This window comes from Streptomyces sp. NPDC020875, from assembly GCF_040641415.1.
In the GTDB taxonomy this organism is placed as follows: Bacteria; Actinomycetota; Actinomycetes; order Streptomycetales; family Streptomycetaceae; genus Streptomyces.
Genome location: NZ_JBFADP010000028.1, coordinates 1 through 57,671, shown reverse-complemented (window position 1 = coordinate 57,671; position 57,671 = coordinate 1). Strand labels below are relative to the sequence as shown.

Below are 57,671 nucleotides of genomic sequence, written 5' to 3'. Positions count from 1 at the left end.
ATGACCGCCCCCGCCGTCATGTCCACCAGCAGCCACAGCAGATCCCGCCAGGTCGCCGCGTCCTTCAACAGCAGCGCGCACCGCTCGACCTGCCCCGTGACCCCGGTCCGCAGATCGCGGGGGAACGGGCGGTACGAGGCCGGGATCCGGATCCCCGTCCAGCGGGCCGCCAGCAGCCGCCGCTGCCCCGCGTGGGCCCGGACGAGCCGAAGCAGGGGCGGGGTGGCGAACACGCCCACCCCCACGGGTATCAGCACGATCGAGACCACGGCCAGGACGAACAGGGCGACCGAGCCGACCAGGGCGTACAGACTCAGGGCCAGCCCCCGGGCCGGAGCCGTCAGCAGCGCGCGCACCCGGCCGCCGGGCGCCGTTCGCTCCCCGCCGGACCCCGGGCCCGCGGCTTTTGCCCCGGCCCATGTCCTGTCGGTCGTTCCCATGACCCGTTCCCCCTCGTCCAGTTCGCGGCCCGCCGGTCATACATATGAGCCGTACGCCAGTCATACGCCGACCCCCGCCAGTCATACCGCAGCCGCCCGGCGCCGACCCCGCGACCGCCGACGGAACGCGCCGACCCCGCGACAGCCGATCGTCGCACCCCCAGTCTCCGCCCCTCCGCCGGACCCGGCACTGGTCCGGGCCCCCGTCCGGGGGGTGTTGCCGGCACCACCCCCGGAACCTCGCCCTACGGCTCCGGACAGGGGCCCCTGACGGCTGGGGCCGCCCCGTACCCGGTTCATAGCGTCGGACCCGAACCGAAACCCGCGATCCGACCCAGGGGGACCAGCACCATGAGACCGAATCTCGCCGCACGCGTCGGCATGTGGAGCGCGCACCACCGCAAGACCGCCGTCATCGGCTGGCTGCTCTTCGTCGTCCTCGCCACCGTCGGCGGAGGCTCCGCAGGACTGATCGAGATGTCCGAGTCCGAAGGCGGCGCCGGTGACTCCGCCCGGGCCGAGAAGATCCTGGAGGACACCGGTCTCGCGGCCCCCGCCGGTGAACTCGTCCTGATCAGCAGCCGGACCGAGGGCGGCTGGAAGGCCACCGCGACCGAACTGACCCGGTCCGTCGCCGCCACCGGCGAGACCGCCCGGATCGAACCGCCCCTCCCCTCGGCCGACGGCACGGAAGCCCTGGTCCGGATCGAGATGAAGGGCGACCCCGAAACCGCGGGCGACCGGGTCGAACCCGTACTCGACGCGGTCCGGGCCGCCGCCGACGGCCGGGAGGGCGTCGAGGTCCACCAGTTCGGCCGGGCCAGCGCCGACAAATGGCTCAACGACCTCCTCGCCGACGACTTCAAGAAGGCCGAGTTCACCGCCGTACCCCTCGCCCTCGGCATTCTGCTCGTCGCCTTCGGTACGGTCGTCGCCGCGCTGCTCCCCGTCGCCCTGGCGCTCACCGCCTGTGCCGCCGCCTTCGGACTGCTCACCCTCGCCAGCCACCAGCTCCATCTCTTCCAGACCACCTACTCGGTGATGTTCCTGATGGGCCTGGCCGTCGGCGTCGACTACTGCCTCTTCTACCTGCGGCGGGAACGCGACGAGCGGGCCGCGGGCCGGGACCCCGGGACGGCGCTCCGGATCGCCGCCGCCACCAGCGGCCGGGCCGTACTCGTCTCAGGCATCACCGTGATGCTCGCGATGGCCGGGATGTTCCTCTCCGGGATGCTGCTCTTCGAAGGGTTCGCCCTCGCCACCATCATCGTCGTACTGATCGCCGTCATCGGCTCCGTGACCGTGCTGCCCGCCCTGCTCGCCTGGCTCGGCGACCGCGTCGACGCCGGACGGATCCCCCTGCTCCACCGCCGGGGCAGGCGCGCCCGCACCGGCGGCACCCTCGCGGCCCCGCTGCTGCGGCCCGTCCTCGCCAGGCCCGGACTCTTCGCCGTCCTCGGCACCGTAGTGATGCTCGCCCTGGCCGCGCCCGCGATCGGGATGAAGACCGAGCAGCTCGGCATGGAGAAGCAGTTCGGCTCCGACTCGGCGCTCACCATCGCCCACACCGCGATCACCGAGAGCTTCCCCGGCGGGCCCGACCCGGCCCGGATCGTCGTCGCGGCCGACGACATCGAAGCGCCGTCCGTCCGTACGGCCCTGGCCGGTTTCGACCCCGGCCGGGTCACCGTCCACCGGACCGAGGACATCGCCCTGATCGAGGTACCGCTGCCCGGCGACGGCAGCGACCGGCGCTCCCGCGACGCCCTCACCGAACTGCGCGAACGAACCGTCCCTGCGGCATTCGACGGCACCGGGGCGAAGGCGTACGTCACCGGAGAACTGGCCGAGTCCGTCGACTTCAACGCGAAGCTGAAGGACGGCATCCTCCCGGTCTTCGTCTTCATCACCGCCGTGACGTTCCTGGTGATGCTGTTCTGCTTCCGCTCCTATGTCATCGCCGTCACCTCGATCCTGCTCAACCTGCTCTCGGTCGCGGCCGCGTACGGGGTGATGGTCGCCGTCTTCCAGCACGGCATCGGGGCGTCGCTGCTCGGCACGGAGAAGGTGGGCGCCGTCGAGAGCTGGCTGCCGCTCTTCGTCCTCGTCGTCCTCTTCGGACTCTCCATGGACTACCACGTCTTCGTGGTCTCCCGGATCCGCGAGAGCCGCGACCGGGGCGCCGACAACCGGACCGCCATCGCCGACGGCATCGCCCGTACGGCGGGCGCGGTCACCGGCGCGGCGGTGATCATGGTGGCGGTCTTCGCGGTCTTCGGCACGCTGACCATGCAGTCGATGAAGCAGATGGGCGTGGGGCTCGCGGTGGCGGTGCTGCTCGACGCGACGGTGGTACGGATGGTGCTGCTGCCGTCGGTGATGTCGCTGCTCGGCGAACGCAACTGGAAGACGCCGCGACTTCTCCGCCGCCTCCCGCCCATGGAGCACGGCGACCCGGCCCCGCCCGCGCCCGCGCCGAAGACCCCGGCGGCCCTCTAGCCCCTCGCCCTTCCCGGCTGCGCCCGTCGGCCTGGTGTTGTCGGCGGCCTGCGGCCCGCCTGTGGCTTGTCGCGCAGTTCCCCGCGCCCCTGGTTGCCCTTCTGACCGCCCTCGCCGAGAGACGGGCCCTCTTTTCAGGGGCGGTGCTGGGGAGAGCATTTAGGGGCGCGGGGAACTGCGCGACAAGCCACGACGGTGGTGCGGACTGCGAACAACATCAGGTCGCCGGGCGAGCCCCGGGCATTTGGGGCGGTGCCCCGGAGAGCCAAGGCGCTGGGGGTCCCCCCATTGCCGAAGGCATAGGGGGCGGAACTGCGCGACAAGCCACAGGCGGTCCGCGGACCGCCGACAACAGCAAGCCGCCGGGCGAGACCCGGGTTGTGGGCCTCACCCGGGAGGGCCTCGGCGCTGGGGTCCCCCCCCATTGTCGGAGGCGGGTCAGCGCAGCAGGGCCGCCTCCCGCTCGGGCGAGAGACCCACCCCCGGGCGCGACGGCATCCGCGGCAGTTCCCGGAGCCAGGCCCACGTGTCCGCCACCGTCTCCGCCAGGGGGCGGCACCGCAGGCCCGTCGCCATGGCCCGGCTCACATCGAGGGTGTAGAGCGCTCCCAGCAGGTCGGGCGCCTCCTCCGGCGGTACCCAGATCGGCAGATCGGTCCAGGGCGACACCCCCGCGTCGAGGATCCGCCGCGCCGGGGTCCACCGCAGTTCGAGCCCGTCCGGCCCGTCCGGCCCGGCCGCCGCCCGCGCCTCCGCCGTGACTCGTACGCACTCCGCCAGTACGTCCCCGAAGGTGACGCCCCGCTGCGCGCCGACCATGTTGTACGGACCGCTCAGCCCGGCTTCGGCCGCCGACAGGATCCATTCGGCCATATCGCGGATGTCGATGTACTGGACGGGCGCGTCCGCCGGTTCCGGCGCGAGTACGGCACCGCCCCGGACGGCCCTGGCCAGCCACCACGGCAGTCGGCCGACGTTCTCCCAGGGCCCGAGCAGCAGCCCGGCCCGGACCAGCAGTGACCGGTCCGCCCCGAACGCCCCGATCGCCGCGAGTTCGCCGCCCCGCTTCGACTCGGCGTACGGCACGTCCGTGTCGTCCTCGGTCGCGGCGACGAGCGGCGCGGACTCGTCGGAGTTCGGCGGCGCGGGCCAGACGTAGACCGAACAGCTCGACACATAGACATAGCGGCCCACCCGGTCCGCGAGCAGCCGTGCCGTGTCCCGTACGGCGGTCGGCGCGGCGGTCCAGGTGTCGACCACCACGTCCCACGTCCCGTCGGCGATCGCCGCGAGACCGCCCGGCGCGGTGCGGTCGCCGACCAGCGCCGTCACGCCCTCGGGCGCGGGCCGGTTGCCCCGGTTGAAGACCGTCACGTCCCAGCCGCGGTCGAGGGCCGCAGCCACGACCGCCCGCCCGGCGAACTCCGTTCCACCCAGCATCAGAAGTCTCATGAGCCCGACCCTGCCCCCGGCGTGCCCCGCTGACCAGCCCTTCCGCTGATGGAGTAATGCCACAGGCGTCCCATGCCTTACGGCTGTAACACAACAGTGGCAGCATGGGGCCACCATGTCCGACACCCGGCCGCCGTTGCGCGCCCTCCGGGCCGCGATTTTCGCGGCGGTGTGTACGGCATTGTCCGCGACGGGGCATATCTGGATGTCCGGACATGAACTCCCGTCCGCTGTCCTGCTGCCCGCCTTCGCCGTGGCCGCCGTCACCGGCTGGCTCGCGGGTGGCCGTCGTCGCGGCCCGTTCTCCATCGGTACGGGACTGCTCGCCGGTCAGGCGGCGATGCATCTGCTCTACTCCGGCGCCCAGGGGCACGCCGCGCCCGCCGGTCACCCGGGGCCCCGGCCGGAATCCCTCGCGGCTCTCGGACACGACAACCCGGTGACTCGGTCCGGCGGGGGCGCGCGGTTCCTGCCCGACGCCGCCGATGTGCTGTCCGCCACCGGGGCGGGCATGATCGCGGTCCATCTGCTGGCCGCCGCGGTCTGCGGGCTCTGGCTCTCCCGGGGCGAGGAAGCGTTCCTGCAACTGGCCCGCGCCCTCGCCGCCCTGGCCTTCGTCCCGCTCCGGGCGCTGTTCGCGGTCCTCCGTACGCCCGAGGCCCCCGGCCGGGTCGCCGCGCCCCGGACCACGGCGGCCGAGCGTCCCGGCGGGATCGTCGTCCTCGGCCACACCCTGATCCGCCGGGGCCCGCCGGTCCCGTTCCGGATCCGAGCCACGGCCCCTGGAGCAGCCGTCTGACCCGGGGGTCGATTCCCCCCTGTCCAGACAGATGCGAACGGGATCGTCATGACCCTTGACACCGCTGCCCCCGGCAGCCCCGAAAGACCCGGAAAGTCGGAGATATCCCCCTCGGTCGAGCCGACTGCCGAGCCGGCTGCCGCCGACCCGTCCGACGCCGACCGGTCCGAAGCCGGACCGCCCGCCGCCGAGCCTGCCGACTCCGAGCGGACCGCACCGGCCGACTCCGAGCGCACCGAGTCGGAACGCGAGACACCCACCGGTTCGGCCTGGAGCCGACTCCGCCCCCTCGTCCTCCGGACGCACTTCTACGCGGGGCTCCTCATCGCCCCCTTCATCCTCCTCGCCGCCGTCAGCGGACTGCTCTACGCGCTCTCCTTCCAGGCGGAGAAGATCGTCTACCGCGACGAGCTGACCGTCCCCGCGGGCCAGCGCTACGAGGGCTCGCTCCCGCTGGCCGACCAGATCGCCGCCGCCCGCAACGTACGGCCCGACGGCACCGTCGTCGCCGTCCGGCCCGCGACCGGCGAACGGGACACCACCAGGGTCCTGATGGACGCCCCGGGTGTGCCCGAGGGCTCGACCCTCGCGGTCTTCGTCGACCCGCACACCGGGAAGGTGCGCGGCGAGCTGCCCTCGTACGGCAGCTCGGGCGCCCTGCCGCTCCGTACCTGGCTCGACGAACTCCACCGCGATCTGCGGCTCGGCGAGTTCGGCCGCAACTACAGCGAACTGGCGGCGAGCTGGCTCTGGGTGGTCGCCCTCGGCGGTCTGGCCCTGTGGATCGGCCGGCGCCGGTCCTCGCGGCGGGATCTCCTCCGCCCCGAACCCGGGGCGAAGGGCCGCCGCCGGACCCTGTCGTGGCACGGCACGGTCGGCGCGTGGGCCGTCCTCGGACTGGTCGTCCTGTCGGCGACCGGACTGACCTGGTCGCGGTACGCGGGGGAGAACATCGGGGCCGTCCAGGACCAGCTCGGCGGGGCCACCCCGGCGGTCTCCGCCACCCTCGACGGCGGTTCGGGCGGCGGCGACGGCGGGCACGCGGGCCACGGCGCCGGTCACGGCGGCGCCTACCAGGGCGCGGACATCGGGATCGACCGGGCCCTGGAGTCGGCCCGCGCGGCCGGGATCGACGGACCGCTGTCGATCACCCTGCCCGCCGCCGGGACCGGGTATGTGATCAAGGAGACGGACACCACCTTCCCGGTCCGGCTCGACTCGGTCGCCGTCGACCCGGCGGACGGCGCGATCGTCGACGAACTCCGGTTCGACGACTATCCGCTGCTCGCCAAGGCGACCCGGTACGGCATCGACGCCCATATGGGAGTGCTGTTCGGCCTGGCCAACCAGCTCGTCCTGGCGGCGCTGGCCGTCGCCCTGATCCTGGTGATCCTCTGGGGCTACCGGATGTGGTGGCAGCGGCGGCCCACCAAGGGCCGGGCGCTCGGCGGCCGTCCGGTGCCGCGCGGCGCCTGGCGGAAGGTGCCGCCCGTACTCCTGCTGCCGCTGGCCGCCGCGGTGGCCCTGGTGGGCTGGTTCGTACCGCTGCTGGGGCTCAGCCTGCTGGTCTTCCTGGCCGTGGATCTCGCCCTGGGCGCGGTCTCCCGGCTCAGGTCCCGTACGGCTGGAGGCTGAGAAAGGGTCGGGACCCTCGGACTCGTATCGTGATACGAGACCAGGGTCCCGGCCCCTGAGACGGGCTCGGTCTCACGCCGGGGGCGTACGCCCCGGTCAGGGCGCGTACTTGTACCCCACGCGGCGGACGGTCTGGATCGTGTGCCGGTGCTCGGGGCCCAGCTTCCGCCGCAGCCGGGCGATATGGACGTCGACGGTCCGGCCGTCACCGACGTGTCCGTACCCCCAGACCGTCGTGACGAGGTGGTCGCGGGTGTGCACCCGGTGCGGCCTGGCCACCAGATGGGCCAGCAACTCGAACTCCAGATACGTCAGATCGAGGGCCTGCCCGTCGACCCGGGCCACCCGCTCCGCCGAATCGATGCCCACCGGCCCGTCCGCCGGGCCCGGTACCGGCACCCCGGTCAGCGGGCCCGCGGTCTCCCCGGCGGGCCGCCGCTGCGCCGGGACCCCGGCGGCGTCGGCCGCCACCGGCGCGAAGGCCGCCGGAGGAAGCTGGTCCGCCGGGACGAGGACCAGATAGCCGACCATCGGCGGCCGCCCGGGCAGGGCCGGTACCTGGCTCTGCGGCGCGGGCAGCCAGGTGGCGCCCGGCGGCAGCAGATCCGTCAGGGAGCGGAGCGTCCCGGGCGGTACGACCTCGTCGGGGTCGACGGCCCGGAGCCGGTGCCGGGCCGCGCGGGCCGGACCCGGCAGCGCCCCGGCCCGGCCCGGGGCGGCGGAATGGCGCGGTGGAACGGCGGTGGCCGCCGAGAAGGTGCGGGAGTTGACGATGTTCGCCATGAGAGGTCAGCTCTCTTTCGCGCGGAGGGTTCGACGAGTCGGTGGAACGGACGTACGTCGTGCGCGCTGGCCGAAGGCCGGAAACCGGTTTTAGAGGGCCCGCGCGTTCATCGCGCGGCAACACACCCGGTCGAAGTCGTGGTGCTGCCGGGAAGGCCAGAACGGCTCCAGGTCACTGGGACCTGTCGTGGGGTTCTGGGAGCCGGTCATGGCCTCATTGAACCAGATGAACACCTCACACAGGAGGGCGATGCCCACGGATCGAGACGCGTATCTCATCACACTCGCAAGAGGTTTGACGCGCCGAAGGGGTGTACGCCCCTCCGGCGCACACCCCTTCGTCCCTGTCCCTCATCGTCCTTCGCGCCCCGGCCCGCCGGATCCCCGGCGGGACCCCCGGTGGCGCGGCGGGCTCAGACCTGGCCGGCCTTCTCCAGCGCCGTGCAGCAGGTGTCCACCATCAGCCGGGTGACGACATACGGGTCGACATTGGCGTTCGGCCGCCGGTCCTCGATATAGCCCTTGCCGTCCCGCTCGACCTGCCAGGGGATCCGGACCGAGGCGCCCCGGTCCGAGACGCCGTAGCTGTACTCGTTCCAGGGGGCCGTCTCGTGCAGTCCGGTGAGCCGGTCGTCGATGCCCGCGCCGTAGTTCTTGACGTGGTCCATCGGCTTGGAGCCCTCGCCCAGCGACTCGCAGGCCGTGACGATGGCGTCGTACGACTCCCGCATCGCCCGGGTCGAGAAGTTGGTGTGCGCCCCGGCGCCGTTCCAGTCGCCCTTCACCGGCTTGGGGTCGAGCGTCGCGGAGACCTTGAAGTCCTCCGCCGTGCGGTAGAGCAGCCAGCGGGCGACCCAGAGCTGGTCCGCCACCTCCAACGGGGCCAGCGGGCCGACCTGGAACTCCCACTGTCCGGGCATGACCTCGGCGTTGATCCCGGAGATGCCGAGCCCCGCCTTCAGACAGTTCTCCAGATGGGCCTCGACGACGTCCCGGCCGTGGATCTCGTCCACCCCGACGCCGCAGTAGTAGCCGCCCTGGGGCGCCGGGAAGCCGCCGACCGGGAAGCCCAGCGGGCGGTCGCCGTCGAAGAAGGTGTACTCCTGCTCGATCCCGAAGACCGGCTCCTGCGCGGCGAACCGCTCGGCGGCCTCCGCCAGGGCGGCCCGGGTGTTGGAGGAGTGCGGGGTCATGTCCGTGTTGAGGACCTCGCACAGCACGAGGACGTGGTCACCGCCGCGAATGGGGTCGGGACAGCTGAAGACCGGCTTCAGTACGCGGTCGGAGGCGTGGCCCTCGGCCTGGTTGGTGCTGGACCCGTCGAAGCCCCACAGAGGCGGCTCGGCCCCGGCCTGAAGGATCTTGGTCTTCGATCGCAGCTTGGCCGTCGGCTCGGTGCCGTCGATCCAGATGTACTCGGCCTTGATGAAGGTCACGGTCTCGTCCTTTGCGGGTGCGGCGGGTTCCTCGCAGCTTGACAAGGGGCGATTTCTCGCCGGTTGCCCGTTTGTGAACCCCGTGTTACGGCCATCCGGTGGACCCCGGCGACGGGCTCGTCAGCCGACACCGGGCTCGTAGAACCCGAGCCGCCCCCGGCCGGGACCCGCCTACCCGTGCCGGAGCAGCGCCGCCAGACCCGCCCTCCTGATCCGCCGCGCCAGCTCGTCGGCGGTCGTCCCCAGCGCCCGCGCGGCCCGCTCCGGATCCCAGTCCTCCCCGTGCAGCGCGTCCAGCAGATGCCCTCGCCGTACCTGCGCCTCCGAGAGCCGGAACGTCTTCAGATACACCGTCCGCCCCTTGCGGTCCCGGATCAGCTCGCCGATGTGCTGCTCCCGGCCGGGGACGAACGGCGGCAGAAACCGCTCCAGGGTGAATCCGCCCAGCGTGTAGACCCGCTCGAACCGGTAAGCGCCGGCCAGCAGCCCGGCCGCCATCACCGCGTCGTGGTCCCGCGCCCACGCCGCTTCCGCCCGCCGGGCGGCGGCCCGCAGATCCGCCAGGTCCCGGATGCCCCGCCCGCTCCCGAGCCGGGCCTTGAACGCCGGGACCGGACGGCCGTAGACCGCGTGGTGGTGCACCGACTCGCCGTACAGATCCTCGACCAGAGTGGCGTGCAGCGCCCGATAGTCCTCGGGATGCGGTACGACAAACGCACCGGCCAGATCGTCCGCCGTGTACAGGAGCACGCCGCACTGGCCGGGATGGATCTCGAACACCCGCAGCGCCTCGTCGAGCCCCGGTACCGGCAGGCCCGCGTACGCCGCCTGCTCGCGCGGGGAGAGACCCCGGGTCAGCGCCTCGCGGGACCAGGTCTCCCAGGCCACGGTCGGACGGCGGAAGTGCAGCGCCAGATAGCCGCCGAGCGCCAGCTGGAGCGGCAGGAACCGCAGCCGGTCCTCCCGCGCCCGGCCGCCGCCCCGGGCCGGTCCGCGCAGCCGCCGTACCGGGAGCCGTCGCGGGGAGACCGGTACGGTGAGGGGCCGCGCCGCCCCGATCCCCAGCCGGGTGCCGTACGCGGCGGTCGCCCCGCCCTCCCCGTCGCCCTCGGCACCGTTCCCGCCGCCGGTCCCGTCCGCCGCCGACCAGTCGGCGACCAGACCGTGCGGGACGTACGCGATCTCCCCCTGGCAGGGGTCCCCACCGGGTTCGGCCCCGCCGGGACCCCGGTACAGCCGCAGACCCGCTACGGGCGCGGCACGCAGCAGCGGTACCAGCCGGACCCCGCCCCACACCTGCGCCGGGCCGGTCGTCAGACCGGTCATGTCCAGACCGCTCATCGGCCCTCCCCGTCCGGCTCCTCTGTCGACCGGCCCTTCCCGGACGTCACCTCTGTCGCCCGGCCGCTCCCGTCTGTCGTCCGCCCGCTCCCGGTACCTCGGGCGCCGGGCCTCCCGGCTCCGGACCGGAGGAACAGCGCCGTACGCCGGTCCAGATAGGCCCGCAGTTCGGCCGCGCCCGTACGTCCCTCGGTGAACCGCGCGATCTCCACCAGCGCCGCCAGGTCCTCCGCGTCCCTGATCCCCACGGTCGGCACCGAAGGCGCCAGCCGGCGGACGTCGAACGCGTCGGCGTCGTAGACCGGGTTCACATGGGTGACCACCGTCCGCCGGGCGGGATCGAGTCTGGTCCGCCAGAGCCGCAGCACCTCACCCGCGAGCCCCGGCGGCGCGTTGTCCCAGCCGTCCGAGACGATCACCAGCCGGTCCGGGGAGTCCTCCAGCGCGTCCAGGATCCGGCTCCCGAGCGGCGTCGGCCCCCAGGGGCGCGCCATCAGGGGATCGGCCCGCCCCGAGGTCCAACGGCCGCGGTACGCGCCCTCGGCGGCGAGCGCGCCCAGCAGGAAATGCGCCGCGACGGCGACCGCGAGCGGACGGCGGCGCTTGACCCCGGAGCCGTACGACGAATGGCTGTCGTCCAGCACGGCCGACACCCGCCCCCAGGTCCCGGCGTGGGAGCCCGCGGCCCGTACGGCGGCGGCGCGCAGCGCCCGCTCCAGCCCGGCGCGGCGCGCGGCCCGCTCGGAGAGCGGGAGGGAGAGGACGTACAGCGCCAGCCGGGTCAGCGGCATCCCGGCCAGCCGGTCGTCGGCGAGCCCGGCCTCCCCGGCCGTCCGCAGCCGCTCCAGCCGGGTCATCCGGGGCGCGGCCCGCTCCAGGAAGATGTCCCGCGGCACGCGGTGGCGGGCGGCGAATCCGGCGGCGACTGTGAACGGCAGCTCGTAGACCGCCCGCTGGTCGTACCGGGCCCGGCGGTACGCGTCGAGCAGCGGATGCCCGTAGCGCGTCCGGGCACCGGGCCGGAAGAGGAAGTCGCCCAGCTCGCCGGGGACACCGGGGCCGCCGGAACCCGCCTCCAGCACCCGGGGCGGCAGATGGACGTGCCGTACCGCCGACTTCAGGCCGCGGCGGTACTTGACCGCGTCGTGCCCCAGATCCGGCCGGGCCGCCAGCCAGTCCCGCTGGATCGCCCGGGTCCTGCGGTTGTTGACCCCGGCCGCGCGCAGTGCCCGGAACAGCCGGTACACGCGCTGCGGCGGCAGTAGGGCGAGCCGGGCGGCGATCAGCGGGCCCTCGGCGCGCTTCTGCCCGGCCGTGGCCTCGCTGGCGGTCCGCAGCAGCCCCTCCACGATCAGGGCCGCGTTGTGGTCGTTGATGTCGAGCGCGAGGGCGGCGGCGTACAGGGGCCGGTAGTTGACCCGGACGTACTCGTGCAGAAAGTCCAGCGACAGCCGCTGCTCCGCCGCGTCGGACCGGAACTCCCGCTGCCCGGTGGCGGTGACCGCCGCGTTGACGAAGAGCAGTACGTCCTCGGCGGCGACGAGATCGGCACAGGTCTCGTCGGCGGTCGACGGATCCATGGTCTCCCCAAGGGGGCGCTGGGTAAGGGAAACCGGCCGGGGAATAGGGGTGCGAACAGCGTCGACAGTGCTTCACAGGCAAGTTTCGGAAGTCGCACCGGAGTCCCGCGGCCGGTGCGGCTCAACGTAACATCACACGAAACTCCCGGTCCTGTGGATAAACCCGGGGCCGGACGCCGGGCGATCGGCACACTGGATCACGGCACATCGCCTACGCATCGCATCGCACGACACGGCGGACGACCACAGGACGTATGGGGACCATGACATCCACGACGACGACATCGCGACAGCCGGATCCGGGCCCGGACCCCGACCGGGACCCGGCGACGGCTTCGGCGGCGGCTCCGCCCGGCCGGGCCCGGGTCGCCCTCTTCGGCGCCGGTCCCTGGGCCGCGGCCACCCAGGCTCCCGCCATCGCCGGTCATGACGGCGTCGACTTCGCGGGTGTCTGGGCGCGCCGCCCGGAGGCCGCGCGGGCCCTCGCCGACGCCCACGGCACCACCGCCTACAGCGGTGAGGACGGCATCGGCGAACTGCTCGCCGCCTGTGACGCCGCAGCCTTCGCGCTGCCGCCGGACGTCCAGGCCCCCCTGGCGGCCAGGGCCGCGCGGGCCGGACGCCATGTCCTGCTCGACAAGCCGGTCGCCACGGACGTCGCCGCCGCGCGGGCGGCGGCCGACGCGGTGGCCCGGGCGGGCGTCGCGTCCGTGGTCTTCTGCACCCTGCGGTTCGCCCGGGAGACCAGGCTCTGGATCGACCGGCAGATAGCGACCGGCGGCTGGTTCACGGCCCGCGCGCAGTGGCTCGGCGCGCTCTACGCCCCGGGCGGCACCAGCCCGTACGCGGCGTCGCCCTGGCGGCGCGAGCGGGGCGGCCTGTGGGATCTGGGCCCCCATATGCTCTCCGTACTGATACCCGTCCTGGGCGAGGTGACCGCCGTGACGGCGGCCCCCGGCCCCGAGGGCACGGCCCATCTCGTCCTGCGCCACGCCTCGGGCGCCTCCAGTACGGCCACCCTCGGGCTGAGCGCGCCGCCCAAGGCCGCGTCGGTGATCGTGGAGTGCCTCGGCGACAGCGGTACGACGGTCATGCCCGAGTGGTCCGACCCGGTGGCCGCGTTCCGGGACGCGCTGGACGCCCTGCTGGAGAGCGCCCGCACGGGCCGCCCGCACCCCTGCGACATCCACTTCGGCACCCGGCTGACGGAGCTGCTGGCCACGGCGGAGGGCCAGATGGCGGAGATATCCGAGCCGTCGGCGTCGTCGGCGGGCGTCTGAGAGGTCTGAGGCGCAGGAGGTCCGGCGAAGGCCGGAGCGGCCAGTGGCGCCTGGGGCGGCCGTCAGGCCCCGTCGCCCCGGCGCAGCGCGTCCATGACGGCCTCGTCGGTCCTGGCCACCACGGCGGAGCCGTCGTCGGCGGTGATGATCGGGCGCTGGATCAGCCGGGGATGCCCGGCCAGCGCCTCGATCCACCGCTCGCGGGCCGCCGCGTCCCGGGGCCACTCCCGCAGCCCCAGCTCCTTCGCGGCCGCCTCCTGGGTCCGGGTGATGTCCCACGGCTCCAGCCCGAGCCGGGTGAGCACATCCCGGATCTCGGCCGCCGAAGGGACGTCCTCCAGATAGCGCCGAACGGTGTACGAGGCCCCTTCGCCGTCGAGCAGCCGGACGGCGGTACGGCATTTCGAGCAGGCCGAATTGATCCAGATCTCCATGCCCACAAGGTAGCGCGCACCCCGTCTGGCCAGGGCCGATTGTCAGTGCCGCTCGATAGAATGAACAACAGTTCGGGATGGTCCCGCCACCGCAGCTGGAGGTTGTCGATGGCCGTATCCAGACTCATGAGGAAGCCCGCCCAAGGCGCGCACACGACCCCGTCCGCCCCGTTGACGAAGAAGCCGCTCCCCGCCGGACAGCCCCGGGAGTGGTACGTGACGCACAACCGCCGGCTGAAGGCGATGCGTCTCGCGATCGCCCTGCTGGACTCGGGCGTCTACCACCCGTCGACCGCCGACAACGCCCGGATCCGCTCCACCGCCGACCACATAGGCATCCATCCCCCCTCCGACACCACCTGCCGCATGGTCCGCGCCCTCATCCGCTACGGCCGCTGACGCTCCCCGCCTCCCCTGCCCCTCCGGGGGCAGGGGGGCACCTCAGGGGCAGGGGGTGCTTCAGGGGCGCGAGGAACCACGCGCGCCCGCCCCCGGCCGCCGCGCACCCCGGAACACCCCGCCCGCCGACGCCCCCGTACGGCCGCGCCGCACACCCCGCAGGCCGTACGGTCATGTACCGCACCAACCCTCGGGTCCCATAGGATTTCCACATGAGTTCGCGAGCCGTCCCCGGTGGTCAGCCCAGTGTCAGCGTCGTCGTGATCACCTACAACGACGCCGCACACGTCGCCGACGCCGTCCGGTCCGCGCTCGCCCAGGGCGAGGCCGTCTCCGAGGTGATCGTCGTGGACGACCACTCCTCCGACGACACCCCCGCCGCCCTCGCCGCGTTCGACGGCGAATCCCGGGTCCGGGTGATCCGCCGCGAGACCAACAGCGGCGGCTGCGGTACGCCCCGCAACGACGGCATCGCCGCCGCCACCGGCTCCCACGTCCTCTTCCTCGACAGCGACGACCTGCTGGTGCCCGGCGCCGCCGAGGGTCTGCTGGCCGCCGCCCGCGAACACGGCGCGGACGTCACCGCAGGGGTCTGCGTCCGCCGGGAGCTGCCCGGCGGCCGGGAAACGGTCTGGGCCCCCGCGATCTACGACCGGGAGCAGGGCGCCGAACTCCCCGGCACGGTCCTCGACGGCATCGCGGGCCATCCCGAAATGCTCCACGACACGCTCTCCGTGAACAAGCTCTACCGCCGCTCGTTCCTCACCGCCCACGGTCTCACCTTCCCCGACGGCGCCTTCCACTACGAGGACTTCGTCTTCACGGCCGGGGTCTACGCCGCCGCGCCCCGGATCGCCGTCACCGGCATACCCGTCTACATCTGGCACGTCCGCCGCCGGGCGGCCACGCTCTCCATCTCCCTGCGCCGTGCGTCGATCGCCAACTGGGAGCACCGGGTCGCCGCGCACGCCGGGGTGGTCGAGGTCTTCCGGAAGGCGGGGCTCGACGCGCTGGCGACCGCCGCGCGGACCAAGTTCGTCGACTACGACCTGCCGATGTACCTCCGGGAGCTGCCGCAGCGCTCCGCCGAGTACCGGGCCCAGTGGTGGACGGTGACCCGCGCCCATCTCGCGGAGTTCGACCCGGCGGCCCTCGCCGCCGCCCGGCCCGCCGCCCGCTGGGCCGCCGCCGCCCTGCTGCACGCCCCGGAGCCGTTCGGGGTGCCCCGGCTGGTGGAGCTGGCCGCGCCCCGGCCCCGGCTGATCCCGCCGTACGCCACCGGCTCCGGCGGTGAGCCCGTCTTCGCCGCCGCCCCCGGCGACGTACCGCTCGACGATCTGGCCGGGCTGCCGCCGGAGGAGCTGCCGGTCGCCGTCGACGGCCGGGTCACCATAGGTTCCGCCGTACGGCTGTCGATCACCGTGCACGAGCTGTACGGCCGTCTCGCGGCCCTCGGCCCGGTCGCCGCCACCCTCACCCTCACCGAGCGTTCCGGCGCCGCGCCCGCCCTGACCGTACGGGCCCCGCTGCTCCCCGGCGACGACTGCTGGGAGGCGACGCCGTCCGTACCCCTGGACGATCTGGTGCCCTCCGGGCGGCTCTCCGCCTGGGCGGTCGAGGTCCGGGTCGAGTACGCGGACGGCTCGTCCACCACCGCCGAGGTCCGCGCCCACGCCGCGCAGAACGCCCGCCGCCGGGTGGTCGTCAAGCGGGGCCGCCCCTTCCTCGTCCAGGCCGGAGCCTCGCCCCGGCGGGCCCTGGTCCTGCGGACCGCCGACGGCGTCGAAGGCGTACGGCGGGTCCTCGGCGGCCGCATCCGGCGGCTGATGGCCCGCCGCTGAGCCACCCGGCCCCGACCGGTCGAGGAGCCCCGCCTCCGGGCCCGCCGCAGTCGCCCCGCCACCCGGAGTCACGGAATCCGCTTCCGTCCCGCTCCGCGCGCCGGTGAAACGCGCCCCACAAGCCCCCGCACGACACTTGACTTTCACCGGGCTTCAACCCCGGCGCCTACCCGGATCCTTTTGGAGCCCACTCGTTCCGCAAGGTAATCTTTGCCCCGCGTCAGGATCCACAAAAGGGGCCTGCGCGGCCTACAGACACCGGTGGCAGCACGTCGGTGACCCACGACCTGTGCCACGTTGGTTCGTGTGCTGCATTGTTTGAGAGGACACGGATGCCGACACGCGATGTCCCGGATGTGAGCGTCGTGATCATCGTTTACAACGATGAGGAGCGGCTCCCCCGAGCGGTCCGGTCGGTACTCGACCAGACGCTCAACAACCTAGAAGTGATCATTGCCGACGACTGCTCCACGGACGACACCGAGCAGGTCGCCCGCGCCCTCGCCGCAGCCGACCCCCGGGTCCGCTACGAGCGCCTGGAGCAGAACAGCGGCGGTTGCAGCGCCCCCCGCAACCGGGGCATCGCCGTCGCCCGCGCGCCGCACATCATGTTCCTCGACAGCGACGACGAACTGCCCCGGCACGCCTGCAAGAGCATGCTGCTGGTCGCCGAGGAGACCGGCGTCGACTTCGTCACCGGTGAGGTCACCCGGTACTTCGAGGAGAACGACACCACCGGACTCTGGTACCCGCGGCTCTTCACCGGCCAGCGGGTCGTCGAGGGCATCGCCGAGGAGCCCGACTACTTCTTCGACCACCTCTCCACCAACAAGCTCTACCGGACCGCCTTCATCCGGGACAACGGCCTCACGTTCCCCGAGGGCATCCACTACGAGGACCAGCTGTTCTCCGCCCAGGCGTACACCCTGGCCGAGTCCTTCGCCGTGGTGCCCTGGTCCGTCTACACCTGGCGGCTCGCCCCGGAGAGCGTCTCCATCTCCTCCAGCCGCCACAAGATCCAGAACGTCCGGGACCGGATCGGGGTCGCCCGGCTGATCGACGCCTGGTTCGAGGAGCACGGCCACAGCGCCCTGCGCCCGGAGAAGGACTACAAGTTCCTCCGCCACGACTTCCGGCTCTACCTCGGCGACCTGCCCTTCCGCGATCTGGAATGGATCACGGAGTTCGCCGAGGCGGTCAACCCGTACCTCGACGAGATCGCCGACGAGACCTACGACCGGCTCTCCCGCGAGGAGCGGATCTGCCTCCACCTGCTGCGCGTCGGCCGGCTCGCCGACCTCCAGGTGGCCGCCCGTGAACTGGGCAGCGCGCTGATCGCCCCCCGCTTCGTCTGCGAGGGCGACGACGGCACCGTCTACTGGGGCACCGAGGTCCCCACCGACCGCCGCGGCCGGTCCGAGCTGAACCTCGACGAGCGCCACATCCGCGACCAGGTCCTCAGCGGCGGCCAGCTCCGCCACGAGATCGAGTCGCTGGTACCCGACGGCGCCGTCCTCAAGCTCACCCTCCGCACCTACGACCCCGCCGGGATCATCACCGAAGGCGTCGAGGCCAGCCTGAAGCTCGCCGCCCACGGCAAGCCCCTCGCCGTCCCGCTGGAGCTGCGCCCCGACGGCGACGGCCAGTACGTCTCCCGGGCCGGGCTCGACCTGCGCCGGGTACCGGTCGGCAAGGCCGGAGTCGCCGTCCGCCGCCACCCCGTGGTCGCCCTGGAGTACGACGGCGTCCGCCGCGCCGACCCGATCCTCGCCCCGCACGACCTGCCCGCGCACCGCGCGTCGGTGACGTACAACACCGTCGGCGTCCACGAGGCCCTGGTCCGTCCCGAACTGCGCGGCCAGGGCCGCCTGGAGGTCTCCTGGCAGCGCCAGGGCGTCCTCAAGGCGCTCCAGCCGATGGGTCCGTACGCCCGCAAGGTGAAGAAGAAGGTCGGCCGGGTCAAGAAGGTCTTCGCCGGCAACGAGGGCAAGGCCACCGTCTACGACACCTTCTCCAAGCTGCCCCGCAAGCGCAGCCTCGCCGTCTTCGAGGCGTCCGAGGGCCGCGGCTACTGCGACAACCCCCGCTACATCTACGAGGAGCTGCGCCGCCGCAACCTCCCCATCGACGTGGTGTGGTCCTACAACGGCGACCGCTCCTCGTTCCCCGAGGGCGTACCCCTGGTCCGCCGCGGCAGCTGGGCGTACGGCCGGGCCCTCGCCCGCGCCAGCTACTGGGTCGACTCCCACAACCTGCCCTATCTGTACGGCAAGCCGAACGGCACCCGCTACCTCCAGACCTGGCACGGCCAGACCCTGAAGGCGATGGGCTTCGACGTGCCGTCGCTCCGCCAGGCCCCGGCCCCGGACCAGCAGGCGTTCCGTGACGGTGTGGCCCGCTGGGACTCCCTGGTCTGCCCCAGCTCCGAGTTCGAGCGGACCTTCGTCCCCGCCTTCGAGGTCGACGCCGAGCTGATCCGCTCCGGCTACCCCCGCAACGACGTCCTGGTCCGCTGGGCCGAGCCCGAGCAGCGGGCCCGCGCGGCAGCCGTCCGCGAGCGGCTGCACATCCCCGCCGAGAAGAAGGTCCTGCTCTACGCCCCGACCTTCCGGGACGCCGCCCGCGGCACCGGCCAGTCGATCCGGGTGGACTTCGAGGAGCTGGCCGCCACGCTCTCCGACGAGTGGATCGTCGTCGTCCGGGCCCACCCGTACGACCGCTTCAAGGTCGCCCCCCGCCTCGCGCACTTCCTCCGCGACGGCGCCGGGTTCCCCGACATCAACGATCTGCTGCTGAGCTGCGACGCCGTCCTCACCGACTACTCGTCGCTGATGTTCGACTACGCCAACACGGGCCGGCCGATCCTGCTCTACACCGACGACTACGACGACTACCGCGGCGGCGACCGCGGGATGTACTACGACCTGGAGGAGATCGCCCCCGGCCCGATGCTGACCACCACGGACCAGCTCGCCGCCGCCATGGGCGACCTCGACGGAGTGGCCGAGCGGCACGCCGACCGCTACGCCCGCTTCCAGGAGATGTTCTGCTCGTACGAGACCGGCTACGCCAGCAAGATCGTGGTCGACGCTTTTTTCGAAGGCGGTACCCGTGACTGAGGCCAACCCCCCGCGCAATGTCTTCTTCGTCGGCATCGACGTGGACTCCATGGGCGGCTCCCAGCGCGTGCTGCACACCCTGGCCCAGGGCATGGGCGACCGGGGCCACCGGGTGGAGCTGATCGGCATCCGCCCCAGCCCCGAGCCGTTCCCGTACAACGCCGACGGGCGTTCCTACGCCCATACGACGCTGCTCGCCGAGCCCAGTACGCCCCGGCCCCGGCCGCGTACCGTCGGCAACCGGATCAGCCCGGCCCGGCGCGCCGAGGCCCGCCAGCTGCGCTCCGAGCGCGACGACGCCCGGACCGACCTCACCCGTCGGCTGGCCGCCGTACGCGACGGCTATATCGTCTTCGGCTCCCCGTGGGCCGCGGACTGGGTGCTCAGCCTGGAGTGGCAGCACCTCAAGGGCATCGGCCAGTACCACGAGTCCTTCGCCCAGGCCCGCCGCGGCCCCAACCTGGGACTCATCAAGCGGCACTACCCGCTGATGGAGAAGTCGCTGGTACTGAGCGACGGCGACGCCGAGGAGTTCCGCAACCAGCGGGTCCCCAATGTCTCCGTGATGCCGAACCCGCTGCCGTTCTACCCGGACACCGCCGCCCCGGTGGACACGAAGAAGATCGGCGCGGTGGGCCGGCTCGACCCGATCAAGCGGCTCGACCGGCTGATCGAGGCGTTCGCCGCCGCACTGCCCGGCCGCTCCGGCTGGGAGCTGCACCTCTTCGGCGACGGCCCGCTGGAGGCCGACCTGCGCCGGGTCGCCGAGCGGGCGGGCGTGGCCGAGCAGGTCGTCTTCCGGGGTACCGCCAACGACATGGCCGCCGTCTACCGCGAGCTGTCCGTGGTGGCGATCAGCAGTGAGCGGGAGGGCCGCCCGATGGCCCTCGCGGAGGCCGCGGCCTGCGGTGTCCCCTGTGTCAGCTTCGACCTCTCCGGCGGCGTACGCGAACTCGTCGACCACGGCCGTACGGGCACCCTGGTGCCCTCCGGCGACGTACCGGCGCTCTCCGACGCGCTGGGCGAGCTGATGGACTCCGACGAGCTGCGGACCCGCTACGGCGCCGCCGGTCGCGAGCACGTCAAGCATCTGTCGCTGTCGCGGGTACTGGACCGCTGGGACCGGGTCTTCGAAGAGATCGACCGCTGACCGTCCGACTCCGCTTCGCCTCCGTTTCGGCTCTCCCTTCGCCGATCCCACGGGCCCCGGCCGCCGTGCCGGGGCCCGGCTCCGTACCGGGGCATTCGTGTCACAGCCCTGTCCCGGAGCGGCCGGGATCGGCCGGAGCCGGTCCCTCCATTGGTAAAATGCCCCAATGACCTGGCTCATCACCGGCGGCGCCGGATACATCGGCTCCCATGTCGTCAAGGCAATGACCGAGGCGGGCGAGGACGTCGTCGTCCTCGACGACCTCAGCACCGGCAACCCCGCGCGCGTGCCGCAGGGCATCGTGCTGGAGCGGGGCACGGTCCTCGACCGCGCCTTCGTGGACCGGGTGCTCCGCGAGCACTCGATCGACGGCATCGTGCACCTCGCCGGGAAGAAGCAGGTCGCCGAGTCCGTCGAGCGCCCCCTGTACTACTACCGGGAGAACGTCCAGGGTCTGGAGACCCTGCTGGAAGCCGCGGCCGACGCCGGGGTCACCCGCTTCCTCTTCTCCTCCTCGGCGTCCGTCTACGGCATGCCCGACGTCGACCTCGTCACCGAGGACACCCCCTGCGCCCCGCTCAGCCCCTACGGCGAGACCAAGCTCGCCGGTGAGTGGCTGGTCCGGGCCGCGGGCAAGGCGCACTCCATCTCCACCTCCTGCCTGCGCTACTTCAACGTGGCGGGCGCGGCCACCCCCGAACTGGCCGATACCGGGGTCTTCAACCTGGTGCCGATGGTCTTCGAGCGGATCGACGCCGGGGCCGCCCCCCGGATCTTCGGCGACGACTACGCCACCCCCGACGGGACCTGCATCCGCGACTACATCCATGTCGAGGACCTGGCCGACGCCCATCTGGCGGCGGCCCGCAAGCTCGCCGAGTTCTCCGCCGAGGGCGAGGTACGCGACCTCACGTTCAACATCGGCCGCGGTGAGGGCGTCTCCGTACGCGAGATGATCGGGCTGATCGACGAGGTCACCGGCAACACGGTCGAGGCCACCGTCACCCCGCGCCGCCCCGGCGACCCGGCGCAGGTCGTCGCCTGCGCCGACCTGATCCACACCGAGCTGGGCTGGAAGGCGCGGCACGAGGTCCGGGACATGATCTCCTCCGCCTGGGAGGGCTGGAACCGCAAGGGCTGAACCGCCCCGTGACGCCCCGAGGGGGGCCGCCGACTCCGGTCGGCGGCCCCCCTCGTACGTATCGTCGTGTCCTCGTGTCCTCGTGTCCTCGCGCCCGTCGCTCAGTGCGCGATGCCGTCGATCAACTCCCGGGCGCCCTGCCGCAGCAGCGCCACCGCCACCGAGGTGCCCAGCGTCGCCGGATCCAGCGGCCCCGCCCACTCATGGGCGTTGAGGACCTGCTTGCCGTCGGGGGTGAAGACCTTCGCGCGCAGCGACAGCTCACCGCCGCGTTCGGAGCGGGCGTAGCCCGCGATGGGGGAGTTGCAGTGCCCCTGGAGGACATGGAGGAACATCCGCTCCGCCGTCGCCTCGCGGTACGCCGCCGGATCGCCCAGCCCGCTGACCAGATCGATGGTCTCGGTATCCGTCTCCCGGCACTGAAGGGCCAGGATCCCGGCCCCGATCGGCGGGCACATCGTCTCCACCGACAGGATCTCGGTGATCACGTCGGTCCGCCCGATCCGCTCCAGACCGGCCGCCGCCAGCAACAGCGCGTCCGCCTCCCCGGCGGCCAGCTTCTCCAGCCGCCGGTTGGCGTTGCCCCGCATCGGTACGCACTCCAACTCCGGGTGCGAGGCCGCGAGCTGGGCGATCCGGCGGACCGACGACGTACCGATCCGGGTGCCCGGCGGCAGCTCGTCCAGGGTCAGCCCGCCCGGATGGATCAGCGCGTCCCGGATGTCGTCCCGGGCCAGGAAGGCGGCGAAGACGGTCCCGGCCGGCAGCGGCCGGTCGGCGGGGACGTCCTTGACGCAGTGCACCGCGAGATCGGCCTCCCCGGCCAGCAGGGCGGCGTCCACCTCCTTGGTGAAGGCGCCCTTGCCGCCGAGCTTCGCCAGATCACCCATCCAGCGGTCACCGGAGGTCGTCACCGGGACGACCTCCGTCCGGATCCCCGGGTGCAGGGCGGCCAGTTCGGTCCGTACGCGCTCCACCTGGGCGAGGGCCATCGGGGACGAGCGGGTGACGATGCGGATCAGCTCGGGATCGGACATGCGGACCACGATAGGGCGTCTGGAGCCATGGTCATTCCACCCCGCCGTGCCACCACCGGGATTTCGCCACCGAAGACCTCATCGGGCCTTGTGCGCCCCACCGTTCACATGCAGCACCTGGCCGGTGATGTGCCGGGCGGCGGGGGAGGAGAGGAAGGCCACCGCCCCCGCGATATCGGCCGGTGTCCCGGCCCGTCCGGTCGCGGTCGCCGCGACCAGGGCGTCCCGCCGCTCGTCGGGAAGCCGGTCGCGGAAGAACTCGGTCTCCGTCGTATAGCCGGGCGATACGACATTGGCCGTGATCCCGCGGCCACCCAACTCGCCCGCCAGGCTGATGTTCCAGGCCACCAGCCCGGCTTTGGCGGCGCCGTACGACCCCGCCCCCTGATCGGCCGCGATCGACCCGATCTGGACGACGGCGCCGCCGCCGTCGGCGAGCAGCCCGGCCAGGGCCCGGGTGGTGAGGGCGGCGCTCACCAGATTGGCATCCAGATTGGCCCGGAAGTCCCGGGCGTACGCGGCCAGATCGCTCTCCTCCGCCCCCTCCGCGTCGAAGTCGGTATTGCCGCCCGCGTTGTTCACCAGGACGTCGATCCGGCCGGGCAGCCGCTCCCGGAGCCGTAGCAGCGCGCCGGGATCCGTGTGGTCGCAGCTCTCGGCCACGACGGTCACCCCGTCGGCCGCCCTTCCGGTCAGCTCCGCCGCGGCCCTGCTCAGCGGCTCGGGCCGCCGTCCGGTGATGACGACCGAGGCCCCCGGCTCGGCGGTGACGAAGTGCCGGGCGATCGCCAGCCCGATTCCCGTACCGCCCCCGGTGACGAGGATGGTGCGTGTCATATCCTGGTCTCCCCAGTCCGTTGAGGTCTAAATTTAGACCTCAACATAACCCGTGGAGGCACCCCCGTGGCAAGCCAGTACCCACCGGTCCCCGAGAAGTCGGCCCACTCCATCGCCGACGCGTGGCACCGCGAACTCCCCGGCGTCCCGGTCTCCTCCATCGGTGTCGTCACCCCCCTGTGGCGCCTGGCCAAACTCTTCGGCGACGACCGCCGCCGCGTCCTCGCCCGGCTCGGCGTGGACACCGCGACCCTCGACCTCCTCAGCGTCCTGCGCCGCTCGGGCCCCCCGTACACCCTCACCACCCGCGAACTCGGCCACCGCTCCCTGGTCACCGCGGGCGCCGTCTCCCAGCGGGTCGCCCGCGCCGAATCCGACGGCCTGGTCACCCGCTCGGCCCCCACGGGCCGCCCCCGCACGGTCGAGGTCACCCTCACCCCGGCGGGCCACACCCTGGTCGAATCCACGGTCGCCTCGGTCCTCACCCGCGAATCGGACCTCCTGGCGGGCCTGAACGGAGAGGAACGAACCCAGTTGGCGACCCTGCTGGAAAAGCTCTTCACCACGGCCGCGGACACCCTGGACGACCACCGGGTCACACATGTGGGGGAGGGGTCGCCATGAGCGGTCCGCGGGCCGGGGCCCGCTCACCCCGGCACGCCGACGGGGCGGCGGCTCCGACGGGTGTCGGAGTGCGCCGCCCCGGGCGGGACGGGGTGCGGGAGGTGGTCCCGCCGGGTTACTTCGGGTCGCGCTCGAAGACCGACTTGGACCAGAAGTAGCCGAGCAGGGCCAGGCCGACGCACCAGGCGAGGGCGAGCCAGCCGTTGTGGCCGATCTCCGTGCCGAGGAGCAGGCCGCGCAGGGTCTCGATCGCCGGGGTGAAGGGCTGGTACTCGGCGATCGGCTGGAAGGCGCCGGGCATGGCGTCGACCGGGACGAACGCGCTGGAGATCAGCGGGAGGAAGATCAGCGGCATGGCGTTGTTGCTGGCTGCCTCGGCGTTGGGGCTGACCATGCCCATACCGACCGCGATCCAGGTGAGCGCCAGGGCGAACAGGGTCAGCAGACCGAAGGCGGCGACCCACTCCACCAGGGTGGCGTCGGTGGAGCGGAAGCCGATGGCGACCCCGACCGCCCCGACGAAGGCCACACTGATGATGGTCTGCAGCACGCTGCCGATCACATGGCCGATCAGGATGGAGCCCCGGTGGATGGCCATGGTGCGGAACCGGGCGATGATGCCCTCGGTCATGTCCATGGAGACGGAGACCGCGGTGCCGATAGTCGTACTGCCGATGGTCATCAGCAGCAGGCCGGGCAGGAGATAGGCGAGATAATCGGACCGGTCGGCGCCGCCGCCGATACCGGCGCTCATGGCCTCGCCGAAGACGAAGACGAAGAGCAGCAGCATCATCACCGGCGTGAGCAGCAGGTTCAGCGTCATGGACGGGTAGCGCCGGACGCGCAGCAGATTGCGCCGCAGCATCGTGGACGAGTCGCGTACCGCGAGGGAGAGGGAGTTCATCGGGCGTCCTCCTTGGACTCGCCACCGGTACGGCCGGTCACACCGGCGCCGGTCAGGGCGAAGAACACATCGTCGAGATCGGGGGTGTGCACGGTCAGTTCGTCGGCTTCGATTCCGGCGGAGTCCAGCCAGTCGAGGATGGACCGCAGCTCGCGCTGGCTGCCGTCGCTGGGGAGCTGGAGAGTGAGTGCCTCGTCGTCGCGGGTGGTCTCGCGCAGGGCGGAGGCGGCGTTCTGATAGGCCGTCGGGTCGGTGAAGCGGAGGCGGATGTGGCCGCCCGGAATGAGCCGTTTCAACTCCTCCGCGGTGCCCTGCGCGGCGATCCGGCCGTCGTTCAGTACGGCGATCCGGTGGGCGAGTTCATCGGCCTCCTCCAGATACTGGGTGGTGAGGAAGACGGTGACGCCACCGGAGACGAGCTGCCGGATGATCTGCCACATGTTGTGGCGGGACCGCGGGTCGAGGCCGGTGGTCGGTTCGTCGAGGAAGATGATCTGCGGCGCGCCGACCAGGGTCATCGCGATGTCGAGCCGCCGCTTCATCCCGCCGGAGTAGCTCTGGGCGGGCTTCTTCGCCGCCTCGGTGAGATCGAACCGCTCCAGGAGTTCGGCCACTACCCGCTGCCCCTCCTTCCGGGGCAGATGGTGCAGATCGGCCATCAGCAGCATGTTCTCCTCGCCGGTGATCAGCCCGTCGACGGCGGAGAACTGGCCGGTGACACCGATCGCCGCGCGGACGGCCTGGGCCTCGGTGGCCAGGTCGTGACCGGCGATGGTGGCCCGTCCGTCGTCCGGGGTGATCAGGGTGGAGAGGATCTTCACCGCGGTGGTCTTGCCCGCGCCGTTCGGACCCAGCAGGGCGAAGACCGAACCGGTGGGGATTTCGAGGTCGATACCGTCGAGGACGACCTTCTCGCCGTAGGACTTGCGCAGCCCGGTGGCGGAGACGGCGGCGATCGGCGGGGAGCCAATCTTGGATGTGGGCATGACAGAGCTGCTCATGGAGTCTTCCTGTTCGAGAGAAGGAACGACTGGGGAAACGGAGGGGGGATTCAGATCCGGGCGCGGAGGACGTCGATACTGCCGTGCCGGGTCCGGGCGTGGATCCTGACGGTGTCCTCGGCCTTGTCGGGGGCCTCGGACGAGGTGAGACCGTTGTGCACCCGGCCGGACCCCGCATGGGCGTCGAGCCAGACGGCGGAGCCCTCGCGGACGCCGACTTCGATGGCGCCGTAGGGGGTCTCCAGTTCCACGGTGCCGCGGGCCACTTCGCCCACCCGGACGGTGCCGTTGGTGGTGACGGCGGTGACCGAGTCCTCGGCCCGCCGGATGTCGATATCGCCGTGCCCGCCGGTCACCCGCAGTTCGCCGGTGGAGGCGCCGACGGTCGTGGTGCCGTGCGCGTTCTTCAGTACGGCGGATCCGTCGATCCGTCCGACCCGCAGGCTGCCGGAGCTGGTGGAGATCTCCGCCGGGCCCTCGACCCGCTCCACGGTGACCGAGCCGTGTTTCGCGGCCAGCCGCAGCGGGCCGGTCGTGTCGAACCGGACGTCCCCGGACGAGGTCTCCACCCGTACCTCGCCGAGCCGCCCCTCGCCGACCACCTGCGCCCAGGCGCCGGTCAGGTCGACCCGCGAGCCGGTCGGCAGTCGTACCGTCACCTCGACGGCGCCGGTCCTGCCGAGCAACTGGGGCTTGGGCGTTCTGACCGTCAGCACGCCGTCGGCGAAGCCGACTTCCGTCCCGTCGGCGGTCCGGACGTCCAACTCCTTCTTCGGGTCCCGGGGCTGTACGTTGACCACGGCGTCGGCCCGCTCGTCCGCGGTGAACTGGATGGAACCGGCCTCCACCCGGGCGGTGACCGCGACAGGTCCGGTGGTGTCGAAAGCAGGCATGGCTGTTCCGTTCTCTTGGCTGAGTTGGTAAATGCGAATGTCGTACGGGCGGTGACGCGGCTAGCGCACCCACCCGGTGAAGCTCTGTCCGCCGACCCGGGTCCCACCGGCGGTCCACCCCCCGGCACGGCCGTCGACCACGGCCCCCACGGCCCGCACCAGCCACGCGTTGAGCGACAGCCCCTCGCGCCCCGCGGCCTCCTCGGCCCGCGCCTTGAGCTGCGCGGGCAGCCGCAGATTGACCCGGGCGGTCCCACCCTCGTCACCGTCGGCACCGGCCTGTGGCGCGACCGGCTCCATGATGGCGCCATCCTCGACAACCGGTGCCAGAGTCACGACGAAGTCGGGCTCCAGCCCCCGCAGCCGTACCTCGGCCGACCCGGGCGCCAGCTGCCTGCTGATCTCGTCCATGGCGGCGGAGAGCGCGCTGAGCATGGCCAGCCGGGTCGCCGACTCCAGCGGAGCGGAGAGCTTCTCGGCCAGCTCACGGGCGTCGTCCCCACCGGCTTCGGCGGCCACCGCGAATTCGCGGTGGAGAGTGTCGACATACGGGGTGAGGTCCATGACGTCATCATGGCACCATCATGTCGCCATATCAACCCCGAATGGCGCCGCTGGGGGGTCATGATGTCGCCTCGATATCGTGACCTGCGGAGATGCCGGGGTGACGGTGCGAAATCAGGTCTGCCCGGCGTGGCGCCATGGCGGGCTCACGCCGGATTGTGGCGCCAACTGGCGCCAGTCGGCGGTGCGCGTTGCCAACGGGCGGCCGGGGTCCTTCGGCTCGTGGACGGGGGTGGGACCGGGTCCCGGCAACGCCGCCGCCGAAATCCTGGGAAGGCGAGGGCCTTCTGGAGCGGTGCCGCGCGCGGCTGACCGCACGAGCGAGGGCCGCCACCTCCGAGTGGAGGTGGCGGCCCTTGGCTGCCCTGTGACCGGTGTTTGTCCGGTGTGCTTCCTAGAGGTCGAAGTACAGCTCGAACTCGTGCGGGTGCGGGCGGAGCTGGATCGGGGCGATCTCGTGGGTGCGCTTGTAGTCGATCCAGGTCTCGATCAGGTCGGCGGTGAAGACGCCGCCCGCCTGGAGGTACTCGTTGTCCTGCTCCAGCGCGTCGAGGACGGCCGGGAGGGAGGTCGGGACCTGGGGGACGCCCGCGTGCTCCTCGGGGGCCAGCTCGTAGAGGTCCTTGTCGATCGGCTCGGCCGGCTCGATCTTGTTCTTGACGCCGTCGAGGCCCGCGAGGAGGAGGGCCGAGAAGGCCAGGTACGGGTTGGACGACGGGTCGGGGGCGCGGAACTCGACGCGCTTGGCCTTGGGGTTAGAGCCGGTGATCGGGATGCGCATCGCGGCGGAGCGGTTCCGCTGCGAGTAGACCAGGTTGACCGGGGCCTCGAAGCCGGGGACCAGGCGGTGGTAGGAGTTCACCGTCGGGTTGGTGAAGGCCAGCAGCGACGGGGCGTGCTTGAGGATGCCGCCGATGTAGTAGCGGGCGGTGTCGGAGAGACCGGCGTAGCCCTGCTCGTCGTAGAAGAGCGGCGAGCCGTTCTGCCAGAGCGACTGGTGGACGTGCATGCCCGAGCCGTTGTCGCCGAAGATCGGCTTCGGCATGAAGGTCGCGGTCTTGCCGTTGCGCCAGGCGACGTTCTTCACGATGTACTTGAAGAGCATCAGGTCGTCGGCGGCGGCCAGCAGGGTGTTGAACTTGTAGTTGATCTCCGCCTGGCCCGCGGTGCCGACCTCGTGGTGCTGGCGCTCGACCTGGAGGCCGGACCTCTCCAGCTCCAGGGAGATCTCCGCGCGCAGGTCGGCGAAGTGGTCGACCGGCGGGGCGGGGAAGTAGCCGCCCTTGTAGCGGACCTTGTAGCCGCGGTTGTCCTCGACCGCACCGGTGTTCCAGGCGCCCGCCTCGGAGTCGATGTGGTAGAAGCCCTCGTTGGCGGAGGTGTTGAAGCGGACCGAGTCGAAGACGTAGAACTCCGCCTCCGGGCCGAAGAACGCGGTGTCCGCGATGCCGGTGGAGGCGAGGTAGGTCTCCGCCTTCTTGGCGATGTTCCGCGGGTCACGGCTGTACTGCTCGCCGGTGATCGGGTCGTGGATGAAGAAGTTGATGTTGACCGTCTTGTCCCGGCGGAACGGGTCGACCCGGGCCGTGGACAGGTCGGCGCGCAGCGCCATGTCCGACTCGTGGATCGCCTGGAAGCCGCGGATCGACGATCCGTCGAAGGCCAGCTCCTCCGCCGGGTCGAAGATGCTCGCCGGGATCGTGAAGTGCTGCATCACGCCTGGCAGGTCGCAGAACCGGACATCGATGAACTTGACGTCCTCGTCGGCGATGAACTTCTTCACGTCGTCGGCGTTCTGGAACATCCAACTCCTCCTACTCCCGTCCCGGGCGGGGGCGGGTAGCTCGTCCGTGCGACCAGTGCGGTGGTCCACGCAGGCCCGACCATAGGCAGGGGGCATTTCTCCAGCATGACCCGATTGTTTCCGGCGCGTTAACCGGGCGGGTGGTCGGTGTCGGCCGGATCACCCCAGGTCGTCCCGTCGGAGCCGACCCGGCCGCCGGGGGACGGAACGGGGCGCAGTACCGTGGACGGGTGGACAACAGGCAAGCAATCGGATCGTGGCTCTCCGGACCCCGCGCGGCGGCCGAGGACATGGGCGTCGACTTCGGGTACCGGGGCAAGCGGCTCGGCCTGCCGGAGGAGGGGCCGGGCGCCATCGCCCCCACCGGGCGGCGACTCGGGGCCGTCTTCGTCGACTGGGGTCTCTGTTTCCTCGTCGCGAGCGCCTTCTTCGCCGACGGCAACCGGCAGACCGCCGGTAACTGGGCGCTGGGCATCTTCTTCGTACTGAGCGTGCTCACCCTGGGGACCGTGGGCTTCACCCCCGGGAAGCGGCTGTTCCGGCTCCAGGTGGTAGCCGTCGAGGGCGGGCGGCTGCCCGCCGGGCGGGTGCTGCTGCGGAGCGTGCTGCTCTGTCTGGGGCTTCCGGCGCTGATCTGGGACCGTGACGGCCGCGGGCTGCACGACCGGTTCGCGAAGGCCGTGGAAGTACGGATCTGATCCAGTCCGGTCCGGGAGCGGGTCGGCCCGAGCCCGAGCCGGATTCGGAGTCGGCGTACGGCGTAGTCGGAGCAGCCGGAGTACGGGGGGTCCGCCTCGGGTTTCCCGGGGCTACGAGGCCCTGCCCGGCGGCCGGTCCTGAAACGCGAAGAACGTGAAGAAGGGGGCGGCCGGAGGATTTCCTCCGGCCGCCCCCTTCACGTACTGGCGGTTCGGGCTCAGCGCATCTTTCCGCCGCGTGGCATGCGCATGCCCTTCGGCATGGGTCCCTTCGGCAGCGGCATATTGCTCAGCAGGTCGCCGAGCGCGCGCAGCCGGTCGTTGGTCGCGGTCACCTGCGGGCCCGAGAGCACCCGGGGCAGCTTCAGCATGGTCGTACGGACCTTCTTCAGCGGCACCTGGCCCTCGTCCGTGCCCACCACGATGTCGTGCACCGGCACGTCCATCACGACCCGGGACATCTTCTTCTTCTCGGCCGCGAGCAGTGTCTTCAGCCGGTTCGGGTTGCCCTCGGCCACCAGGACGATTCCGGCCCGGCCGACGGCGCGGTGCACCACGTCCTGGTTGCGGTTCATCGCCACCGCGGGGGTGGTGGTCCAGCCGCGGCCCACGTTCTGGAGTACGGCCGCCGCCGCTCCCGGCTGGCCCTCCATCTGGCTGAACGCCGCCCGCTCGGCCCGTCGGCCGAAGACGATCGCCATCGAGAGGAAGGCGAGCAGGAAGCCCAGGATGCCCAGATAGATCGGATAGCCGATCCAGAAGCCGATACCGAGGAAGACACCGAAGGTGACGATTCCCACGGCCGCGATGACCAGACCGATCACCGGATCGGCCTTACGGGTCATCTTGTAGGTGAGGGCGATCTGCTTCAGTCGCCCGGGGTTCGCGGCGGCGTCAGCGCCTTCCGCTCTCTCTGCTTTTGCCTTCCTCGCCATAATCCGAAGTTTACGTGGCCTTCGACGCGGGGTCCGCCACGGCCTCCAGTACGTGCAGGGCCTCGACCCGGTCCTTGGCCCGGCGGCGGTCCTCCAGGACGGCCGTCCAGGCGTTGCGGCGGGCGGTGCGCTGGCCGCCGGAGAGCAGCAGGGCCTCCATGGCGCGCAGGGCTCCGGTGACGGTGAGGGCGACGGACGGCGGGAGGGCGGTGGCGCGTACGGGACGTACTGGCGCGGCCTGCATGGGTGGGCCCCCTTCGGGGAGAACGGGGCCGGCCGGGGTCGCTGGCGGGGCGTGCGGGCCTCGCGCGGCCGGGGTCGGTCCGACGACGGCTACAGGTGGTGCTGGCGGTGCTGGAGTGGTGCCGGGTGGCTCCGGGACGGGGCCGTGGAGCGATACGGCGGCCTCGGCGCGCGGGGTCCGTGGTGCGGCGCGGCCCCGGTCCGCCGGACGGGTTCCGGAGGCTGTCCGGCGGGCTTCGAAGCCGGTCGGAACCAGGGTCACTGCTTGGTGTTACCAGGGCGTGACCGGCCGGTCAAACACGGGTGAATCCCGGAATCAGACGCTCCGCGAGGGCCCGGGTCGTCCCTGTCCGTCCCTGCCTGCGGGAAGTGCCCGGACCGCGGCCGAACTCGCCGTACCGGGCGGTAATGACTTGTGCTCGAATTCACACACGAGCGCCCGGGGCCCGGAGGTGCCGGGGAGCGCCCGGAGAGCCGTACGGCCCGGGGCCGGGAGCCGGGTCACGACCCGGCGCCGTACGACCGACCCCGGGCCGTGCCCGGCGCCGTACGACCCCGGGCCGTGACCCGTCGCTCAGACGACCGGCAGCGTGGCTCGGTCGCCCGTCAGCCGCTTCTCCATCGCCTGCTGGTAGAGCCGACCGGCCCGGTACGACGAACGCACCAGCGGGCCCGACATCACACCGGAGTAGCCGATCTGCTCGGCCTCCTCCTTCAGCTCCACGAACTCGTGCGGCTTCACCCACCGCTCCACCGGGTGGTGGCGCACCGAGGGACGCAGATACTGCGTGATCGTGATCAGCTCGCAACCCGCGTCGTGCATCTGCCGCAGTGCGTCGGAGACCTCCGCCCGCTCCTCGCCCAGGCCGAGGATCAGATTCGACTTGGTGACCAGACCCGCCTCGCGGGCCCGGGTCAGCACCTCCAGGGACCGCTCGTAGCGGAACCCGGGGCGGATCCGCTTGAAGACCCGCGGCACGGTCTCGACATTGTGCGCGAACACCTCGGGCCGGGAGGCGAAGACCTCGGCCAGCAGCTCCGGCACGGCGTTGAAGTCCGGCGCCAGCAGCTCCACCTTCGTCCGGCCGTCCGCGCGCTCCGCGGTCTGCCGGTGGATCTCCCGGACCGTCTCCGCGTACAGCCAGGCGCCGCCGTCGGGCAGGTCGTCCCGGGCGACACCGGTGATCGTGGCGTAGTTCAGGTCCATCGTGACCACGGACTCGCCGACCCGCCGGGGCTCGTCCCGGTCCAGCGCCTCCGGCTTGCCGGTGTCGATCTGGCAGAAGTCGCAGCGCCTGGTGCACTGGTCGCCACCGATGAGGAACGTCGCCTCCCGGTCCTCCCAGCACTCGAAGATATTGGGACAGCCCGCCTCCTGGCACACCGTGTGCAGGTCCTCGCGCTTCACGAGGTTCTGCATCTTGGTGTACTCGGGGCCCATCTTCGCCCGGGTCTTGATCCACTCGGGCTTGCGCTCGATGGGGGTCTGGCTGTTCCTGACCTCCAGGCGCAGCATCTTGCGTCCGTCGGGTGCGACAGCGGACACGTGGCGCCCCTTTCTGCTATCGCGGCATTCGATTCTGCGGCGCACACCAGGGTACGCCCGTGTTTCCTGTGGCCCTCAGTCGAGCCAACCCCGTCACGCGGAGGTGAATTCCCCCGAACGGCCCGTGACCCCCGGCGCGCCCGGGATCCGGCCCCCGCGGGCTCCGCTCAGGGCGCCGCCCCCACCGCCCGCGGCGCCGGCGCAGCCCCCTCCAGCACCAGCCGCAGATGCTTCTCCACCACCGGCAGCACCTCGGCGATCGTGATCTCCCGGCCCAGCTCGTTCGCGAGCGACGCGACCCCGGCGTCCCGGATCCCGCACGGCACGATCCGGTCGAACCAGGTGTTGTCCGGATTCACATTGAGGGCGAACCCGTGCATCGAGACGCCCTTCGCGATCCGGATGCCGATCGCCGCCAGCTTCCGGTCCTCCCGCCGCTGGCCCGCGTTGGACGGGGCGTACTCCGGCCCGTTCAGCCGGGGGTCGAATTCGGGGTCCTGGATCCTGGGGTCGAAGTCGAGATCGAGCCCGCCGAGCGACGGCCGGGACTCCACCGGGTCGCCCAGCACCCAGACCCCGCTGCGGCCCTCGACCCGGCTGGTCGCCAGACCGAACTCGGCGCACGCGCCGATCAGCGCCTCCTCCAGCCTGCGGACATGAGCCACCACGTCCACCGGACGCGGCAGCTTCAGGATCGGATAGCCCACCAGCTGCCCCGGACCGTGCCAGGTGATCTTGCCGCCCCGGTCGACGTCGACGACGGGCGTGCCGTCCAGCGGCCGCTCGCTCTCCTCGGTCCTGCGCCCCGCCGTGTAGACCGGCGGATGCTCCAGCAGCAGACAGGTGTCGGGGACCTCGTCGGCGAACCGCGCCGCGTGCACCTCCCGCTGCCTCTGCCATGCCTCCCGGTACTCCACGGCGTCCTCGCCGAAGCCCAGCCGGACGAACCGCAGCTCACCCACGGCACTGCCTCCTTACGAACCCTCACGTCGCGCCGGAGCGCCCGCCGCGCCCCCGCCAGGGTACGGCCGGGGCGCCCGGCACCGGCCGGACGTCCTCCGGTCAGCGCACCCCCCATCCTCACACGTTCGGATGAAGCTCGGACGAAGCCGGTGGGCCGCTCCGGAGGGGCGGCTAAATTCGCGCCGTTCCATGAGGGCTGCGACCGGCCCGGAAGGCAGGAGACCAGACGGCTGATGACGGAACGACCCCCGCAGCGCACCCCCAACCGCCAGCTCGCCGCACTCATCGCCGAAGCCGGGTTCTCCAATGCGGGCCTCGCCCGCAGGGTGGACCAGCTCGGCCTGGAGCACGGTCTCGACCTGCGCTACGACAAGACGTCCGTGACCCGCTGGCTCCGCGGCCAGCAGCCCCGCGGCACCACGCCCGCACTCATCGCCGAGGTCTTCACCCGGCGCCTCGGCAGACGGCTCTCCGCGCAGGACCTCGGACTCGACGCCTGCGCGCCCGTCTACGCCGGACTCGAGTTCGCCGCCACCCCCGAGGAGGCCGTCGAGATCGTCGGCGGGCTCTGGCGCAAGGACTCCGGCAGCCATGCCGAACTCCGCAAGATCGCCTTCACCCCGGCCGGGCTCGTGGTGCCCAGCCGGGACTGGCTGATCGGCCGCGCCGACGAACGCGTCGCGCGCGGCGAACCGTCGCCCGCGGCGCCCGTACCGGGCGGGCTCCGGGTACCCGCCCAGGGCGGCGCCGGCGTCCCCCGCCAGCGCTCCGCCGACCGCTCCGCCGAACGGGGCCCCGGCCAGCGGGTCTCCGGCGGGGACATCGCCGCCCTCCGCTCGGTCGGCGAACTCTTCCGGACCATCGACAACGCCTACGGCGGCGGCCACGCCCGCCAGGCCCTCGTCCGCTATCTGGAGCACGAGGCCGAGCCCATGCTCCGCGGTACGTACGGGGAGGCCACCGGGCGGCGGCTGTTCGGCGCCGTCGCCGATCTGACCCGGCTCGCCGGGTGGACCTCGTACGACATCGCGGCCCACGGCCTCGCCCAGCGCTACTTCGTCCAGGCCCTGCGGCTGGCCCAGGCCGCCGGGGACCGGGCCTACGGCTCGTACGTCCTGGTCACCATGAGCCGCCAGGCGGTCTACCTGGGCCACGGCCGGGAAGCCGTCCAGCTCACCCGGGTCGCCCAGCAGGGCGTCGGCCCCACCGCGCCCGCCGCAGTACAGGGCCTGCTGCACGCCGTCGAGGCGCGCGGCCACGGGGTACTCGGCGACGCCCGTTCCTGTACGGCGTCCCTGGTCCGGGCCGAACGGGCGCTGGACTCCGCGCGGCCCGGGGACGACGTGCCGACCTGGGCGCGATTCTTCGACGAGGCACAGCTCGCCGACGAGTTCGCGCACTGCTACCGCGACCTCCAGCAGTACCGCCCGGCGATCCAGTACGCCGAACGGTCCCTCCAGCTCAGGCCGCACCAACTGGCCCGCAGCAGGCTCTTCTGCCGGGTCGTCCTCGCCACCGCCCGGCTGGGCCTCGGCGAACTGGACCAGGCGTGCGCGCTGGGCGCCGAGGCCGCCCTCCAGGCGTCGGAGATGCGTTCCGTACGCGCCCTGGAGTACGTCCGCGACTTCGAACGGCGACTCGACCCGTACCGGGAGGCGGCGGCCGTCCGGGGCTACCGGGAGCGGGTCGCCGCGATGGGCTAGCCGGGCCCGGGCGTCCCGCGGCGAGGCCGTTCCGGTGGGCGCGGCTGGGGGCGCGCGGTCCCCGTATCCCGGTCGGTTCGCCTCCGGGCGGCCGGGATCCGTAGGCGGTCCCCGCCGCAGGGCGCCCGGGGCCCGGGCCGGTTCACGGCCGGGGCGGTGACGGTCGTACGCGGACGGCGCCGGGCCGGACCGAAGCCGTCGGCGGCACCGGGCCGTGTCGTCAGCATGGCGCCGTCCGCCCGTAGGGCGGGGCCCGCGGCGTTCGGTGCGTGCAGTCCGCGACGCGGTGGGGGTCCCCCCCCGGCGGAGCCAGGGGCCGGTTTCCCTCGTACCGGACGTACTCGGGAACCCCGACAACGCCGGGGGCACGCCCGGGGAGACCCCCACCGTGCCCGAAGGGCTACGGGGGAGAACGCGTGTGCCGGGCGTCGCGTGCCGGGCGCGATGTCGACGGCACGGCCCAGGTCGTCTCTTTCGGATCCTGCCGGGGCTCGCGTGCCCTGAAACCGCGCTCCCCCGGGGCCTGGCGGCCCGGGCGGTACCCCCACCGCAGTGGCTCATTTTCTCCGCCTTGCGATCCGACCCGGCCTGATCCGAAAGAAACGGCCTCGGGTCCGGCGGCCCGCCGATCCGGCCGCGCTACGCAGCCAGCGGCAGATCCGGGTCGACGGCGTCCGGCAGCCCGAAGTCCCGGAGGACCGCGCCGGCGGCCCGGCGGCCCGACCGCAGGGCGCCCTGGACCGTACTCGTGTCCCGGTGATCCCCGCAGACGTAGAGACCCGACAGCACCCGCACCCGGCGGCGCGGATCGTGCGGGGCGGGCATCGCGGGCGCCGCGTCCGGTGTGTGGTGCACCGCCAGCAACTCCCAGTCGTCCGTCGGAACACCGTAGAGCCGGGCCAACTGCGCCCGTACGGCACCGTCCAGCCCCGGCGGGGGAGTGCCCAGCACCGTCGAGGTGATCAGGACCCGCCCGGCCGGAGCCCGGTCCGGGTCGACGGCGCTCATCACGGCGGTATGCGCCACCGGGCCCGACCGGTCCGCGTCCAGGACCAGCGCCGCGCCCGTCGCGGGCGCCACCGGCGCGCTGTGATGCACCACCGTCACCGGATGGAACTCCGGCACCCGCAGCCCCGGCAGCAACTCGGCCGCCTCCCGGGCACCCGTCGCCAGTACCAGCGCGCGGCACGACAACTCCCCGTACTCCTCCGTACAGACCCGGTTGATCGACGCGTCCTTGACCCGGACCCCCGGCATGACCGTCCCCGGCGGCAGCGCCGCCGCCAGCAGCTCCGGCACCGCCGAAGCCCCGCCGCCCGGCACACAGACCCGGCCCCGGGCGAAACCACGGAGCGCGAGATCGGCGGAACGGCTCGACGTCGTCAGCTCCGGATCGCACAACAGCGCCGACAGCAGGGGCCGCAGAAAGCCCTCCACGGTACGCGCGGGCAGGCCGCGTACCGCCAGCGCCTCCGCCGCCGACCGCTCGGGCCGGGCCGCCAGCCGCGCCGTCGACGTGCCCGCCAGCCGGGCCAACGAGGCACCGAGCCGGGCCTCGTCCAGCGGCCGGGGGGCGCTCGCCAGGGCGCGTGCCATGGTCAGTGCTCCCCCCACGCCCCTGCGGGCGGCCGCGCCGTGCGCGGCGCGGGCCCCGCCGCCGGACGGGTCGGCGGGCGTACGGGGGTACGGCACCCCGCCCGGGGCCGCACCCCGGCGGCGTACCACCTCGCCCGTACGGTGCAGCCTGCCGTCGCCGTGGACCAGCACCCCCGGGGCGAACGGGCGGAGCGTCAGGGCCCCGAGAGCGGGGACACGGTGCAGCTCCCGGTAGGAGGTGTTCAGAAGACGGCCGACGCGATCGAGCCGGAACCCGTCCGACTCGTCCGTCACCATCCGGCCGCCCGGCCGGTCCGCGGCCTCCAGGACGGAGACCCCGACACCCGCGCCGGTGAGCGCGAGCGCGGCCGATAGACCGGCGACACCGGCTCCGACGACGATGACGTCCGCATGATCCGCGTGGTGTGCGGTGCTGATGAGCACGTGCCCCTCCCCGAGGTCGGCAACGGCTGGTGGGAGGGTCTGCTCCCACAGAGTCATGCCCTCAACGGGCCCGGCGAATACCGGGGTCCGCAACGAGGTTAGGAGGGGTGGCCGAGTCCCGCCGCGCGCGTACGACGGGGCACGGAGGCGTACGGGGCGCATGCGGCCGTCACCGCTCTAAGGGCGCCGCGCCCCTTGTCGCGCAGTTCCGCCCTCTGTGCCTTCGGCTATGGGGGCCCCAGCGCCTTGGCTCTCCAGGGCGCCGCCCGAACTACCCGGTCTCGCCCGGCGGCCTGATGTTGTCGGCGGTCCGCACCACCGTCGTGGCTGTTCGCGCAGTTCCGCCCCCTATGCCTTCGGCAATGGGGGGACCCCCAGCGCCTCGGCTCTCCGGGGCACCGCCCGAACTACCGGGTCGCGCCCGGCAGCCTGCTGTTGTTCGCGGCCCGCACCACCGTCGTGGCTTGTCGCGCAGTTCCCCGCGCCCCTAAATGCTCTCCCCGGTACCGCCCCTGAAAAGAGGGGGCCGCCTCTATCCGAGGGCGACGAGGAGAGCAACCCAGGGGCGCGGGGAACTGCGCGACAAGCCCACTACGGCGCGCGGTCGAAACTCCTCCGGAAGAGGCACTATCCCTGCCCGGGAGGGCGCTTCCCTTCGCGAGGGCGGTCAGGGGCGCGTCGGGGCGGTACTGACGGGGTGGCCGGAAAGGGCTCTCCGGGCGACCGCCCCCCAGGGCGCGAGGCGCCCGAGGGGCCGGGGGGTCAGGCCGCCGCCGTGATCGCCGCGTCGATCGACGGGAACGCGAAGCCGAAGCCCGACTCCAGCAGCGCCCTCGGGACCGCCCTCGTACTCGCGAGGACGTCCGACGCCATGTCGCCGAGCGCCAGCCGGAGCGCGGGGCGCGGGACCGTGAGGAGCGTCGGGCGCTTCAGGACCCGGCCCATGGCCGCCGTGATCTCGCGGTTGGTGAGGGGTTCGGGGGCGGTGCAGTTCACCGGGCCCGACAGCGACGGGGTGTCGAGGATGTGCCGCAGGGCCGCCACCTCGTCGTGGAGGGCGATGAAGCTCCAGTACTGGCGGCCGTCGCCGAGCCGCCCCCCGAGCCCGGCTTTGAAGAGGGGGAACATCCGCCCCCACGCACCGCCGCCGCGCGCCACCACGAGTCCGGTCCTGGCGTAGACGGTCCGGATCCCGGCGTCCCGCGCGGGGGCGGCCGCGGCCTCCCACTCCACGCACACGCCGGGCAGGAAGCCCTCGCCGGGCGGGGCGCTCTCGTCCACCGCCCGGCCGCCGGTGTCGCCGTAGTAGCCGACGGCGCTGCCGCACAGCAGGACCCGCGGCGGGGTGTCGAGGGAGGCCACGGCTTCGGCGAGTGTCGCGTTGCCCAGGACCCGGCTGTCCCGGATCTCCTTCCGGTACGCCGCCGTCCACCGGTGGTCGCCGACGCCGGCGCCCGCCAGGTTGACCACCGCGTCGCAGCCGGCCAGACCGGCCGTGTCGACCCGGCGGCGGAGCGGGTCCCAGGAGACTTCGTCCCCGGCCCGCGCGGGGTGCCGGACCAGCCGCAGGACGTCATGGCCGTCGGTGCGCAGGGAGTGGACGAGTGCCGTGCCGATGAGTCCGGTGGAGCCGGAGACCGCGATCCTCATAAATCCATCCTGCCCTGTGACGGGGTGTGAAACAGTGACCCGCATGGCCGAACTCCGTGCACCTGGCACGTACCACGTCCGTCCCGCCCGTACCGAGGACGGGGACGCCCTCGGCCGAATCGACCGGGACACCTGGTCCACCCTGCACGCCGTGGCGCCGGAGCCGACGCCGCCGTACGCCCCCTTCTACGACGCCACCCATCTGCCGGAGCACTTCCTGGTCGCGGCGGAGGACGGGACCGGTGAGCCGCTGGGCTACATCCGGCTGGTGCCGCCCACTCCGCTGCCCTGCAACCGGCACGTACGCCAGATCCAGGGGCTCGCCGTCACGGAGCGGGCCCGGGGGCGCGGGGTCGCCAGGGCGCTGCTGCGCGCCGCGTACGACACGGCCCGGGCCCAGGGCGCCGTACGGATCACCCTGCGCGTCCTCGGCCACAACGAGCCCGCCCGCGCCCTGTACGCGTCGGAGGGCTTCGCGGTGGAAGGGGTCCTGCCGGGGGAGTTCCACCTCGGCGGGGCGTATGTGGACGACGTTCTGATGGGCCGCCGCCTCGACTGAACCGGTCGTACGCCTTCCACCGCTTCCCGGCCGTCCGCTCACTCCGCTCCGAACCGCTCCCACAGCCGGGGGAAGCGGCGGGCCAGATCCGCGTCGTCGTCGAAGTCGAACGGTGTGCCGACCGGTTCCGCGGGCTGCGGCGGGATCCCCAGCTCCGGGGCGACGGCGCCGGTGAGCTGCTCGTACGCCTCGTCCGCCGCGTAGCCGATCTCCTCGCCGTCGCCGTCCGCGCCGTCGGGGGACGGGTCGAAGTCGTCCAGCAGCTCCGCCAGCGCGTCGGGGTCGTGCAGCGCGCCCTCGAAGACCTCCCGGCCCTGGGCGATCAGCCAGCAGCGGAAGTAGTCGAAGGCGTCGTCGCTCGCGCCGTCGAGGAGGACGGCCGCCGCGCCCCACAGATCCCAGGTGTACGCGCGGTTGTAGCGGGCCTCGAAGTGGCGGGCGAAGTCCAGTACGGAGTCGGGGTCGAGCCGGAGCAGCCGCTCCACGAGCAGATCGGCATGGTCGTCGGGGTCGCCGTCCGCCGCCTCCCGGGTGCTGTCGACGATCTCCCAGAACTCCGTCTCGTCCATCACGCGTCCAGCATCGTGCGTCCCGGCGGGACGCGCACCCGGAACCGCCGGAGTCACCGGGCCCGGGGCGACCCCGGAACCGGATGGCCCAGCCGGACAGAGGATGTCGGGTATTCGTGGCACGTTCGATCCCATGACGACGAGTACACCGAAATCGAAGGGCCCCCTGGCGGACCGGATCGCCCTGGTCGCGGGCGCCACCCGGGGCGCGGGCCGGGCCCTGGCCGTCGCCCTGGGGGCCGGGGGCGCGACCGTCTACGTGACCGGCCGGACCACCCGCGACCGGGTCAGTGAAATGGGCCGTACCACCGAGACCATCGAGGAGACCGCCGAGCTGGTGACGGCCGCGGGCGGGACCGGGATCGCCGTACCCACCGACCATCTGGAGGTCGAACAGGTCCGGAGCCTGGTGGCGCGGATCGACGCCGAGCAGGGTCGGCTGGACGTCCTCGTCAACGACGTCTGGGGCGGCAACAGCTATCTCGACCTCACCAACCCGCCGATGTGGGAGATCGATCTCGACCGGGGCCTGCGCATGATCGATCTGGGGGTACGGACCCACATCATCACTAGCGGCCTCGCCCTGCCGCTCCTGGTGCGGCGGCCGGGCGGGCTGGTCGTCGAGGTCACCGACGGCACCGCCAGGACCAACCGGGACTACCGCGAGAACTTCTACTACGACCTGGCGAAGAACGGACCCATCCGGATGGCGTTCAACCTCGGCGAGGAGCTGAAGGAGGTCGGCTGTACGGCCGTCGCCGTCACCCCGGGGTTCCTCCGTTCCGAGGAGATGCTGGACCACTTCGGGCTGACCGAGGAGAACTGGCGCGACGGCATGCCGGGGCCGGAGCAGGAGCACTGGCGGCTCTCCGAGTCGCCCGTCTACCTGGCCCGGGGAGTGGCCGCGCTCGTCGCAGACCCGGACCGGGCCCGGTTCAACGGACAGTCCCTCGACAGCGGGGAGCTGGCCCGTGAGTACGGCGTCACCGACGCCGACGGCAGCCGCCCGGACATCTGGGGGTACATCCTCGCCGAGCGGGCGGGGGAGAAGCCGGACCTCGCCGACTACCGCTGAGCGGGGCCGGGCGCCCGGAGGCGGGCGGTCAGCCGTACAGGGCCGCCAGCCGGGCCGCCGCGCGGGTGAACTCCGCGCGCAGCCCGGCGGGCGCCAGCACCTCGGCCTCCGCGCCCAGGGACAGCAGCTGCCCGTAGGCCACCTCCTCGGACTCCACGGGCAGGGCGATCGTGGTCCGGCCCTCGGCGTCCGGCGGTTCCGCCGCCGCCAGCGCCTCCCGGGCGGCGGCGCGGTCCGTGACGTACGGCAGCCGTCGCGCGCCCGCCTCCGTGAGCCGCAGCACCACCTCGGAGCGGAGCAGGGAGCGGGTGAACTGGGCCGCCCGCTCCTCCCAGAAGGCGGGCAGGTCGAAGCCGGGGTCGCGGTCGAAGACGCCGTCGTCGGCGGTGGCGGCGGAACGGCCCGGGGGTGGCGGTGTACCGATACCGCCGTCCGCCGCCGGTACGGGCTCCGCCGTGGTGAACCGGTCGATCCGGTAGACCCGGAAGGCCCCGGGGGCGTACGGCCCGCCGGGACGATCAGGACCGCTCGGCGGTTCGTACGCCCTGCCGGTGCCGTTCTGGCCGTTCGGGGCGCCGGTGCCGCCGGTCTTGTGCGGTCCGCTCGGGTGGCCCGGCCCTCCGGAGCCGTTCGGTCCGGTTGGCCGGTCCGCGTTTCCCGGGTGCCTGGGCCCGCCCGTGTCGTGCGAGTTGCCGGAGGTGCCGGTCTTGTACGGCCCAGCCGCGTTTCCGGGCGCGCCGGTGCCGCCGGTCTTGTGCGGTCCGCTCGGGTGGCCCGGCCCCTTGGAGCCGTTCGGTCCGGTTGGCCGGTCCGCGTTTCCCGGGTGCCCGGGCCCGCCCGTGTCGTGCGAGTTGCCGGAGGTGCCGGTCTTGTACGGCCCAGCCGCGTTTCCGGGCGTGCCGGTGCCGCCGGTCTTGTGCGGTCCGCTCGGGTGGCCCGGCCCTCCGGAGCCGTTCGGTCCGGTCGGCTGGTCCGCGCCTCCCGGGTGCCCGGGCCCGCCCGTGTCGCCCGAGGTGCCGGGCCCGCCTGGGCCGCCGGTCCCGTTCGGTCCGACCGGCCGGTTCGTGCCTCCGGGGCGCCCGAGCCCGCTCGCGTCGCCCGAGTTGCCGGGCCCGCCGGTCCCGTCCTGATCGCTTGCGGCACCGGGCCCGCCTGGGCCGCCGGTCCCGTTCGGTCCGACCGGCCGGTCCGTGCCTCCGGGGCGCCCGGGCCCGCCCGTTTCGCCCGGGGCTCCGGTGCCGTTCGGCCCTACGGGGCCGTCCGGCGTACCCGGTCCTTCCGGGGCGGCACCCGCCCCGGCGGGTTCCGCGTCCGCCACCCGGGCGCACAGGTACCAGACGCCCGCCTTCAGAACCAGTCCGTACGGCTCCAGCAGCCGTTCCACCCGCTCCCCGCGCCGGTTGGCGTAGACCGCCGCCAGCCGCCGGTCGCGCCAGACCGCGTCGGCGATCTCCGCCAGCAGCGGCGGGGTCTCCGGCTCCTGGTACCAGCCGGGCGCGTCGAGGTGGAAGCGCTGGGCGGCCGTCCGGGGCGCGTCGCTCAGGGACGGCAGCAGCGCGGCGGAGACCTTCAGCCGGGCGGCGGACGCCGCGTCCTCCAACCCCATCTCGCGCAGCGCGCCCGGCAGACCGGAGAGGAAGAGCGCCTCCGCCTCGTCGCGGCCCAGCCCGGTCAGCCGGGTGCGGTAGCCGCCGATCAGCCGATAGCCGCCCGCCCGGCCCCGGTCGGCGTAGACCGGCACCCCGGCTTCCGACAGGGCGAGCGCGTCACGGGTGATGGTCCGCTCGGAGACCTCCAGCTCACGGGCGAGTTCGGCCCCCGTCATGGAGGGTCTCGCCTGGAGCAGCAGCACCATTTTGATCAGCCGGGCAGCACGCATTCCCCCATGATGCCGGGCCGTGCCGTCAGGACAGCGGCGTCCGGTGGGGGGCCGCGGCGAAGTAGGGGGGCTATGCCCCGTACGGGACGTCCCGGGCGGACCGTGGCGGACGGGAGCCCCTCCCGTGCCCGCAGGGCCATGGGGAAGAGCGCGCGGGCCGGGCCGGTCACTCCGGCGGGGCCAGCGGCTCCTGGAGTTCGGTCACCCACAGCTCGCGGTCCTCGGGGCACTCCAGGGTGACCTCGCGGGCGGGTCCGGCCGACCGGTGGCCGTGCGCGTCGATCCAGTGCGCGAGGGTCTGGCCGGTGCTCAGGACGTTCTCCATCGGACCCCGGTGGACGATCGTCGCCGCCCGCTCCAGCGCCGGGAGCACCACGACCGCGACATCCGGTCCCGGCCGGGAGCCCGGCGCCAGCGTCACCGCCGCGTGGACCACGACGGGGCCGTCGCCCCCCGCCGGATCGGGGTCGTCGAGGGCCGTGGCGGGGTCCTCGTAGGACTCGTAGTAGGCGATACCCGGCCCCGGCGGACGGACACCCGCCGCCGCGAGCCGCCCGAACAACTCCTCGTACAGCGGACCGATCACCGGGCCGATGTGCTCGGGCGCGAGGGTACGGGCCGTGGCCGTCAGCTCCGCGACCCGGACCGCGGGCACGCTCTTCACCACCACGTCGTCGACCGGCATCCGGCCCTCGTTCTCGATCGACCGCAGCCGGGCCTCGACGCCGGTGAGCCGCCCGGCCGCCGCCGCCATCGCCGCTTCCAGCTCGGCCCGGCGGAGCATCAGCATCCCGCGCAGCTCGTCGGTGCCCACCCGGTCGGCCACGATCCGCCGCACCTGGTCGAGGGTGAAGCCGAGGTCCTTGAGGGCGACGATCCGGTTGAGCACGGCGAGCTGGGCCGCCGTGTAGTGGCGATAGCCGGTCCTGGGGTCGGTGTGCTCGGGGCGCAGCAGCCCGATGGCGTCGTAGTGGCGCAGCATCCGGGCGGAGACCCGGCCGTGCCGGGCGAAGTCCCCGATGGTGAACATCCGACAACTCCCCGGTGGTACGGAACGGGCGGCGGGTGGCGCCCGCGACCGGATCCGGTCCGGTCGAACCCCTGCCGGGCCCGGGTCGCGGGGTCGCGGGGGGTTCCAGCATGCCCGGTACCGGTACCGGAGACGACATCACCCCCGGGCGGTGGTGCGTACCGCCCGGGGGTGATCTTCGAGAGCGTCAGAGCCCGTAACGCTCCCGGGCTTCCTTCACGGCCGAGGCCGGAACCTCGCCGCGCCGCGCGAGCTGCGCCAGCGCCGCGACGGTGATCGAGGGGGCGTCGACACCGAAGTGGCGGCGGGCCGCCTCACGGGTGTCGGAGAGACCGAAGCCGTCGGTGCCGAGGGACGACCAGTCCTGCTCGACCCACTGGCTGATCTGGTCCGGTACCTGCCGCATCCAGTCACTGACCGCGATCACCGGACCCGGCGCGCCGGCCAGTGCCCGGCGGACGTACGGGGTCCGCTCCTCGCCGCGCAGCAGCGCCTCGTCCGCCTCCAGGGCGTCCCGGCGCAGCTCGCCCCAGGAGGTGGCCGACCAGACGTCGGCCGTGACGCCCCACTCCTCGGCGAGCATCCGCTGGGCCTCCAGGGTCCAGTGGATCGCCGTACCGGACGCCAGCAGCTGGAGCCGGGGGGAGTCCGGACGCGGGGCCGCGCCCTCCTTGAAGCGGTACAGGCCCTTGAGGATGCCCTCCTCGACGCCCTCCGGCATCGCGGGCTGCGGCTTGGGCTCGTTGTAGACCGTCAGGTAGTAGAAGACGTCCTCGGCGTCCGGGCCGTACATCCGGCGCAGACCGTCCTTGACGATCACGGCGATCTCGTAGGCGAACGCCGGGTCGTAGTTGAGGGACGCCGGGTTGGTCGACGCGATCAGATGCGAGTGGCCGTCCGCGTGCTGGAGGCCCTCACCGGTGAGCGTCGTACGGCCCGCGGTGGCACCGACGATGAAGCCCTTGCCGAGCTGGTCGGCGAGCTGCCACATCTGGTCGCCGGTCCGCTGCCAGCCGAACATCGAGTAGAAGATGTAGAACGGGATCATCGGCTCGCCGTGCGTCGCGTACGACGTCGCGGCGGCGATGAAGTCCGCCATGGCCCCGGCCTCGGTGATCCCCTCGTTGAGGATCTGGCCGTCGGTGGCCTCCTTGTAGTACATCAGCTGGTCGCGGTCGACCGGCTCGTACGTCTGCCCCAGCGGGGAGTAGATCCCGGCGGACGGGAAGAGCGACTCCATACCGAAGGTACGGGCCTCGTCGGGGACGATCGGCACCCAGCGGCGGCCGGTCTCCTTGTCCCGCATCAGGTCCTTCACCAGCCGGACGAAGGCCATCGTGGTGGCCATCTCCTGGCTGCCGGAGCCCTTCTGGAGGGCCTTGAAGCCGCGCTCCTCCGGCTCCGGGAGCACCACCTGGTGCACCCGGCGGGCCGGGGCGGGGCCGCCGAGGGCCGCCCGCCGCTCCTGGAGGTAGCGGACCTCGGGGGAGTCGGCGCCCGGGTGGCCGTAGGGCACCACGCCGTCGGCGAAGGCGCTGTCCGGGATCGGCAGCCCCAACAGCTCCCGCATGTCCTTGAACTCGTCGACCGAGAGCTTCTTCATCTGGTGGTTCGCGTTCTTCGACGCGAAACCCTTGCCGAGGGTGTGACCCTTCACGGTCTGCGCCAGGATCACCGTCGGCGCGCCCTTGTGGGCGAGGGCCGCGCGGTAGGCCGCGTACACCTTGCGGGCCTCGTGGCCGCCGCGGGAGGTGTAGAAGCACTCGGCGATCTTGGCGTCGGTGAGGACCTTCGCCAGCTCGACGAGGGCGGGCTCGGCACCGAAGAAGTGCTCGCGGATGTAGGCGATGTCACGGGTGGCGTACGTCTGGAACTGCGCGTCCGGCACCTCCCGCAGCCGCCGGACCAGGGCACCGGTGGTGTCGAGGGCGAACAGCTCGTCCCAGGCGTTGCCCCAGAGCGTCTTGACGACGTTCCAGCCGGCCCCGCGGAACTGGGCCTCCAGCTCCTGGACGATCTTGAAGTTGGCGCGGACCGGGCCGTCGAGACGCTGCAGATTGCAGTTGATCACGAAGGTCAGGTTGTCCAGCCGCTCACGGGCCGCCAGCGCGATCGCGGCGGTCGACTCGGGCTCGTCCATCTCGCCGTCGCCGAGGAAGGCCCAGACGTGGGAGTTGGCGGTGTCCTTGATCGACCGGTTGTGCAGATAGCGGTTGAACCGCGCCTGGTAGATCGCCGAGAGGGGGCCCAGGCCCATGGAGACCGTGGGGAACTCCCAGAGCCAGGGGAGCCGCCGGGGATGCGGGTACGACGGCAGACCGGCGCCGCCCGCCTCCTGGCGGAAGTTGTCGAGGTGGGCCTCGGTGAGCCGGCCGTCGAGGAAGGCGCGGGCGTAGATACCGGGCGAGGCGTGGCCCTGGATGTAGAGCTGGTCGCCGCTGCCGTCGCCCTCCTTGCCGCGGAAGAAGTGGTTGAAGCCGGTCTCGTAGAGCCAGGCCGCGGAGGCGAAGGTGGCGATATGGCCGCCGACACCGAGCTTGGCGCCACGGGTCACCATGGCCGCCGCGTTCCAGCGGTTCCAGCCGGCGATCCGGGACTCCAGCTCCTCGTCGCCGTCGAAACCGGGCTCCGCGGAGGTGGGGATGGTGTTGACGTAGTCCGTCTCCAGCAGCCGGGGCACGGGCACCCCGGCCCGCTCGGCGTGCTGCAGGGTGCGGCGCATCAGGTACGCGGCGCGGTGCGGGCCCGCGTGCTGGGCGACGGCATCGAGGGACGCCGCCCATTCGGCGGTCTCCTCGGCGTCACGATCCGGGAGCTGGTCCAGCTCGCTCGGAAGCTTGCCTACGGGGTCGGCCATGATCGCCGCCTTCCGGACTGGGAGGGGGGTGGAGAAGGTGGAGGCAGGTGGTACCGGGTCGTACGTCGTGCCTTTGGGGGGTGCCTTGTCTGGCAGGACAGGGCGGGCGGGGTAGGTGTGCCCCGAGAGACTGTAAGCCGCTGATCGATGATCGATCAAAGTGCTCGGAGGTAAAACTTCTCCGGAGGGCGAAATTGGCATTCCGTGCCATGAAAGAGGGCACGCGGTGCCGGTGACCTGGGACTTTACGTGACGGTTACATTACGGAGCGGCGCGAGACGGGGCCCTCGGGCGGTGATGTCGGCCACGGTCGGGCCCCCCGCCCGGCGGGGGCCTCGCTCTCGGCGGGGGCACGGCGGCGATAATGACGGGCACCCCCACCTGTCGTCCGGTCCCCCTCGGGAGCTGTTTATGACCCCGCCTGTCGTCCACTCGCTGCGGGAACAGATCCGCGAGCACATCGTGGAGGGGATCGTCAGCGGGCGCTGGAAGCCCGGTGAGCGGATCGTCGAACGCGGTATCGCCACCGAACTCCAGGTCTCCCAGACCCCCGTCCGCGAAGCCCTCCGGGAACTGGAGAGCCTCCGCCTGATCGAATCGGCGCCGAACAAAGGCGTACGCGTGCGGAATCTCACCGCCGCCGACCTGGAGGAGAGCTACCCGGTCCGGGCCGGCCTGGAGCAGATCGCCGCCGAACTCGCCGCCGACCGGCTCGCCCGCGACTGCTCCGCCCTCACCCCGCACGTCGCCGCGCTCTACACAGCCGACCGCGAGGGCGACTCCGCGGCACAGGTCCGGCACACCGTCGCCTTCCACCGCGAACTCGTCCGCGCGGCCGACAACGCGGTACTCCTCCACACCTGGGAAGGGCTCGGGATCGAAGTCTTCACCACCCTGTCGATCCGCTGGCTCGGCACGGTCCAGCAGTCGTACGCGGAGGAACACGACGCGCTCGTCGCCGCGTTCCAGCGCCGTGACCCGGAGATCGGCGCGCTGGTCAAATCCCACGTCCTGGGCTGCGCCCCCCGCGCGTAGTCGCTCGCGCTGTGCGGAGCCGGTGCCGCGAGGTCCCCCCCCCGGCCCGCGCGTTTCTCGCGCCCGCGGCCCGCCTGCGGGGCCCCCGGCGGCCTGGCCCTCTTGGGCATCGCCCACAATCCGGTCGCGCCCGGCGTCCTGATGTTGTCGGCGGTCCGCGCAGTTCCTCGCGCCCCTGACTGCCTCCCCCCGGACGCCCTCGGGAAGGGAAGCGCCCTCCCGGGCGGGGACAGTGCCTCCTCCGGAGGAGTTTTACCTGCGGACCGCCTGTGGCTTGTCTCGCAGTTCCCCGAGCCCCTGGGTTGCCCTCCTCGTCGCCCTCGGACAGAGGCGGCCCCCTCTTTTCAGGGGCGGTACCGGGGAGAGGCTTTTAGGGGCGCGGGGAACTGCGCGACCAGCCACGACGGTGGTGCGGACCGCGAACAACGGAAGGGCGCCGGGCGGGACCCGGGTCTTTCGGCGGTGCCGTGGAGGGCCAAGGCGCTGGGGGTCCCCCCATTGCCGAAGGCATAGGGGGCGGAACTGCGCGACCAGCCACGACGGTGGTGCGGACCGCTGACATCATCAGGTCGCCGGGCGGGACCCGGGTAGTTGGGGCGGCGCCCCGGAGGGCCGGGCCGCCGGGGGTGACCGCCCCCGGAAGCGTCGCGGCGGCGTGGCGGGGAGACGCGAGCGCGCCCCCGCCTGAGAAGGCGGGGGCGCGCTCACGTCGGGGCGTCGGGGCCGAAGCGCCCGGAGGGCTACAGGCCGAGTTCGACCTCGAACTCGCCCGCCTCCAGGATCGCCTTGACCGTCGTCAGGTACCGCGCCGCGTCCGCGCCGTCCACCAGGCGGTGGTCGTACGAGAGCGACAGGTACACCATGTCGCGGACGCCGATGACGGTGCCCTCGGCGGTCTCGATGACCGCCGGGCGCTTCACCGTGGCGCCGATGCCCAGGATGGCGGCCTGGGTCGGCGGCACGATGACGGTGTCGAAGAGCGCGCCGCGCGAACCGGTGTTGCTGATGGTGAACGTCGCGCCCGCCAGGTCGTCCGGGCGGATCTTGTTGGTGCGTACGGCACCGGCCAGCTCCGCCGTCTTCTTGGCGATACCGGCCAGGTTGAGGTCACCGGCACCCTTGATGACCGGGGTCATCAGGCCCTTCTCGGAGTCGACGGCGATGCCGATGTTCTCCGAGTCGAAGTAGGTGATGGTGCCCTCGTCCTCGTTGATCCGGGCGTTGACGATGGGGTGGGCCTTCAGCGCCTGGGCGGCGGCCTTGACGAAGAACGGCATCGGGGAGAGCTTGACGCCCTCACGGGCGGCGAAGCCTTCCTTGGCCTGGTTGCGCAGCCGCATCAGCTTGGTGACGTCGACCTCGACGACCGTGGTGAGCTGGGCCTGGCTGTGCAGCGCCTTCATCATGTTGTCGCCGATGAGCTTGCGCATCCGGGTCATCTTGACCGTCTGGCCGCGCAGCGGGGAGACCTCGAGCGCCGGGGTCTTCTTCGCGGCGGGCGCGGCGGCCACCGGGGCGGCGGCGGGCGCGGGGGCGGCGGCACGGGCGGCCTCGGCCGCCGCGACGACGTCCTGCTTGCGGATCCGGCCACCGACACCGGTGCCCTTGACCGAGGAGAGGTCCACGGCGTTCTCGGCGGCGAGCTTACGGACCAGGGGGGTCACGTACGCGTCACCGGCCGGGACGGCCGCCGCGGGAGCGGCGGGCGCCTGCGCGGGGGCGGGCGCCGGGGCGGGAGCCTCCTGCGCCGGAGCCGGAGCCGGGGCCGGGGCGGCGGGGGCAGGCTCGGCCGCAGGGGCCGGAGCCGGGGCCGGGGTCTCGGCGACCGGGGCGGGCGCCGGAGCGGCGGGCGCGGCGGCCGGAGCCGGAGCGGCACCCGGGGCGCCGATCACGGCCAGCTTGGCGCCGACCTCGGCGGTCTCGTCCTCGCCGACCACGATCTCCAGCAGGACACCGGCGGTCGGGGCGGGGATCTCGGTGTCGACCTTGTCGGTGGACACCTCCAGCAACGGCTCGTCCTCGTCGACGGAGTCGCCGACGGACTTCAGCCAGCGGGTGACGGTGCCCTCGGTGACGCTCTCGCCGAGCGCCGGGAGGACGACATCGGTACCGGACGCGCCACCGGCGGGCGCCTCGGCCGGAGCCTCGGCCCGGGCCGGGGCGGGCGCCGGGGCCTCGGCCTGCGCCGGAGCCGGGGCGGGCTCGGCGGCCGGGGCGGGGGTTTCGGCGGCGGGCGCGGGCGCGGCCTCGGCGGCGGGCGCCGGGGCGGCGGCCGGGGCACCCGTACCGTCGTCGATGATCGCCAGTTCGGCGCCGACCTCGACGGTCTCGTCCTCGGCGACCTTGATGGAGGCCAGTACGCCGGAGGCGGGGGCCGGGATCTCGGTGTCGACCTTGTCGGTGGACACCTCCAGCAACGGCTCGTCGGCCTCGACGTGCTCGCCCTCGGCCTTCAGCCAGCGGGTGACGGTGCCCTCGGTGACGCTTTCACCGAGCGCCGGAAGGGTTACGGAAACCGGCATGGTTTCTGTTGCTCCTAACAGTGGGTCTCCCCAGCTCCGGCGATGCGCGGGCGTGGGGAAGTGCGGAAGTGGTCGCGGCCCTAAGGCTCAGTCGTGGGCGTGCAGCGGCTTGCCGGCCAGCGCCAGGTGCGCCTCGCCCAGCGCCTCGTTCTGCGTCGGGTGGGCGTGGATGAGCTGCGCCACCTCGGCGGGCAGCGCCTCCCAGTTGTAGATCAGCTGAGCCTCGCCGATCTGCTCGCCCATCCGGTCGCCGACCATGTGCACGCCGACGACGGCACCGTCCTTGACCTGCACGAGCTTGATCTCGCCCTGCGTCTTGAGGATCTTGCTCTTGCCGTTGCCGCCCAGGTTGTACTTCAGGGCGACGACCTTGTCCGCACCGTAGATCTCCTTGGCCTTGGCCTCGGTGATGCCCACGGAGGCGACCTCGGGGTGGCAGTACGTCACCCGGGGCACACCGTCGTAGTCGATCGGGACGGTCGTCAGACCGGCCAGCCGCTCCGCCACCAGGATGCCCTCGCCGAAGCCGACGTGCGCGAGCTGGAGGGTCGGGACCAGGTCGCCGACCGCGGAGACGGTCGGCACGTTCGTCCGCATGTACTCGTCCACGAGGACATAGCCGCGGTCCATCGCGATGCCCTGCTCCTCGTAGCCCAGACCGGCGGAGACCGGACCGCGGCCGACGGCGACCAGCAGCACCTCGGCCTCGAAGGTCTTCCCGTCGGCGAGGGTCACCCGGACGCCGTCCTGGGTGTACTCGGCCTTCTCGAAGAACGTGCCCAGGTTGAACTTGATGCCCCGCTTGCGGAAGGCCCGCTCCAGCAGCTTGGAGCTGTTCTCGTCCTCGACGGGGACGAGGTGCTTCATGCCCTCGATCACCGTGACCTCGGAACCGAAGGAGCGCCAGGCGGAGGCGAACTCCACACCGATGACGCCGCCGCCGAGCACGATCGCCGACTGCGGGACCCGGTCCAGCTTCAGCGCGTGGTCCGAGGAGATGATCCGGTTGCCGTCGATCTCCAGGCCGGGCAGCGACTTCGGCACGGAACCGGTCGCCAGGAGGATGTGGCGACCCTCGATCCGGCGTCCGTTGACATCGACCGAGGTGGGGGAGGAGAGCCGGCCCGCGCCCTCGATGACGGTGATCTTGCGGGAGGCGATCAGACCCTGCAGACCCTTGTACAGGCCCGAGATCACGTCGTCCTTGTACTTGTGCACCGCGGCCACGTCGATGCCCTCGAACGTGGCGCGGACGCCGAACTGCTCCGACTCGCGCGCCTGGTCGGCGATCTCGCCGGCGTGCAGCAGCGCCTTGGTGGGGATGCAGCCGTAGTGCAGGCAGGTGCCGCCCAGCTTGTCCTTCTCGATCAGGGCGACGTCGAGACCCAGCTGCGCCCCGCGCAGGGCCGCGGCGTAACCGCCGCTACCGCCGCCGAGGATCACTAGGTCGAAAACGGTGCTGGCGTCGTTCGCCACGTCACGTCCTCCATGCATGTGCGCCGGTCACCGGCTCCCCCCGTTCGCCGGGGCGACCGGCCTGTCGGCTGGTGTGCGGCCGATGTCTCGTCGGCCCTGTGGTGGGGGCCCTGTCCTGCCGAGAACCCATCTTCGCACTTGTTGCGGAAAGACGGGACGCGGGGCGGAGGTCTGACCGCGTCTGATCGATCACCCTCGGGGTTACCGGTGCGTAGAACATCCCGGCCCGTCCCTCTGATTCCGTTCCCGGCCGCCCGTCGGAACGGTTTCGTCCAGAGCGAACGGGCGGTACGGGCGGCTCCGCCGGACGGGCGCCCCGGCCCCGACCCCGGCCGGGTACGGGTACGGCCCCGGGCGCGGGGCCCGGGGCCGTACGACGTGCTCCGGACGGACCGGTGCGGATCCGGCTCAGCCGAGGTCGCCCTCGCCCATCCGCTCCGCCAGCCGGACCAGGGTACGGACCGAGGAACCGGTGCCGCCCTTCGGCGTGTAGCCGTACGGCGCGCCCTCGTGGAACGCCGGACCCGCGATGTCCAGGTGAGCCCAGGTGATGCCCTCGCCGACGAACTCCTGGAGGAAGAGGCCCGCGACCAGACCGCTGCCCATCCGCTCGCCCATGTTGGCGATATCGGCGGTCGGCGAGTCCATGCCCTTGCGCAGCTCCGCCGGGAGCGGCATCGGCCACGACTGCTCGCCGACCTCCTCGGCGGTCTCGTGGACGGCGGTACGGAACGCGTCGTCGTTGGCCATCACACCGAAGGTGCGGTTGCCCAGCGCCAGCACCATCGCCCCGGTCAGCGTCGCCACGTCGACGATCGCGTCCGGCTTCTCCTCCGACGCCTTCCACAGCGCGTCGCCGAGCACCAGCCGGCCCTCGGCGTCCGTGTTCAGCACCTCGACGGTCTTGCCGCTGTACATCCGCAGCACGTCACCGGGGCGGGTCGCGGAACCCGACGGCATGTTCTCCGCCAGCGCCAGCCAGCCGGTGACGTTCACCGGCAGACCCAGCCGGGCCGCCGCGACGACCGCCGCGAACACGGCGGCGGCGCCGCTCATGTCGCACTTCATCGTCTCGTTGTGCCCGGCGGGCTTCAGGGAGATGCCGCCCGAGTCGTAGGTGATGCCCTTGCCGACCAGCGCCAGGTGCTTGGCGTTCTTGCCATGGGTGTAGCTGAGCTTCACCAGCCGCGGCGGGTTGGCCGAGCCCTGACCGACGCCCAGGATCCCGCCGAAGCCGCCCTTGACCAGCGCCTTCTCGTCCAGGATCTGGACCTTGATGCCATGCTCCTTGCCCGCGGCGCTCGCCACCGCCGCGAACGCCTCGGGAGTGAGGTCGTTCGGCGGGGTGTTGATCAGGTCACGGGCCCGGTTGATCTCCTCGGCCAGTGCGACGGCGCGCTCGGCCACGGCCTTGTACGCCTTGTCGCGCGGCTTGGCGCCGAGCAGGGCGACCTCGGCGAGCGGGCCCTTCGCGGAGTCGCCGCTCTGGTAGGCGGTGAAGGCGTACGCGCCGAGCAGCGCGCCCTCGGCGACCGCGGCCGCGTCCTCCGGGGAGCCGATCGGCAGGGCGAACGCGGCCTTCTTCGCACCCGACAGGGTGCGGGCGGCGGTCCCGGCGGCCCGGCGCAGGGCCTCGGCGCCGTACGCCTCGCCCTTCTCCGGCGCGGCACCCAGGCCGACGGCCAGGACGACGGGGGCCTTCAGTCCGGCGGGGGACGGGAGCTTGATCGCCTCGCCCTCGGCGCCCGAGGCGCCGAGGGTGTCCAGGACGGAGGCGAGCTTCCCGTCGAACGCCGTGTCCACGGCCTCGGCGCCCGGCGCGATCACCGGGCCCTTGGCGCCCTTGGCGACCCCGACGACCACTGCGTCGGCGCGCAGCGTCGCTGCGCCGGCAGTGCTGAGAGTGAGTGCAGTCACGGTGCTGATGTCTCGCTTCCGTTAGTTCCAGGGCCGATGAGGCCACGCGACGGCGGTGGGACGCCAGGCGTCCCGTGCGGACAGAGCCTACGCGCGCCGACGCCCATCACTCACGGCACCTGCACGTTGCCCCGCGCCCACCGCGCGGCGGGCGCCGCCGCCGCTGCTCGACGGGCCGCCTTTCCAAGGGAGTTGCTCCCCTGCGCGGGGCCGCCGCGGCTTTTCCCCGGCCGCGGGTATCACCCGGGCTCTCCGAGGCGCCGCCCGAACTACCCGGGTCTCGCCCGGGGGCCTGCTGTTTGTTCGCGGTCCGCGGACCGTGGGTGGCTGGTCGCGCAGTTCCCCGCGCCCCTGGGTTGCCCTCCTCGTCGCCCTCGTAGGAAGGCGAGCCCCTTTTTCCCAGGGGCGGGGCCGGGGAGAGCATTAGGTGGCGCTGGGGGTCCCCCCATTGCCGAAGGCATAGGGGGCGGAACTGCGCGACAAGCCACGACGGTGGTGCGGACCGCCGACAACATCAGGGCGCCGGGCGGGACCCGGGGTTGTGGGCCTCACTCGGAGGGCCAAGGCGCTGGGGGTCCCCCCATTGCCGAAGGCATAGGGGGCGGAACTGCGCGACAAGCCACGACGGTGGTGCGGACCGCCGACAACATCAGGCTGCCGGGCGCGGCCCGGGGGTGTGGGCCTCACCCGGAGGGCCAAGGCGCTGGGGCGCCGCCGGGCCGGAGGTCATGCCGTGAGGGCGAGGAGAAGCAGCGTCGCCGTCGTCGCCGTTTCGGCGAGCGCCCCGAAGACGTCCCCCGTCACCCCGCCGAACCGCCGCCCGCAGTGCCGCAGCAGCAGTTCCGCCGCCGCGAGGCCGCCGAGTGCCGCGACGGCGTACCGTACGGCGTCCTCCGGGCCCGCCCCGCCCGCCCCGACGGCGCCGCCCGCCGCCGCGCAGAGTGCGAGGGCCAGGACGATCGCCGCCGCCGCGAGGCGCCCCGGGACCGCGCCCGCGACCGCCGCCCCCAGGCCCTCGGGGCGAGCGGAGGGCACCCCGGCCCGGGATGCCGCCGTGAGGGCCAGCCGGGCGGTGACCGCCGCGAGGACCGTGCCTCCGGCGCCGTACTCCCAGCCGTGTCCGTAGAGCCGTGCCACCGCCGCGATCTGCGCGAGGAGCACGAAGAGCAGGGTGATCACCCCGAACGGCCCGATGTCCGACCGCTTCATGATCCGCAGCGCCTCCGCCGGTGGCTTGGCGCTGCCCAGCCCGTCGGCGGTGTCGGCGAGTCCGTCGAGGTGCAGTCCCCGGGTGAGGACGGCCGGTACGGCGACGGAGGCCACCGCCGCGATTCCCGCGCCCGCGCCCGCCGCCCACAGCGCGCCGCCCGCGCCCGCCGCCGCGAGTCCCACGACGAGCCCGGCGACCGGCGCGCACAGCATGCCCGCCCGGGCGGCGGCCCGGTCCCAGCGCGTCAGCCGTACGGGCAGCACGGTCAGGGTGCCGAAGGCGAACCGCAGACCGGTAACGGCTCCGGCGCGCGCGGCGGCGGGGGAGGGATCGTTCACCGCCGAAGGGTAGCCCACGGGCTAGATTGCCCTTATATCGGGATGAGTCGTGGGGAAGTTAAGGAAAGCGGAGAAACCGGAGAAAACTTTATGGGGCAGTGGTTCCACGACAACATCACCGAACCGGGCAAGCTGCCGATGCTGCTCGCCCTGACGGCCTTCGTCCTGACCTTTCTGCTGACCCGGACCGTGACCCGGCTGATCCGCGCGGGCCGGGGCCCGTTCCGGAACGTCACCCCCGGCGGGGTCCATATCCACCATGTCGTCCCCGGGGTGATCCTCACCGTGATCGGCGGCTTCGGCGCGGTCGGCAGCGGCCGGCACGGCTGGTCCGCCGCCGTGTTCGCGGTCGTCTTCGGGATCGGCGCCGGGCTGGTCCTGGACGAGTTCGCCCTCATCGTCCATCTCGCCGACGTCTACTGGACCGAGGAGGGCCGCCGCAGCGTCGAGGTCGTCGTCCTGGCATCGGCGCTGGCGATGCTGGTCATCGCGGGCTTCTCACCGCTGGGCGTGGACTCCCTCAGCGCCGACGAACAGCAGGACCGGGCCACGGTGATCTCCACCGTGGTGCTCAATCTGCTGCTGGTGGTGGTCGTCCTGGCCAAGGGGAAGCCGAGGATGGCACTGATCGGGGTGCTGATCCCGTTCGTCGCGCTGTTCGGCGCGATCCGGCTGGCCCGGCCGGGTTCGCCGTGGGCGCGCCGGTTCTACGGCGGGCGGCACCGGGCCAGGGCCCGGGCCGCGTTGCGCTCGTACCGCCACGACCGCCGGTGGAACGGGCCCCGGCGCCGGTTCCAGAACCTGATCGGCGGCGCCCCGGACGCCCCGGACGCGCCGGACGCGCCGGACGCGCCGGGCTCCCGGGGCGATACGCCGGACTGACGCCGCCGGTACGTCAGCCGTCGTGGCTCGCCGACTCCGAACCGGGCTCGTTCCCGGGCTCGTCGTCGGGGTCCGGCTCCGGGCTCTCCGGGCGCTCCGGCAGCTCGGCCAGCAGCGCCGCCGCGGCCCGCACGAGAGGAAGGGCGAGCAGCGCCCCTGTGCCCTCCCCGACGGAGACCCCCTGCTCCAGCAGCGGATTGAGCGCCATCCGGTCCAGCGCCTTCGGCTGGCCCGGCTCCTCCGTCAGCTGGCCCGCCAGCCACCAGTCCGGCGCGCGGAACGCCGCCCGCTGCCCGACCAGCGCGCACGCCGCGGAGACCACCCCGTCGAGGACGACCGGCGTACGGCGCACCGCGCACTGCAACAGGAACCCCGTCATCGCCGCGAGATCGGCACCGCCCACCGCCCCCAGCAACTCCACCTGGTCGCCCAGCACCGGGCGGGCCCGGCGCAAACCATCCCGGATCGACGCGCACTTGCGCATCCACGCCAGATCGTCGATACCCGCACCGCCACGGCCCGTCACCACGGACGCGTCCGTACCGCAGAGCGCCGCGATCAGCACGGCGGCGGGCGTCGTCCCGCCGACGCTGAGATCCCCCAGTACGACCAGATCCGTCCCGGAGTCGGCCTCCTCGTCGGCGATCGCCATGCCCAGCCGGATCGCGGCGTCCGTCTCCTCCGGCGTCAACGCGTCCTCGACATCGATCCGGCCGCTGCCCCGGCGGACCCGGTGCCGGACGACGTCCTCCGGCAGCAGCGCCGGATCGCAGTCGAGACCCGCGTCCACGACCCGGACCGGTACGCCCTGCGCCCGGGCCAGCACCGCGACCGGACTCGTCCCCGCCAGCACGTCCTCGACCAGGCGGTACGCCTCCCCGGCCGCCCGCCCGGAGACCCCGAGACCGGCGACGCCGTGGTCCCCGGCGAACAGCACCACCTTCGGCCGCTCGACCAGCCGCGGCGGTACGACCCCCTGCGCGGCGATCAGCCACTCACCCAGCTCGTCCAGGCGCCCCAGGGCCTTGGGGGCGAGCGGGAGACGGGCGCGGCGGTCCTCGGCGGACTGGCGCAAGGCGCCGTCGGAGCGGCCGATCAGATCGGAGAAGTCATCGAGATTCACCCTGCTCATTCGCCGAACAGTACCGGGGCGCCTCCCGCCGCGGGTTCCCGCGCCCGAAGCGCCTCGGCCCGGGGGGTGGTTGCCGTTGTCGGCTCCTCGCGCAGTTCTGCCCCCTGTGCTTTCCACAATGGGGGGACCCCCAGCGCCTCGGCCCGTTCACGGCACGGCCCGCCCTCCGCGCTGCCGGGCCGCTGTTTCGATAGTGCCTGCGGCCCGTAGTGGGCTGTTCGCGCAGTTCCCCGCGCCCCTGGTTGCCCTCCTCGACGCCCTGGCAAAGAGGCGGGTGCCCCTCCTTTTCAGGGGCGGCGCTGGGGAGAGCATTTAGGGGCGCGGGGAACTGCGCGAACAGCCACGACGGTGGTGCGGACCGCCGACAACATCAGGCCGCTGGGCGCGGCCCGGGCAGTTCGGGCGGTGCCGTGGAGGGC

44 protein-coding genes and 2 pseudogenes (1 of these 46 running past the window's edge) are annotated in these 57,671 nt (G+C 72.8%); 16 read left to right on the top strand and 30 right to left on the bottom strand.

Annotated elements, in window-relative coordinates:
* Window positions 1-440: the 5' portion of a histidine kinase gene (locus tag AB0G74_RS18135; RefSeq protein WP_361147140.1), read on the bottom strand. The gene continues 898 nt to the left of window position 1, outside the view; 440 of the gene's 1,338 nt are visible here — the first part of the coding sequence; it begins with the start codon at window positions 438-440; the stop codon falls past the left edge of the window.
* 351 nt (window positions 441-791) lie between these two features.
* Here AB0G74_RS18135 and AB0G74_RS18130 point away from each other — a divergent pair, with 351 nt between their 5' ends.
* The gene (locus AB0G74_RS18130) at window positions 792-2,939 is read left to right on the top strand and encodes an MMPL family transporter (protein ID WP_361147138.1); all 2,148 of its coding nucleotides are present in this window, start codon (window positions 792-794) and stop codon (window positions 2,937-2,939) included.
* 438 nt (window positions 2,940-3,377) lie between these two features.
* On the opposite strand, the gene AB0G74_RS18125 is transcribed toward AB0G74_RS18130, so the two are convergent.
* Window positions 3,378-4,391, bottom strand: a complete 1,014-nt coding sequence (locus AB0G74_RS18125) for an NAD-dependent epimerase/dehydratase family protein (RefSeq protein ID WP_361147135.1) — start codon at window positions 4,389-4,391, stop codon at window positions 3,378-3,380.
* Between the two features lie 115 nt (window positions 4,392-4,506).
* Between AB0G74_RS18125 and AB0G74_RS18120 the strand changes: the two genes are divergently transcribed.
* Window positions 4,507-5,190 (top strand): hypothetical protein, encoded by a 684-nt coding sequence (locus tag AB0G74_RS18120; RefSeq protein WP_361147132.1) that lies wholly within the window; start codon window positions 4,507-4,509, stop codon window positions 5,188-5,190.
* Between the two features lie 48 nt (window positions 5,191-5,238).
* Complete coding sequence (locus tag AB0G74_RS18115) at window positions 5,239-6,825, top strand: PepSY domain-containing protein (protein ID WP_361147129.1); 1,587 nt, start codon at window positions 5,239-5,241, stop codon at window positions 6,823-6,825.
* A gap of 96 nt (window positions 6,826-6,921) precedes the next feature.
* Here the strand turns inward: AB0G74_RS18115 and AB0G74_RS18110 are convergent, their stop codons facing one another.
* From AB0G74_RS18110 to AB0G74_RS18095, 4 genes are all read right to left on the bottom strand, one after another.
* Window positions 6,922-7,599, bottom strand: a complete 678-nt coding sequence (locus tag AB0G74_RS18110; RefSeq protein WP_361147243.1) for a winged helix-turn-helix domain-containing protein — start codon at window positions 7,597-7,599, stop codon at window positions 6,922-6,924.
* A gap of 422 nt (window positions 7,600-8,021) precedes the next feature.
* A complete protein-coding gene (glnII, locus tag AB0G74_RS18105; protein WP_361147126.1) occupies window positions 8,022-9,044 on the bottom strand; it encodes a glutamine synthetase in 1,023 nt (340 codons plus the stop codon).
* A 171-nt stretch (window positions 9,045-9,215) separates the two neighbouring features.
* Window positions 9,216-10,385: a hypothetical protein gene (locus tag AB0G74_RS18100; RefSeq protein WP_361147124.1), complete on the bottom strand. Its 1,170-nt coding sequence runs from the start codon at window positions 10,383-10,385 to the stop codon at window positions 9,216-9,218.
* The gene (locus tag AB0G74_RS18095) at window positions 10,382-11,965 is read right to left on the bottom strand and encodes a hypothetical protein (protein ID WP_361147121.1); all 1,584 of its coding nucleotides are present in this window, start codon (window positions 11,963-11,965) and stop codon (window positions 10,382-10,384) included. The genes AB0G74_RS18100 and AB0G74_RS18095 overlap by 4 nt, the downstream gene beginning before the upstream one ends.
* 263 nt (window positions 11,966-12,228) lie before the next feature.
* On the opposite strand from AB0G74_RS18095, the gene AB0G74_RS18090 reads away from it, so the two are divergent.
* On the top strand, window positions 12,229-13,245 hold the full coding sequence (locus AB0G74_RS18090) for a Gfo/Idh/MocA family oxidoreductase (protein WP_361147118.1): 1,017 nt from the start codon (window positions 12,229-12,231) through the stop codon (window positions 13,243-13,245).
* Between the two features lie 62 nt (window positions 13,246-13,307).
* Here AB0G74_RS18090 and AB0G74_RS18085 read toward each other — a convergent pair whose 3' ends face one another.
* Window positions 13,308-13,679 (bottom strand): arsenate reductase family protein, encoded by a 372-nt coding sequence (locus AB0G74_RS18085; RefSeq protein ID WP_361147116.1) that lies wholly within the window; start codon window positions 13,677-13,679, stop codon window positions 13,308-13,310.
* A gap of 108 nt (window positions 13,680-13,787) precedes the next feature.
* On the opposite strand from AB0G74_RS18085, the gene AB0G74_RS18080 reads away from it, so the two are divergent.
* From AB0G74_RS18080 to galE, 5 genes are all read left to right on the top strand, one after another.
* A complete protein-coding gene (locus AB0G74_RS18080) occupies window positions 13,788-14,078 on the top strand; it encodes a hypothetical protein (protein ID WP_361147114.1) in 291 nt (96 codons plus the stop codon).
* A gap of 212 nt (window positions 14,079-14,290) precedes the next feature.
* Window positions 14,291-15,919: a glycosyltransferase family A protein gene (locus AB0G74_RS18075; RefSeq protein WP_361147111.1), complete on the top strand. Its 1,629-nt coding sequence runs from the start codon at window positions 14,291-14,293 to the stop codon at window positions 15,917-15,919.
* A gap of 332 nt (window positions 15,920-16,251) precedes the next feature.
* Window positions 16,252-19,038, top strand: coding sequence for a CDP-glycerol glycerophosphotransferase family protein (locus AB0G74_RS18070; protein ID WP_361147109.1), 2,787 nt, complete (start codon window positions 16,252-16,254; stop codon window positions 19,036-19,038).
* The gene (locus AB0G74_RS18065; RefSeq protein ID WP_361147106.1) at window positions 19,031-20,188 is read left to right on the top strand and encodes a glycosyltransferase; all 1,158 of its coding nucleotides are present in this window, start codon (window positions 19,031-19,033) and stop codon (window positions 20,186-20,188) included. The genes AB0G74_RS18070 and AB0G74_RS18065 overlap by 8 nt, the downstream gene beginning before the upstream one ends.
* Before the next feature lie 166 nt (window positions 20,189-20,354).
* Window positions 20,355-21,329, top strand: coding sequence for a UDP-glucose 4-epimerase GalE (gene galE, locus AB0G74_RS18060; RefSeq protein ID WP_361147103.1), 975 nt, complete (start codon window positions 20,355-20,357; stop codon window positions 21,327-21,329).
* Window positions 21,330-21,430: 101 nt separating this feature from the next.
* On the opposite strand, the gene hemC is transcribed toward galE, so the two are convergent.
* Together hemC and AB0G74_RS18050 are read right to left on the bottom strand one after the other, a co-directional pair.
* Window positions 21,431-22,366, bottom strand: coding sequence for a hydroxymethylbilane synthase (gene hemC, locus AB0G74_RS18055; RefSeq protein WP_361147100.1), 936 nt, complete (start codon window positions 22,364-22,366; stop codon window positions 21,431-21,433).
* 78 nt (window positions 22,367-22,444) lie between these two features.
* Window positions 22,445-23,203 carry an SDR family oxidoreductase gene (locus AB0G74_RS18050; RefSeq protein WP_361147097.1) on the bottom strand — a complete coding sequence of 253 codons (759 nt, stop codon included), beginning with the start codon at window positions 23,201-23,203 and terminating at the stop codon, window positions 22,445-22,447.
* A 66-nt stretch (window positions 23,204-23,269) separates the two neighbouring features.
* Between AB0G74_RS18050 and AB0G74_RS18045 the strand changes: the two genes are divergently transcribed.
* Window positions 23,270-23,827, top strand: coding sequence for a MarR family transcriptional regulator (locus AB0G74_RS18045; RefSeq protein WP_361147094.1), 558 nt, complete (start codon window positions 23,270-23,272; stop codon window positions 23,825-23,827).
* A 115-nt stretch (window positions 23,828-23,942) separates the two neighbouring features.
* On the opposite strand, the gene AB0G74_RS18040 is transcribed toward AB0G74_RS18045, so the two are convergent.
* The 5 genes from AB0G74_RS18040 to glnA all read right to left on the bottom strand — a co-directional run bounded on the left by AB0G74_RS18040 (window position 23,943) and on the right by glnA (window position 28,993).
* Window positions 23,943-24,731, bottom strand: coding sequence for an ABC transporter permease (locus AB0G74_RS18040; RefSeq protein ID WP_361147092.1), 789 nt, complete (start codon window positions 24,729-24,731; stop codon window positions 23,943-23,945).
* Window positions 24,728-25,732: an ATP-binding cassette domain-containing protein gene (locus AB0G74_RS18035; protein WP_361147088.1), complete on the bottom strand. Its 1,005-nt coding sequence runs from the start codon at window positions 25,730-25,732 to the stop codon at window positions 24,728-24,730. Before AB0G74_RS18035 ends, AB0G74_RS18040 begins: the two co-directional genes overlap by 4 nt.
* Window positions 25,733-25,782: 50 nt before the next feature.
* Entirely contained in the window at window positions 25,783-26,625 is an 843-nt protein-coding gene (locus AB0G74_RS18030) for a DUF4097 family beta strand repeat-containing protein (protein WP_361147085.1), read from the bottom strand.
* 60 nt (window positions 26,626-26,685) lie between these two features.
* Window positions 26,686-27,189, bottom strand: coding sequence for a toxin-antitoxin system HicB family antitoxin (locus tag AB0G74_RS18025; protein ID WP_361147082.1), 504 nt, complete (start codon window positions 27,187-27,189; stop codon window positions 26,686-26,688).
* 394 nt (window positions 27,190-27,583) lie between these two features.
* Window positions 27,584-28,993: a type I glutamate--ammonia ligase gene (glnA, locus tag AB0G74_RS18020; protein ID WP_361147078.1), complete on the bottom strand. Its 1,410-nt coding sequence runs from the start codon at window positions 28,991-28,993 to the stop codon at window positions 27,584-27,586.
* A gap of 230 nt (window positions 28,994-29,223) precedes the next feature.
* Here glnA and AB0G74_RS18015 point away from each other — a divergent pair, with 230 nt between their 5' ends.
* Entirely contained in the window at window positions 29,224-29,691 is a 468-nt protein-coding gene (locus AB0G74_RS18015; RefSeq protein ID WP_361147075.1) for an RDD family protein, read from the top strand.
* Between the two features lie 218 nt (window positions 29,692-29,909).
* Here the strand turns inward: AB0G74_RS18015 and AB0G74_RS18010 are convergent, their stop codons facing one another.
* The 4 genes from AB0G74_RS18010 to lipB form a co-directional block, all read right to left on the bottom strand.
* Window positions 29,910-30,626, bottom strand: a complete 717-nt coding sequence (locus AB0G74_RS18010) for a DUF4191 domain-containing protein (protein WP_361147072.1) — start codon at window positions 30,624-30,626, stop codon at window positions 29,910-29,912.
* Between the two features lie 10 nt (window positions 30,627-30,636).
* Window positions 30,637-30,870, bottom strand: a complete 234-nt coding sequence (locus AB0G74_RS18005) for a hypothetical protein (RefSeq protein WP_361147069.1) — start codon at window positions 30,868-30,870, stop codon at window positions 30,637-30,639.
* A 573-nt stretch (window positions 30,871-31,443) separates the two neighbouring features.
* Window positions 31,444-32,415, bottom strand: a complete 972-nt coding sequence (lipA, locus tag AB0G74_RS18000) for a lipoyl synthase (protein ID WP_361147066.1) — start codon at window positions 32,413-32,415, stop codon at window positions 31,444-31,446.
* Window positions 32,416-32,582: 167 nt separating this feature from the next.
* Complete coding sequence (gene lipB / locus AB0G74_RS17995; RefSeq protein ID WP_361147063.1) at window positions 32,583-33,377, bottom strand: lipoyl(octanoyl) transferase LipB; 795 nt, start codon at window positions 33,375-33,377, stop codon at window positions 32,583-32,585.
* Between the two features lie 234 nt (window positions 33,378-33,611).
* Here lipB and AB0G74_RS17990 point away from each other — a divergent pair, with 234 nt between their 5' ends.
* A complete protein-coding gene (locus AB0G74_RS17990; RefSeq protein ID WP_361147060.1) occupies window positions 33,612-35,081 on the top strand; it encodes a regulator in 1,470 nt (489 codons plus the stop codon).
* Between the two features lie 639 nt (window positions 35,082-35,720).
* Here the strand turns inward: AB0G74_RS17990 and AB0G74_RS17985 are convergent.
* Together AB0G74_RS17985 and AB0G74_RS17980 are read right to left on the bottom strand one after the other, a co-directional pair.
* Entirely contained in the window at window positions 35,721-37,178 is a 1,458-nt protein-coding gene (locus AB0G74_RS17985) for an NAD(P)/FAD-dependent oxidoreductase (RefSeq protein ID WP_361147057.1), read from the bottom strand.
* 705 nt (window positions 37,179-37,883) lie between these two features.
* The gene (locus AB0G74_RS17980; protein WP_361147054.1) at window positions 37,884-38,771 is read right to left on the bottom strand and encodes a TIGR01777 family oxidoreductase; all 888 of its coding nucleotides are present in this window, start codon (window positions 38,769-38,771) and stop codon (window positions 37,884-37,886) included.
* Window positions 38,772-38,814: 43 nt separating this feature from the next.
* Between AB0G74_RS17980 and AB0G74_RS17975 the strand changes: the two genes are divergently transcribed.
* The gene (locus AB0G74_RS17975; RefSeq protein WP_361147051.1) at window positions 38,815-39,330 is read left to right on the top strand and encodes a GNAT family N-acetyltransferase; all 516 of its coding nucleotides are present in this window, start codon (window positions 38,815-38,817) and stop codon (window positions 39,328-39,330) included.
* Between the two features lie 38 nt (window positions 39,331-39,368).
* Here the strand turns inward: AB0G74_RS17975 and AB0G74_RS17970 are convergent, their stop codons facing one another.
* On the bottom strand, window positions 39,369-39,899 hold the full coding sequence (locus AB0G74_RS17970) for a DUF4240 domain-containing protein (RefSeq protein ID WP_361147241.1): 531 nt from the start codon (window positions 39,897-39,899) through the stop codon (window positions 39,369-39,371).
* 133 nt (window positions 39,900-40,032) lie between these two features.
* On the opposite strand from AB0G74_RS17970, the gene AB0G74_RS17965 reads away from it, so the two are divergent.
* The gene (locus tag AB0G74_RS17965; RefSeq protein WP_361147048.1) at window positions 40,033-40,974 is read left to right on the top strand and encodes an SDR family oxidoreductase; all 942 of its coding nucleotides are present in this window, start codon (window positions 40,033-40,035) and stop codon (window positions 40,972-40,974) included.
* Between the two features lie 28 nt (window positions 40,975-41,002).
* On the opposite strand, the pseudogene AB0G74_RS17960 reads toward AB0G74_RS17965, so the two are convergent.
* From AB0G74_RS17960 to aceE, 4 genes and pseudogenes are all read right to left on the bottom strand, one after another.
* A pseudogene (locus AB0G74_RS17960) lies at window positions 41,003-41,461 on the bottom strand (WYL domain-containing protein); the annotation flags it as partial.
* A gap of 825 nt (window positions 41,462-42,286) precedes the next feature.
* Window positions 42,287-42,853, bottom strand: a pseudogene (locus tag AB0G74_RS17955) (HTH domain-containing protein); the annotation flags it as partial.
* 166 nt (window positions 42,854-43,019) lie between these two features.
* Window positions 43,020-43,883 (bottom strand): MerR family transcriptional regulator, encoded by an 864-nt coding sequence (locus tag AB0G74_RS17950; protein WP_361147045.1) that lies wholly within the window; start codon window positions 43,881-43,883, stop codon window positions 43,020-43,022.
* Window positions 43,884-44,070: 187 nt separating this feature from the next.
* Window positions 44,071-46,740, bottom strand: coding sequence for a pyruvate dehydrogenase (acetyl-transferring), homodimeric type (aceE, locus tag AB0G74_RS17945; protein WP_361147043.1), 2,670 nt, complete (start codon window positions 46,738-46,740; stop codon window positions 44,071-44,073).
* A 411-nt stretch (window positions 46,741-47,151) separates the two neighbouring features.
* On the opposite strand from aceE, the gene AB0G74_RS17940 reads away from it, so the two are divergent.
* On the top strand, window positions 47,152-47,775 hold the full coding sequence (locus AB0G74_RS17940) for a GntR family transcriptional regulator (RefSeq protein WP_361147041.1): 624 nt from the start codon (window positions 47,152-47,154) through the stop codon (window positions 47,773-47,775).
* A gap of 740 nt (window positions 47,776-48,515) precedes the next feature.
* Here AB0G74_RS17940 and sucB read toward each other — a convergent pair.
* The 4 genes from sucB to AB0G74_RS17920 form a co-directional block, all read right to left on the bottom strand.
* Complete coding sequence (gene sucB / locus AB0G74_RS17935; protein WP_361147038.1) at window positions 48,516-50,297, bottom strand: 2-oxoglutarate dehydrogenase, E2 component, dihydrolipoamide succinyltransferase; 1,782 nt, start codon at window positions 50,295-50,297, stop codon at window positions 48,516-48,518.
* Window positions 50,298-50,384: 87 nt separating this feature from the next.
* On the bottom strand, window positions 50,385-51,773 hold the full coding sequence (gene lpdA / locus AB0G74_RS17930) for a dihydrolipoyl dehydrogenase (RefSeq protein WP_358828980.1): 1,389 nt from the start codon (window positions 51,771-51,773) through the stop codon (window positions 50,385-50,387).
* Window positions 51,774-52,181: 408 nt separating this feature from the next.
* The gene (locus AB0G74_RS17925) at window positions 52,182-53,690 is read right to left on the bottom strand and encodes a leucyl aminopeptidase (RefSeq protein WP_361147033.1); all 1,509 of its coding nucleotides are present in this window, start codon (window positions 53,688-53,690) and stop codon (window positions 52,182-52,184) included.
* Window positions 53,691-54,416: 726 nt separating this feature from the next.
* Window positions 54,417-55,238, bottom strand: coding sequence for an adenosylcobinamide-GDP ribazoletransferase (locus AB0G74_RS17920; RefSeq protein WP_361147030.1), 822 nt, complete (start codon window positions 55,236-55,238; stop codon window positions 54,417-54,419).
* A gap of 90 nt (window positions 55,239-55,328) precedes the next feature.
* Between AB0G74_RS17920 and AB0G74_RS17915 the strand changes: the two genes are divergently transcribed.
* Window positions 55,329-56,120, top strand: a complete 792-nt coding sequence (locus AB0G74_RS17915) for a hypothetical protein (RefSeq protein WP_361147027.1) — start codon at window positions 55,329-55,331, stop codon at window positions 56,118-56,120.
* A 13-nt stretch (window positions 56,121-56,133) separates the two neighbouring features.
* Here the strand turns inward: AB0G74_RS17915 and AB0G74_RS17910 are convergent, their stop codons facing one another.
* Window positions 56,134-57,252, bottom strand: a complete 1,119-nt coding sequence (locus tag AB0G74_RS17910) for a nicotinate-nucleotide--dimethylbenzimidazole phosphoribosyltransferase (protein ID WP_361147024.1) — start codon at window positions 57,250-57,252, stop codon at window positions 56,134-56,136.
* Between the last annotated feature and the right edge of the window lie 419 nt (window positions 57,253-57,671).

Coding starts and splice junctions, on each gene's coding strand:
- AB0G74_RS18130 (WP_361147138.1), top strand. CDS start 792: ATGAGACCGAATCTCGCCGCACGCGTCGGCATGTGGAGCGCGCACCAC.
- AB0G74_RS18125 (WP_361147135.1), bottom strand. CDS start 4,391: ATGAGACTTCTGATGCTGGGTGGAACGGAGTTCGCCGGGCGGGCGGTC.
- AB0G74_RS18120 (WP_361147132.1), top strand. CDS start 4,507: ATGTCCGACACCCGGCCGCCGTTGCGCGCCCTCCGGGCCGCGATTTTC.
- AB0G74_RS18115 (WP_361147129.1), top strand. CDS start 5,239: ATGACCCTTGACACCGCTGCCCCCGGCAGCCCCGAAAGACCCGGAAAG.
- AB0G74_RS18100 (WP_361147124.1), bottom strand. CDS start 10,385: ATGAGCGGTCTGGACATGACCGGTCTGACGACCGGCCCGGCGCAGGTG.
- AB0G74_RS18095 (WP_361147121.1), bottom strand. CDS start 11,965: ATGGATCCGTCGACCGCCGACGAGACCTGTGCCGATCTCGTCGCCGCC.
- AB0G74_RS18090 (WP_361147118.1), top strand. CDS start 12,229: ATGACATCCACGACGACGACATCGCGACAGCCGGATCCGGGCCCGGAC.
- AB0G74_RS18085 (WP_361147116.1), bottom strand. CDS start 13,679: ATGGAGATCTGGATCAATTCGGCCTGCTCGAAATGCCGTACCGCCGTC.
- AB0G74_RS18080 (WP_361147114.1), top strand. CDS start 13,788: ATGGCCGTATCCAGACTCATGAGGAAGCCCGCCCAAGGCGCGCACACG.
- AB0G74_RS18075 (WP_361147111.1), top strand. CDS start 14,291: ATGAGTTCGCGAGCCGTCCCCGGTGGTCAGCCCAGTGTCAGCGTCGTC.
- AB0G74_RS18070 (WP_361147109.1), top strand. CDS start 16,252: ATGCCGACACGCGATGTCCCGGATGTGAGCGTCGTGATCATCGTTTAC.
- galE (WP_361147103.1), top strand. CDS start 20,355: ATGACCTGGCTCATCACCGGCGGCGCCGGATACATCGGCTCCCATGTC.
- hemC (WP_361147100.1), bottom strand. CDS start 22,366: ATGTCCGATCCCGAGCTGATCCGCATCGTCACCCGCTCGTCCCCGATG.
- AB0G74_RS18050 (WP_361147097.1), bottom strand. CDS start 23,203: ATGACACGCACCATCCTCGTCACCGGGGGCGGTACGGGAATCGGGCTG.
- AB0G74_RS18040 (WP_361147092.1), bottom strand. CDS start 24,731: ATGAACTCCCTCTCCCTCGCGGTACGCGACTCGTCCACGATGCTGCGG.
- AB0G74_RS18035 (WP_361147088.1), bottom strand. CDS start 25,732: ATGAGCAGCTCTGTCATGCCCACATCCAAGATTGGCTCCCCGCCGATC.
- AB0G74_RS18030 (WP_361147085.1), bottom strand. CDS start 26,625: ATGCCTGCTTTCGACACCACCGGACCTGTCGCGGTCACCGCCCGGGTG.
- AB0G74_RS18025 (WP_361147082.1), bottom strand. CDS start 27,189: ATGGACCTCACCCCGTATGTCGACACTCTCCACCGCGAATTCGCGGTG.
- glnA (WP_361147078.1), bottom strand. CDS start 28,993: ATGTTCCAGAACGCCGACGACGTGAAGAAGTTCATCGCCGACGAGGAC.
- AB0G74_RS18010 (WP_361147072.1), bottom strand. CDS start 30,626: ATGGCGAGGAAGGCAAAAGCAGAGAGAGCGGAAGGCGCTGACGCCGCC.
- AB0G74_RS18005 (WP_361147069.1), bottom strand. CDS start 30,870: ATGCAGGCCGCGCCAGTACGTCCCGTACGCGCCACCGCCCTCCCGCCG.
- AB0G74_RS17990 (WP_361147060.1), top strand. CDS start 33,612: ATGACGGAACGACCCCCGCAGCGCACCCCCAACCGCCAGCTCGCCGCA.
- AB0G74_RS17985 (WP_361147057.1), bottom strand. CDS start 37,178: ATGACTCTGTGGGAGCAGACCCTCCCACCAGCCGTTGCCGACCTCGGG.
- AB0G74_RS17980 (WP_361147054.1), bottom strand. CDS start 38,771: ATGAGGATCGCGGTCTCCGGCTCCACCGGACTCATCGGCACGGCACTC.
- AB0G74_RS17975 (WP_361147051.1), top strand. CDS start 38,815: ATGGCCGAACTCCGTGCACCTGGCACGTACCACGTCCGTCCCGCCCGT.
- AB0G74_RS17970 (WP_361147241.1), bottom strand. CDS start 39,899: ATGGACGAGACGGAGTTCTGGGAGATCGTCGACAGCACCCGGGAGGCG.
- AB0G74_RS17965 (WP_361147048.1), top strand. CDS start 40,033: ATGACGACGAGTACACCGAAATCGAAGGGCCCCCTGGCGGACCGGATC.
- AB0G74_RS17950 (WP_361147045.1), bottom strand. CDS start 43,883: ATGTTCACCATCGGGGACTTCGCCCGGCACGGCCGGGTCTCCGCCCGG.
- aceE (WP_361147043.1), bottom strand. CDS start 46,740: ATGGCCGACCCCGTAGGCAAGCTTCCGAGCGAGCTGGACCAGCTCCCG.
- AB0G74_RS17940 (WP_361147041.1), top strand. CDS start 47,152: ATGACCCCGCCTGTCGTCCACTCGCTGCGGGAACAGATCCGCGAGCAC.
- sucB (WP_361147038.1), bottom strand. CDS start 50,297: ATGCCGGTTTCCGTAACCCTTCCGGCGCTCGGTGAAAGCGTCACCGAG.
- AB0G74_RS17915 (WP_361147027.1), top strand. CDS start 55,329: ATGGGGCAGTGGTTCCACGACAACATCACCGAACCGGGCAAGCTGCCG.
- AB0G74_RS17910 (WP_361147024.1), bottom strand. CDS start 57,252: ATGAGCAGGGTGAATCTCGATGACTTCTCCGATCTGATCGGCCGCTCC.